The following is a 57,003-nucleotide window of genomic DNA, read 5'->3' on the forward strand; positions in this document are numbered from 1 at the left end:
TCGGCACCATGCTCACCGGGCTCGGGCACCGGGTCGCCGTGCTTGCGGTCGACCCGTCGTCCAGCCGGACGGGCGGTTCCATCCTGGGCGACAAGACCCGGATGGAGCGGCTCGCGGTGGATCCGAACGCCTTCGTGCGCCCCTCCCCCACCGCCGGCACGCTGGGTGGGGTGGCGAAGGCGACCCGCGAGTCCGTCGTGGTGATGGAGGCGGCGGGCTACGACGTGGTGCTGGTGGAGACCGTCGGTGTCGGCCAGTCGGAGACGGCGGTCGCCAACATGGTCGACACGTTCCTGCTGCTGACCCTGGCGCGCACCGGTGACCAGTTGCAGGGCATCAAGAAGGGCGTCCTGGAGCTCGCGGACGCCATCGCCGTCAACAAGGCGGACGGCCCGCACGAGCGCGACGCGCGGGCCGCCGCCCGTGAACTGGCGGGCGCGCTGCGGCTGATGCACCCGGCGGACGCGGCGTGGACCCCGCCGGTCCTGACGTGCAGCGCCCGCGAGTCGACCGGTCTCGACACGCTGTGGGAGCGGCTGGAACAGCACCGGGCACTGCTGGAGTCGACCGGCCGGCTCGCCGCCAAGCGCAGCGAGCAGCAGGTGGACTGGGCCTGGACGATGGTGCGCGACGAACTCCTGGAGAGCCTGCGCTCCCACGCCGGGGTGCGGGCGGTGGCACCCGGCCTGGAGCGCCGCGTGCGGGAGGGGACGCTCCCGGCGACGCTGGCCGCCGAGGAGATCCTCAACGCGTTCCGGGGCTCCGGCCCGGTGGTCTGAGCCGCCGCCGCCCGCCGCGCCCGGTCACATCCGGGTGTGGAGGGCGGCGGTGTGCTTCCGGACCTGTTCCGGGGTGAGGTAGCTGTCGGTGTACTCGAAGTCCCGCAGCGTCGCCGGCTTGCGCATCTGGAAGCCGGTGCGGACGAAGTCGTCTCCGGCGGCGGCGTTGATCAGCCAGTTCGCCATGACGCGGGCCTTGGCCACGTTGGTGCGCAGCGCCGACCAGTGGTAGCCGCGCGCCACGGCCTGGGCGGCGATGCCGTGCATCTCGATGCCGAGCGGCTTGGACACGGCGTCCTTCCCGCCCAGGTCCACGACGAGCCCGAGGTCCTTGTGGACGTACGGCTGGAGCGGCTGGTTGCGCAGCTTCGCGAGGAGGTTGTCGGCGAGCTTGCGGCCCTGGCGCTGCGCGTGCTGGGCGGTGGGCGGGCAGACCGCGCCGTCGCCCTTGGCCAGGTCGGGCACGGCGGCCACGTCGCCGAGCGCGAAGATGCCGTCATGGCCCGGCAGCACCATCTCGGGCGTCACGGCGAGGCGGCCCTTGACGGTCTCCGCGTCGAAGGTGCCGACCAGCGGGCTGGCGGCGACCCCGGCGGTCCAGATCAGCGTCCGGCAGGGCAGCACCCGGCCGTCGGTGAACGTCACGGTGTCGGGCCCGGCCTCGGCGACGGACACGCCGAGCGACACCTCGATGCCCCGGTCGCGCAGCACCTTGAGGGCGCTGGCGCCCAGTTTGTCGCCCAGCTCGGGCATGAGCTTCGGGGCGATGTCGATCAGGTGCCACTTGACGAGCTTCGGGTCGAGGCGGGGGTAGTGCCGCAGCGCGTTGGTGGTGAGCCGCTGGAGGCAGGCCGCGGTCTCGGTGCCGGCGTATCCGCCGCCGACGACGACGAACTGGAGCCGGGAGGCCCGCTCCTCCTCGTCGTGGCTGGCGTCCGCGAGGTCGAGCTGCGCGATGACGTGGTCGCGTACGTAGGCCGCCTCGGCCAGCGTCTTCATGCCGCGGGCGTGGTCGAGGAGCCCGGGGATGTCGAAGGTCCGGGTGACGCTCCCGGGGCTGAGGACGAGGTGGTCGTACCGTTCGTTGACGATCTCGTCGGTGATCTTGCGGATCACGCACACCTTCGCCTCGGGGTCCACGCCGATGGCCCCGCCGGGAATGATCCGGGTGCGGTGGCGGCTGCTGCGGCGCAGCGAGAGCGCGACGGACTGCGGGGTCAGCACCCCGGACGCCACCTGGGGCAGCAGGGGCAGGTAGAGCTGGTACGAGAACGGGGCGACGAGCGAGACGTCCGCTTCTCCGGGCCGCAGCCCCCGCTCCAGACGGCGTACGCACTCGACCCCGGCGAAACCGGCTCCGACTACGAGAATCCTGGGTCGTGCCACAGTGATCGTCCCTTCTGGGGGTCTGCACGGTCGTCCGTTCGCCTGCCCCGTCACACGCGCCCGTCACCTCTCATCTTCACGACCGGGCGCCGAGTGCGCCTGCTGGGACGGCAGAACGGACGACCGCGCCGGCTCACCTGGCCAGATAGGTGACCACGCCGCAGGCGCCGCCCGCCGCTCCCGCGCAGACCACGGCGGCGGCGACACAGCGGGCGCGCAGCCTGCGGTAGCGCTCGGTGTACTCGCCGCGCAGTTGCAGGGCGCGAGCCGAGATCCGGGCCAGCACCACCCGGGATTCGGCGGTCCGCTCGGCGGTGTAGACCCGCTCCACGTCCTCGCGCTGGGCGGTGGTGAGCCAGGGCAGCTGTTCGGTGAAGCGGCGGGCGAGCCTCCGTGCCTGCTCGACCTCGGCGTTCCACAGCAGGTAGCCCTCCATCTGGGCCAGTCCCCGGGCGCTCTCGCTGTCCGGGTCGGCCGCCGCCCGCCTCTCCTCGCCGCTCACGCCTGCTTGTCCCCCGGCGCCACCGTCACGGAGGTGTGGGGCCGGGTCGCGGCCTCCTCCAGCTCCCGTACGGCGGGGTGGTGCAGGTCGAACGCCGGGGATTCGGAGCGGATACGGGGCAGGGTGACGAAGTTGTGCCGGGGCGGCGGGCAGGAGGTCGCCCACTCCAGCGAACGGCCGAAGCCCCACGGGTCGTCGGCCTCGACCTGCTTTCCGTACTTGGCGGTCTTCCAGACGTTGTAGATGAAGGGCAGCATCGACAGGCCGAGCAGGAAGGAGGAGATGGTCGAGATGGTGTTCAGCGTGGTGAAGCCGTCCGCGGCGAGGTAGTCCGCGTACCGGCGGGGCATGCCCTCGGCACCGAGCCAGTGCTGCACCAGGAACGTGCCGTGGAAGCCCACGAACAGCGTCCAGAAGGTGATCTTGCCGAGCCGCTCGTCCAGCAGCTTCCCGGTGAACTTCGGCCACCAGAAGTGGAACCCGGCGAACATCGCGAAGACGACGGTGCCGAAGACGACGTAGTGGAAGTGCGCGACCACGAAGTACGAGTCGGAGACGTGGAAGTCGAGCGGCGGGGATGCCAGGATCACCCCGGTCAGACCGCCGAAGAGAAACGTCACGAGGAAGCCCACCGACCAGAGCATCGGTGTCTCGAAGGACAGCGAGCCCTTCCACATGGTGCCGATCCAGTTGAAGAACTTCACCCCGGTGGGCACCGCGATCAGGAACGTCATGAACGAGAAGAACGGCAGCAGCACCCCGCCGGTGACGTACATGTGGTGGGCCCACACCGTGATCGAGAGCCCGGCGATGGCGGTCGTCGCGGCCACCAGGCCGATGTAGCCGAAGATCGGCTTGCGGCTGAAGACCGGGATGATCTCGGAGACGATGCCGAAGAACGGCAGAGCGATGATGTACACCTCGGGATGGCCGAAGAACCAGAAGAGGTGCTGCCACAGCAAGGCGCCGCCGTTGGCCGCGTCGAAGACATGGGCACCGAACTTGCGGTCCGCCTCCAGCGCCAGGAGTGCCCCGGCGAGCACCGGGAACGCCAACAGCACCAGCACGGCGGTCAGCAGGACGTTCCAGACGAAGATCGGCATGCGGAACATCGTCATGCCGGGCGCCCGCATGCAGATGATCGTGGTGACGAAGTTGACCGAGCCGAGGATCGTGCCGAACCCGGAGAAGGCCAGACCCATGATCCACAGGTCACCGCCGATCCCGGGCGAGCGGACGATGTCGGTCAGCGGCGAGTAGGCGAACCAGCCGAAGTCGGCGGCGCCGTTCGGGGTGAGGAAGCCGGCCACCGCGATGAGGGAGCCGAAGAGGTACAGCCAGTACGCGAACATGTTCAGGCGGGGGAACGCCACGTCGGGCGCGCCGATCTGCAGCGGCATGATCCAGTTCGTGAAACCGGCGAACAGGGGCGTCGCGAACATCAGCAGCATGATCGTGCCGTGCATCGTGAACGCCTGGTTGAACTGCTCGTTCGACATGATCTGCATGCCCGGCCGGGCCAGCTCGGCGCGCATGAACAGGGCGAGCAGCCCGCCGCCGAGGAAGAACGCGAACGAGGTGACCAGGTAGAGCGTGCCGATCGTCTTGTGGTCGGTGGTGGTCGCCCACTTGATGACGACGTTGCCGGGCTCCCTGCTGCGCACCGGCAGCTCGTTGGAGTACGACTCCTCGTCCTCGGCCGTACCTGGTGTGCCCGTCGTCGTCACGGGGCCGCTCCTTCGCTTGTGCATCCGTGTTACCGGATGCAGCAAACCAGCGAAGGGGGCCCGTCGCGCGGCCCGGCACCCGCCGGGGCACGACATTCACCCGTCAGGGGGGTGAGAGCCCTGCTCTCTCAACACGCCGACGCCCCGGCGCGGCGGAAGCCGGCCGGGGCGTCGGGTGGCCTTCGGGTCAGGCGAGGCTCGCGATCGCCTGGTTGAACGTCGCGGACGGACGCATGACGGCCGCGGCCTTGGCCGGGTCGGGCTGGTAGTAGCCGCCGATGTCGGCCGGCTTGCCCTGGACCGCGATCAGCTCGTCCACGATCGTCTGCTCCTGCTCGGCCAGCGTCTTGGCGAGCGGGGCGAACGCGGCGGCCAGTTCGGCGTCGGCGGTCTGCTGCGCCAGCTCCTGGGCCCAGTACAGGGACAGGTAGAAGTGGCTGCCGCGGTTGTCGATGCCGCCGAGGCGGCGGGAGGGCGACTTGTCCTCGTTGAGGAACGTGGCCGTGGCCCGGTCCAGCGTGTCGGCGAGGACCTGGGCGCGGGCGTTGCCCGTGGTCTGCGCGAGGTGCTCGAAGCTGACGGCGAGGGCCAGGAACTCGCCCAGGCTGTCCCAGCGGAGGTAGTCCTCCTTGACGAGCTGCTGCACGTGCTTCGGCGCGGAGCCGCCGGCGCCCGTCTCGAAGAGGCCGCCGCCGTTCATCAGCGGGACGACGGAGAGCATCTTCGCGCTGGTGCCGAGCTCCAGGATCGGGAAGAGGTCCGTCAGGTAGTCGCGGAGCACGTTGCCGGTGACGGAGATGGTGTCCTCGCCGCGGCGGATGCGCTCCAGGGAGAAGGCGGTGGCCTCCTGCGGGGTCATGATCTCGATCCGAAGGCCCTCGGTGTCGTGCTCGGCGAGGTACGTCCTGACCTTCTCGATGAGCTGCGCGTCGTGCGCGCGGTCCTCGTCGAGCCAGAAGACGGCCGGGTTGCCGGTCGCGCGGGCGCGGGTGACGGCGAGCTTGACCCAGTCCTGGATCGGCAGGTCCTTGGTCTGGCACATGCGGAAGATGTCGCCGGCGCCGACGGCCTGCTCCAGCACGGCGTTGCCGGCGGCGTCCACGACGCGGACGGTGCCGGTGGCGGGGATCTCGAAGGTCTTGTCGTGGCTGCCGTACTCCTCGGCCTTCTGCGCCATGAGGCCGACGTTGGGCACGGAGCCCATCGTGGCCGGGTCGAAGGCGCCGTTGGCGCGGCAGTCGTCGATGACGACCTGGTAGACACCGGCGTAGCTGCTGTCCGGGAGGACGGCGATGGTGTCGGCCTCGTTGCCGTCCGGGCCCCACATGTGGCCGGAGGTGCGGATCATGGCCGGCATGGAGGCGTCGACGATGACGTCGCTGGGGACGTGGAGGTTGGTGATGCCCTTGTCGGAGTCGACCATGGCGAGGGCAGGGCCCTCGGCGAGCTCGGCCTCGAAGGACTCCTTGATCTTCGCGCCCTCGGGCAGGGCCTCCAGGCCCTTGAGGATGCCGCCCAGACCGTCGTTCGGGGTCAGGCCGGCCGCGGCGAGCACGTCACCGTGCTCGGCGAAGGTCTTCGGGAAGAAGGCGCGTACGACGTGGCCGAAGATGATCGGGTCGGAGACCTTCATCATCGTGGCCTTGAGGTGCACGGAGAAGAGGACGCCCTCGGCCTTGGCGCGGGCGATCTGGGCGGTGATGAACTCGCGCAGGGCGGCGACGCGCATGACGGACGCGTCCACGACCTCGCCCGCGAGGACCGGGACGGACTCGCGCAGGACGGTGGTGGTGCCGTCGTCGCCGGCGAGCTCGATGCGCAGGGTGCCGGGCTCGGCGATGACCGCGGACTTCTCGGTGGACCGGAAGTCGTCGACGCCCATGGTGGCGACGTTGGTCTTCGAGTCGGCGGTCCAGGCGCCCATGCGGTGCGGGTGCGTCTTGGCGTAGTTCTTGACCGACGCGGGGGCGCGGCGGTCGGAGTTGCCCTCGCGCAGGACCGGGTTGACGGCGCTGCCCTTGACCTTGTCGTAACGGGCGCGGACGTCCTTGTCCTCGTCGGTCTTCGGGTCGTCCGGGTAGTCCGGGAGGGCGTAGCCCTGGGCCTGGAGCTCGGCGATCGCGGCCTTCAGCTGCGGGATGGAGGCCGAGATGTTCGGCAGCTTGATGATGTTGGCGCCCGGAGTGGTGGCCAGCTCGCCGAGCTCGGCGAGAGCGTCGTCGATGCGCTGGTCCTCACGGAGGCGCTCGGGGAAACCGGCGATGATCCGGCCCGCCAGGGAGATGTCCCGGCTCTCGACGGTGACACCGGCCTTGGAGGCGTACGCCTCGATCACGGGCAGGAACGAATACGTCGCCAGGGCCGGGGCCTCGTCGGTGTGTGTATAGATGATGGTCGAGTCAGTCACCCTGTGCTCCGCTCCACGTCTGCAACATTGCTTGACATCAAGATATCTCGTGGGCGGCGCGGGCTCGACAGGGCCCTGCCCCAGACCGGCCGGATCCCGCGCTACGGACGGCCCTCGGCCGGGATCTCCTCGCCGGGCGGTACGGGTCCGGGCGGGGTGCCGTCGCCGAAGGGGCGGCCGCCGAGCTGTTCGCGGTGGTGCGGGGTCAGCCAGCCGGAGAGGTCGGGGCCCGCGGGCACGATGCCGGTGGGGTTGATGCCGGTGTGCACCCGGTAGTAGTGCTGCTTGATGTGGTGGAAGTCGACCGTGTCCCCGAACCCGGGGGTCTGGTAGAGGTCCCTGGCGTACGCCCACAGCACCGGGTCCTCGGAGATTTTCCGGCGGTTGCACTTGAAGTGGCCGTGGTAGACGGCGTCGAAGCGGACCAGGGTGGTGAAGAACCGGATGTCGGCCTCGGTGATCGTGTCGCCGACGAGGTAGCGCCGGTCGGCGAGCCGTTCCGACGTCTGCTCAAGGCGGCGGAACAGCGCCTCGTACGCCTCCTCGTACGCCTCCTGGCCGTCCGCGAACCCGGCGCGGTAGACCCCGTTGTTGACGTCCCGGTAGATGCCCTCCATCACCTCGTCGATCTCCGCGCGCAGCGGCTCGGGGTAGAGGTCGGGCGCGCCGGGCCGGTGCAGGGCGGTCCACTCGGTGGCGAGGTCCAGGGTGATCTGCTGGTAGTCGTTGGTGACCAGCTTGCCGCTGGGCACGTCCACGATCGCCGGGACGCTGACGCCGCCCGGGTAGCCGCGCTCGCGGGCGTCGTACGCCTCGCTGAGGTAGCGGATGCCGAGCACCGGGTCCCGGCCGTCCGGGTCAAGCGTGAAGCGCCAGCTGCGGTCGTCCTGGAGCGGGTCGGTGACGGCGAGCGAGAGCGCGTCCTCCAGGCCGAGCAGCCGGCGGGAGACCAGGGCGCGGCTGGCCCAGGGGCAGGCCCGGCTGGCGACGAGCCGGTAGCGGCCCGCCTCGACGGGCCAGCCGTCGCGGCCGTCGGAGGTGATGCGGTCCGCGAAGTGGCTGCGGGAGCGCTTGAAGGGCTTGTGGCCGTACGAGCTGTTGCCGTCGGTGCCGGCGGAGTCGTTCATCGCGTTCTCCTCAGGAGGCGGCTGCGGGTGGGGAGTGCTGTGTACGGCGTCTGCCCCGTCGGCCGCCGCCCACGTCGGCGACCGCGACGAGCAGGGCGCCGACGACGAAGGCGACGGAGACGATGAGCCCGTGGTCGTACGCGTCGGACCAGCCGTCGCCGCCGACCTGGGCGAAGAACACCGCTCCGACGGCGGCGATCCCGATGGCGGAGCCGACGCGCTGCCCGGTCTGGAGGGTGCCGCCGGCGCTGCCCGCGGTGGCCACCGGCACCTCGGACAGGGTCAGGGTCTGGTTGGGGGCGATGACCAGGCCGCTGCCGAGCCCCGCGAAGAGCAGCGGGGCCGCCATCGCCCAGCCCGCGCCCCGGCCGGGCACCAGGTGGACGGCGAGCGCGGTGGCCCCGAGCCCGATGGCCACGGCGGCCAGGCCGACGACGACGAGGGGGCGGCCGAAGCGGCCGACGAGCCGGCCGCCGGGGCTCGCGGCGACGGCGGAGCCCAGGGCGAAGGGGGTGATGGCCAGACCGGCCTGGAGGGCGGTGTAGTGCAGACCGCTCTGGAGATAGAGGGTGGTGATGAAGAAGATCGAGGTGAATCCGGCGAAGTAGAGCAGGATGAGCAGACAGCCCAGCCAGTACGAGCGGACCTTGAAGAGCCGGAGGTCCACGACCGGCTGGGTGCCGCGCCGGCCGCACCGGGACTCCCAGCCGACGAACGCGGCGAGCAGCGCCACGGCCAGGATCAGCAGCAGCCACTTCTCGTCGCCGGGCCACTGGCGGGACTGGACGAAGGGCAGCAGCAGGGCCAGGACCCCGCTGCCGAGCAGCAGCACGCCGAGCGGGTCGAGGTCGCGCAGCCGGACCGGACCGGCGGACGGGGTGTCGGGCAGCAGGCGGCGGGCCAGCAGGAGGCAGACGAGACCCAGCGGCAGGTTGACGTAGAACACCCAGCGCCAGCCCTCCTCCGCTCCGGCCGCCTGGATCAGCAGGCCGCCGAGCAGCGGGCCGACGGCGGTGGAGATGCCGACCACCGTGCCGAACATGCCGAAGGCGCGACCGCGCTCCCGGCCCTGGAACATCTGCTGGATCAGGGCGGAGATCTGCGGCGAGACCATGCCGCCGGCCAGCCCCTGGACCAGCCGGGCGATCACCAGCCACATGCTGGACTGGGCGGCGCCGCAGGCCGCGGAGGACAGCGTGAAGAGCGTGAGCCCCGCCATGAACACGGCGCGCCGGCCCCGGGCGTCGCCGAGCCGCCCGGCCGGGATGAGGAACAGGCCGAAGGCCAGGGCGTAACCGGACAGGACCCATTGCAGGTCGGACTCCGGGGTGTGCAGCCCCTCCTTGATGGAGGGGAGCGCGACGTTGACGATCGAGACGTCCAGGAGGGTCATGAAGCCGGCGACCAGGCAGACGGCGAGCGCCTGCCACCGTCGCGGATCGGGCGTGTCGTGCCCGTCGGAACCCCGGTCCCCCGCGCTGTCTGCCATGGTTCGCACCCTAGGACGCGCGCCCGGATTCCTCATCCCGGCTGGTCCACCCGGCCGTGCCGCGTACGCGTGGTCGCGGGCCGGTTAGGGTACGGCGCATGCAGTCGTACACGATCGGGCAGGCGGCCCGGCTCCTGGGGGTCAGCCCCGACACCGCCCGGCGCTGGGCCGACGCGGGGCGCGTCGCGACCCACCGCGACGAGGGCGGCCGCCGCCTCATCGACGGCCGGGACCTGGCGGCGTTCTCCGTCGAGGTCGCGCAGAACGGGGCGGGCGACGAGGAGGTCTCGTACACCTCCGCGCGCAACGCGTTCGCGGGCATCGTGACCGCCGTGAAGCTGGGCGATGTGGCCGCGCAGGTCGAGATCCAGGCGGGGCCGCACCGGCTGGTGTCCCTGCTGACCAGGGAGGCCGTGGAGGAACTGGGCCTGGAGGTCGGTGTGCAGGCCACCGCCCGGGTGAAGTCGACCAGCGTGCACATCGACCGGGCCTAGGGCCTGTCCGGCGGATCTTCGCGGGACAGGCCCTAGGCGGTTCCCTTCTTGGCCGCGGCGAGGATCTTCGCCGTGGTGTGGAAGAAGCGGGTCGTCGCGTCGCGGCCCAGGACGCCTTCCTGGAAGCCCTTGAGGGCCGGTGCCTTGCCGTTGATCAGGTGCCAGACGACGAAGGCGTCGTGGTCGGTGTGGCCGATGATCTCCATGTCCTTCTTCGGGGAGAGCATCGGCAGGTCCAGATCCGACGGGATGCGCTCGGTCGTGAACACGACGCAGAGGCGGATGTCGTCGGTGACCGTGACGTCCTTGAACGGGTCGAGCGCGATGAGCGCCTCCAGCTCCGGAACCGTGCGCAGGCACACCGCGACGTCGTAGCCGAGGGCCCCGGCGAGATGGTCGCCGATCCGGGCGGCGAGTGCGGCCCGGTCGGTCTCCTCGGACTCGAAGAAGACGTTGCCGCTCTGAATGTAGCTGCGCACGGACGCCAGACCCAGCTCCGTGAAGAGTCCGCGCAGCCGCTCCATCTTCACGGAGCGGCCCGGCACGTTCAGCCCTCGGAGCAGCGCGATGTACAGCAAATCCGGTCACCTGTTCCTGCGGGAGGGGGCGCGGGGCGCGGCGGACGCCGACAGCGTAGTCCCGCCGTCTTCGCAGCGGCACGATCACGGCCTACGGTGGGAACGGTTCACGCCGTCCGGGTCCGACAGCTCTCCTGGGAGATTCCGTTGCGCATGCTGATCAACGTCCCCGAAACCGTGGTGGCCGACGCGTTGCGCGGAATCGCCGCCGCCCATCCCGAGCTGACCGTCGACGTGGAGAACCGGGTCGTCGTACGCCGGGACGCGCCCGTGGCCGGGAAGGTGGCCCTGGTCTCCGGCGGCGGGTCGGGGCACGAGCCGCTGCACGCCGGGTTCGTCGGGCCCGGGATGCTGTCGGCGGCGTGTCCGGGCGAGGTGTTCACCTCACCGGTGCCGGACCAGATGGTGCGGGCGGCGGCCGCCGTGGACAGCGGCGAGGGCGTGCTCTTCGTCGTCAAGAACTACACCGGGGACGTCCTCAACTTCGAGATGGCTGCCGAGCTCGCCGAGGAGGAGGGACTCCGCGTCGAGCAGGTGCTCGTGGACGACGACGTCGCGGTGACCGACAGCCTGTACACCGCCGGCCGCCGGGGCACGGGGGCCACCCTGTTCGTGGAGAAGATCGCGGGCGCGGCGGCCGACGAGGGCGCCGCGCTGGACCGGGTGGCCGCGATCGCCCGGAAGGTGAACGAGTCCTCGCGCAGCTTCGGCGTGGCCCTCAGCTCCGTCACGACCCCGGCGAAGGGCTCCCCCACCTTCGATCTGCCCGCCGGTGAGCTGGAACTGGGCATCGGCATCCACGGCGAACCGGGTCGGGAGCGGCGGGCGATGATGACCTCCGGGGAGATCGCTGACTTCGCCGTGAACGCGGTCCTGGACGACCTGCGGCCCAGTGGCCCGGTGCTCGCCCTGGTCAACGGCATGGGCGCGACCCCGCTGCTGGAGCTGTACGGGTTCGGCGGCGAGGTGGACCGGGTGCTGCGGGAACGGGGCGTGGTGGTCGCTCGTACGCTCGTGGGCAACTATGTGACCTCGCTGGACATGGCGGGCTGTTCGGTGACGCTGTGCCAGGTGGACGAGGAGCTGCTGCGGCTGTGGGACGCGCCGGTGGAAACGCCGGCGCTGCGCTGGGGACGCTGATCCGCACGTGACGGACCGAGGAGTGCATGTGCTCGACGCCGATTTCTTCCATCGCTGGATGACCGCGGCCGCCGTCCTGGTCGACCGCGAGGCGGCTCACTTGACGGAGCTGGACTCCGCGATCGGGGACGCCGATCACGGCAGCAATCTCCAGCGCGGGTTCGCCGCGGTCTCGGCGGCGCTGGCGAAGGAGCCGCCGCAGACCCCGGGGGCCGTGCTGGCGCTGGCCGGACGGCAGCTGATCTCGACGGTCGGCGGCGCCTCGGGCCCGCTGTACGGGACGCTGCTGCGGCGTACGGGCAAGGCACTGGGCGACGCGGCGGCCGTGTCCCCCGCCGATCTGGCGCGGGCGCTCGGCGAGGGCGTCGCGGCGGTGTCCCAGCTGGGCGGGGCGCAGGCCGGTGACAAGACGATGCTCGACGCGCTGCTGCCGGCCGTGGCGGCGCTGGGGAGCTCGTTCGCGGCGGGCCGGGACGCGGCGGCCTCGGGCGCCGAGGCGACCGTGCCGCTACGGGCGCGCAAGGGCCGGGCGAGCTATCTGGGCGAGCGGAGCATCGGGCACCAGGACCCGGGGGCGACATCGGCGGCGCTGCTGATCGCCGCGCTGGCGGACACGGCGGAGACGGACGGGGGCGCGGCGTGAGCGCGCAGGTGGGCATCGTGCTGGTCTCGCACAGCGGGGCGGTGGCCGAGTCGGTTGCGGAGCTGGCCCGGGGGCTGGCGGCGGGCGGGGCGACGGCTCCGGTGGCCGCGGCGGGCGGCACCGGGGCGGGCGGGCTCGGGACGAGCGCGGAGCTGATCGCGGAGGCCGCCCGGGCGGTGGACGGCGGGGCGGGGGTCGCCGTCCTGGTCGATCTGGGGAGCGCGGTCCTCACGGTCAAGGCGATGCTTGCGGAGGACGGCGAACTCCCGCCCGGGACACGGCTGGTGGACGCCCCGTTCGTGGAGGGCGCGGTGGCCGCGGTGGTCACGGCGTCGGCGGGCGGCGACCTCGACGCGGTGGAGGCGGCGGCCTCGGAGGCGTACGACTACCGCAAGGCGTGACCACCGGGTACCGCGCACACTTGGCGGTATGACGGCCGAGAAGACCACCCGCCGCAGCGCGGGCCTCCTGCTGTTCCGCACCGGTGCCGGGCGCGGCCTCGAAGTGTTCATCGGCCACATGGGCGGACCGTTCTGGACGGGGCGCGAGGAGGCCGCCTGGTCGGTGCCCAAGGGCGAGTACGGCCCCGATGAGGAGCCGAGTGCGGCGGCGCGCCGGGAGTTCGAGGAGGAGTTCGGGCATCCGGCGCCGGACGGGGCGTGGGTGGAGCTGGGCGAGGCGCGCCAGGCCAGTGGGAAGACGGTGACCGTGTGGGCGCTGGAGGGTGATGCCGATCCGGCGACGGCGGTGCCCGGCACGTTCGCGATGGAGTGGCCCCGGAAGTCGGGGACGCTGCGGGAGTTCCCGGAGATGGACCGGTTCGCCTGGTGCACGCCGGAGGAGGCGGCGGTGCGGCTGGTGAAGGGGCAACGGGTCTTCGTGGACCGGCTGCGGGAGCATCTGGCGGAGGGCGGGGCCTGAGGCCGGCCCCGCCCCGTCCGCCACGGCTCAGCTCTGCGGGAGGATGACCGCCCGGCCGTTGATCTTGCCGGCGTGCAGGCGCTCGTAGGCGAGCGGTGCCTCGTCCAGCGGGTACGTCTCGACGTGGACGTCCACCGCACCGGCGTGGGCGAGGTCGAGCACCTCGGCCAGTTCGGAGCGCGATCCCCAGTACGGGGCGGTGACCGTCGTGTTGAACGGAAGGGCGCCGAAGCCCACGGGCAGCGCTCCCCCGCCGATGCCGACGATGGTCACGTCGGAGTCGATGGCGGCCGCCGCGCCGGCGGTGGCGACGGTCGGCGGGGCGCCGACGAAGTCCAGGACGACCTGGGCGCCGATGCCGCCCGTCAGCTCACGGATGCGGGCGGCCGCGTGCTCGTCGGACAGGACGGTCTCGTGCGCCCCGACGGTGCGGGCGAGGGCGAGCTTGTCCTCGGTGACGTCGAGGGCGATGACCCGGGCGGAGGTCAGGGCGCGCAGCAGCTGGATCGCGACGTGGCCGAGGCCGCCGGTGCCGATGACGACGACGGTGGCCCCGGGCACCAGCTTCGGCAGGGAGCGCTTGATGGCGTGGTACGGGGTGAGGCCGGCGTCGGTGAGCGGCACGGTCCTCACGGGGTCGAGGTCGCCGATGGGCACCAGGTGGCGCGGGTCGTCCACGATCATGTACTCGGCCATGGCGCCGGGCGAGCCGAGGCCGGGCGGGTTGATGCCGAGCTCGGCGGCGCGCAGGCAGTAGTTCTCCTTGCCCTCGGCGCACTTCACGCAGGTGCCGCAGCCCCAGGGGCCGTAGACGGCGACGGACTGGCCGGTCTCCAGGCCGGTGACGCCGTCGCCGAGCGCGGCGATCGTGCCGACGCCCTCGTGGCCGAGGGTGAGCGGCAGCGGGTACGGGAACTGGTCCGCGGTCCAGCTCATCACGGCGATGTCGGAGTGGCAGACGCCCGCCGCCGTGACCTTCAGCAGCACCTGCCCGGGGCCCGGCTCCGGGTCGGGCACGGTGACGACCTCGGGTGCGGCGCCGATCTCGCGGTACTGAACTGCCTTCATGGGGTCCTCCTCGACCTCTGTGGCTTGTGTGTTGACCCCCGAAACCCCCGTTGTCCCCGTCCGCTCCCCCGCTCAGGAGGCGGAGTAGCCGCCGTCCACCAGGTGGTAGCTGCCGTGGATGAAGGAGGCGCGGTCGGAGAGCAGGAACGCGGCGAGCTCCGCGACCTCCTCGGACGTGCCCAGGCGGCCCGCCGGGTGCAGCGAGATCAGGTGGTCGCGGGCCGGCCCCTCCGTGTTCCGCAGCAGCGGAGTGTCGATGAAGCCGGGGCCCACCGCGTTGATCCGGACGTTCTGGGCTGCGTACTCAAGGGCGGCGGTCTTGGTGAGGCCGACGACGCCGTGCTTGGCGGCGACGTAGGCCGGCGAGCCGGCGAAGCCGTTGGTGCCCAGGATCGAGGACATGTTGACGATCGCGCCGCCGCCCGCGGCGACGATGGCGGGCAGTTCGTAGCGCATCGAGTAGAAGACGCCGCTGAGGTTGGTCGCGACGACCCGGTCCCAGTCCTCGACGGCGTACGCACCGGTCGGGCTGCTGGGGCCGCCGATGCCCGCGTTGTTCACGGCGAGGTGCAGGGCGCCGAAGGCGTCGACGGCGAACCGCACGCCCGCCTCGACGGACGCGGGGTCGGTGACGTCCATGGCCACGGCGGCGGCCCGGCCGCCGGCGCTCTCCAGCGCGGCCGCGGCCTCGCGGGCGCTCGCCTCGTTGTAGTCGGCGACGACGACCGAGGCGCCCGCGCCGGCGAGCCGGTGGGCGAGGGCCAGGCCGATGCCGGAGGCCCCTCCGGTGACGAGGGCGGTGCGGCCGGCGAACTCCTGGTCGGCGGGGGTGGTGGTGCTCATGATGTGCCGTTTCCTTCCGTGGTGCTGGTGGTGCTGTGCGGCGCGGGGCCGGTGAAGAGTTCGCCGGCCAGGGCGTCGAAGGCCCTTTCCACGAGCCGGGGCAGCTCGTCGGGGCGGTTTCCGCGGACCCAGGCGGCCTGGGCGGCGAGGAGGGCGCCTGCTCCGGCGGCGACCGTGACGGCGGGCCGCAGGTCGCTGAGGGGGTCGGTGCCGAGCCGGTCCGCGACGATGGCGACCGAGTCCGCCTGGGCGTCCACCCGGATGTGGTGGAAGGCCGCGTAGAGGGTCGGTTCGCGCTCGGCGAGGACCAGCAGCTCGTAGATGCGCGGGCGGCGGTGCCAGGCCGGGACCCCGGGGTCCGCGAGCCAGTCCTGGACGGCCCGGCGGTACGCGGTGAGCGGGGGCTCCTCGGCCGGGCGGGCGCGCAGGGCGTCGTTGATGCGGTCGCCGTCGCCCCGGACCGAGTCCAGGACGGCGTCCTCCTTGCTCGCGAAGTACCGGCTGAAGGTGCGGCGGTCCAGGTCGGCGCGTTCCGCGATCTCCTCGACCGTGACCTCCCTGAGCCCCCGGTCGAGCACGAGCTCGAACGCGGCCCCGGCCAGCGCGTCCCGGGTCCGGCGGGCCTTGCGGCCCCGCCTGTCCGGAATCTTCTGTTCCGCTTGCATGTCTTTCACCGTACACCCGAAAATGTCCCGGCGCGACAGAAGTCTCGCCGGGACATGCAATGCCTGGTGTGTGTGCCGGTTACCGCCCGCTGAGCGCCTCGGTGGACCGCATCGCCTCGTACACCGTCGGCTCGGCCGGGACGGAGGCCGACTCGGCGACCCGGCTCAGGGCCAGTACGGCGATGTCGTCGCGCCGTACGCCGCCGGAGAACTCCTCCAGGTCGTTTCCGAGCGCGTCGAGCAGCTCCCGGGGGCCCTGGCGTGCCCAGCGGCTCAGCCGGGCGTCGAGCGGATAGAAGCGTCCCTCGGCGTCGCGGGCCTCGGTCACCCCGTCGGTGAACATCAGGAGCGTCGCGCCGGACGGGAAGTCGAGCCGCTCCGCGGTGCGGCTCTCGCTGCTGAGTTCCGCCATGCCCAACGGTACGGAGGTCCGGCGCAGCGGCACGGTGACGGCGACCCCGTCGTGCACGAGGCGGGGCGGCAGGTGGCCGCAGTTGACGGCCTGCGCCCGGCCGTCGCCGTCGAATCCGAGGACGAGCGCGGTCACGAAGCGTTCCGTTTCACCGGTCTGGGCGGCGAAGGCGTTCTGCCGGGCGACGGCGTCCTCCAGCCGGTCCACGACACCGATGAGGGAGGGTTCGCGGATGGCCGCCTCGCGGAACGCGCCGAGGACGGCGAAGCCCACACCGATGGCGGGGAGCCCCTTGCCCTGGACATCGCCGATGATCACGCGGGTGCCGTAGGGCGACTGCACGACCTCGTAGATGTCCCCGCCGACCAGGTGGTCCTCCTCGATCGGCGTGTACGAGCCGTGGGCGGTGATCTGGTCGGTGGGAATGGGCAGCGGGCGCAGGATCTGGCGCTGGAGGGCGACGGCGGCGGAGCGGAGTCGGGCGACCTCGATGGCGTGCCGGATGCGCAGGACGCAGGCCCCGATACCGAGGAGACACGCCAGGACGGTGAAGACCACACTGCTCGCGATGTCCCAGTTGCTCCCCCCGGCCACCAGGCGCGAGGCGACGGCCACCGCCATGACGAAGGCGGCGACACCGGTGGTCTGGGCGATCGTGCCGAAGACCGAGACGAAGGCCGGTACCACCACCAGGAGGGGCACCAGCCGCAGATCCTGGCCCGTCAGTACGTCCAGGCAGACGATCGCGGCGGTCAGTAGGGCCAGCGCGCCGAACAGCACCCCGTTCCCGACCCGGGGGGCGCGCACGGCGGCCTCTCCGAGGTCGGTGCCGGGAAGCGTCACGCGGGGCGCGGGCCGGCTCAGGAGTCCGAACGTCAAGGCCCTCTCCTTCCGGGATCGACCGGCCGGATGCCGGCGCCTGCCTCCATTCGACCCGGTCAGGGGGGTGGCGCACACGAGGCTTACGGCCCCGGGGGCCCTGCCGAAGGTCCCGGAAAGCGCGGAGACACCGCCCCGCGCCCTCTCAGCGCGCCGCCACGGGCACCCCGGCCGGCACGAGGGCGGCCAGGAATTCGATCCGCCGCCGGAGCTCGAAGCCCAGCGACTCGTAGAGCCGGACGGCTCCGGTGTTGGCGGCGGCCGCGTGCAGGAACGGGGTCTCGCCGCGCTGCCGGATCTCGTGGGCGACGGCGCGCACGAGTCCGCCGCCGAGCCCCTGGCCGCGTACCGACTCGTCGGTGCAGACGGCGCTGATCTCGCTCCAGCCCGGCGGGCGCATGCGCTCACCGGCCATGGCGACGAGCACCCCGTCCCGGCGCACCCCGAGGTAGGTGCCGAGCTCCACGGTCCGGGGCTCGAAGGGTCCCGGCCGGGTGCGGGCGACCAGGTCGAGCATCTCGGGTACATCGGCGGGGCCCAGCCGGACCGCTTCGGGAAGGGGCTCCGCGGCCACGCCCGCGTCGACCAGCTGGACACCGCCGGCATGGAAGGTGATCTCCCAGTCGGCGGGCGGGGGCTCCCGGAACGCGGTGATCGTGACGGCTCCGCCCGGCCCGGTCAGCGCCGCCACGTCGGCCCAGTCGGCGGGCCCGGGGTCCGGCGGGAGGGCGACCCAGGGGGCGACCGCGGACGGGTAGCGCAGCACACGGCCCCGGCGCTCGGCGAAGTGGGCGTGCGGTCCGCGCAGCGCGCTGCCGACCGGGTCGTCCAGCGGGTGGCCCGGGTCCGGGTGCGTGGTCACGCGGTCACCTCGATCACGGTCTTGCCCAGGGCGTGGCCGTCCTCCACCGCGCGCAGCGCGTCGGCCGCCCGGTCGAGGGGCACCGTCCGGGTCACGTGGGTGCGCAGGACCCCTTCGACGGTGAGCCGCGCCACCTCGTCGAGGACGGCGGCGGTACGGGCCCGCCGGACGGGTTCCCCGCCGAGCTCGGTCACCAGGGGCTTGCCGCCGGCGCTGATGAGCGCGGCCGGGTCGGTCAGGGAGGCCGCCTCGCGCAGGGTGTCGCCGCCGACCAGGTCGAAGACGGCGTCCACGCCCTCGGGGGCGGCCGCCCGCACCCGGTCGGCGAGGCCTGGGCCGGACGGAATGTGCTCGGCGCCCAGGGACTCCACGAAGTCCTTCTTGGCCGCGCTCGCGACGCCGAGGACCCGGAGGCCCGCGTGGCGGGCGAGCTGGACGGCAGCGCTGCCCACGCCGCCGCCGGCCCCGGTGACCAGGAGCGTGGCGCCGGGGGCGAGGTCCAGCTGGTGCAGCCCGTCGTAGGCGGTGGCGGCGGCGACGGGCAGGACCGCCGCGTCGGTGAAGGACAGGGCGGCCGGCTTGTGGGCGGTGACCGCGACGGGCATCAGCGTGTACTCGGCGTACCCGCCGGTCAGCGGATTGCCGAACACCGCGTCGCCGGGCGCGAAGCCCTCCGCTCCGGGGCCGGTCTCCACGACGGTGCCGGCGGCCTCGCTACCGAAGACGGCCGGGAACGGCAGCGGCTCGCTGCCGGGCCGCGTGTAGCCGGTGCGCAGCTTCCAGTCGACCGGGTTGACGCCCGCCGCGCGGACGGCGACGAGCAGTTCGCCGGGGCCGGGTTTCGGCCGTTCCAGATCGGCGAAGCCCTCCACCTCCGGCCCGCCGTTGCGGGTGAACACGTACGCCTTCGACATGAACTCCTTCTCCCCTGTTCCGTGCGGCTGCGCCCGCCTGACGGGCGCCCCAGCTGCGGCAAGGACGGGTGGCGCCCGGGTATTCCCGTACCGTCGATTTCGACTCAATCACGGCCCGGCACGCGCCGGCCGGCCCCTGCGGCGGGCCGTCCTGTGGCACGCTGAGGGCGGCCGTCCCACCGGGCTCCCCCGTACCGGTGGGGCGGTCTCGCGTCGTTACGGGCCCGCGCCCCGTTCCGGTCAGTCGCCGTCCCGCTCGGGGGCCCGGCCCGCGAAGTAGGTGGCGATCATGTCCTCCTCGCCGTGTCCGGCGGCCTCCGCGCGCTCGAAGCGGGCGGCCGACGCGGCGGCGAGGTCCAGCCGGACACCGGCCTGGGCGGCCGCGTCGAGGATGAGGCGGGTGTCCTTGAGGGCGGTGGACAGGGCGAAGCTCGGCGTGAGGTCGCCGTCCAGCACGGCGGCGGACTTGGCCTGGAGGTAACCGGAGTCGAGCGGCCCGCCCTTCACGAGGCCCAGGAACGTACGCGGGTCGACACCCAGCCCTTCGGCGAGGTTCAGGCACTCCGCCACGCCGCCGACCATGTTGACGACCCAGGCGTTGACCACGAGCTTCAGCCGGGACGCCGCTCCCGGCTCCTCTCCGGCCCAGACCGTGCGCTGCCCGATCGCGTCCAGCACCGGTTCGACCACCGGGCGGGCGGCCTCCGGGCCGGAGAGCAGGACGGTCAGCGCGCCCTGTTCGGCGGGCTGCCGGGTGCCGACGACCGGGGCGTCGAGGTGGATCAGCCCGAGGTCGGCGGCGCGCTGGGCCAGCTCGACGGCCCCGTCCGGGCCGACCGTGGAGGTCTGGAGCAGCACCTGGCCCCGGTCCAGCCCGTCGGACGCGGCGGTGAGCGCGGCGGCGACGGCGGTGGTGTCGGTGAGCGCGGTGAGCACGACATGGGCGCCGCGCACGGCCTCGGCCGCCGTCTCGGTGACGGTCGCGCCGTCGGCGGCGAGCGGGGCGGCCTTGGCCTGGGTGCGGTTCCAGGCCCGGACCTCCAGACCGGCGCGGAGCAGGCTGCGGGCCATGGCCGCGCCCATGATCCCGGCGCCGAGAACGGCGACGACCGGGCGCTGGGGTGCGGCGGGGACTGCTGAAGTCATGGGGTTCCCTTCGTCGGCCGCGCTCCGGAGGGCGCGGCGGCTTCGGCTTCTCAGGGTTGCCGCAGCGCGCCTTCCAGCACGGCGGCGTGTACGGCTCTGGCGAGTCGCGCGCCCCAGCGGGAGCGCGGACCGGCGAACGGTTCGGCGGCGCCGGTCTCCGGCCCCGGTTCGGGCGCGGCGAGGCAGACGGCGTCCGTGGGGGTGCCGGAGCAGTCGAGTCCGGCGTCCAGGAGCGCCTGCACCTTGGCCTCCGTGGCGGTGGCCACGGCGTTGACCAGGGCGGCGTCGGACAGCGGCACCGGGAACGTCACCACGATGTTGACGGTGCCGGGGCGCGGCGGTCCGCCGGTGCCCTCGGCCGGTGCGGCGGCCCAGCCGCGTACGCCCAGACCGCAGGTGGCGGTGGCGTGCACGTCCTCGTCGTCGGCGGTGGTGTACGCGGTGACGTCGGCGGCGGTCATGAGGCCGGCGCCGGGGCCGGTGAGATGTGCGGCGGCGGCGATCTCGGCGAGGTGGCGGTCCGGGTCCATGCGGGGGTACCCGCCGGGCACCTGCGCGTTGAGGATCCACGCGCGTGGACCGATGCCGCCGCCCAGGACCGCGCTGCTGCACACCCGCCAGCCGGGGCCGAGGCGCCACACGAGGTGGTGCAGCTCCGCGCCGTCCTCGCGCCGGGCGAGCAGCTCGCCGCGTTGTGCGGGGAGCCGGATGCGTACGGAACGGATGGGGCACCCCCGGGTGGCGCGGCGGGACGCCGGTCGGCGTGGACCCCTTGATCATATGGGGCGGGACCGGGGCGTCCGGGGCCGGTCCGTTCACCCGGATGGCGTAACGGGCGCGGAAGCCGCGCAACCGCGTCAGGCGGGGGCTGCGCCGGTCGGAGGCGGACACGGCGCGCCGCCCCCGGTGGCCGGGCGGTTGCAGCGTCCATCCGGGTGAGGCGCGATGGAATCCGGACGCGCCTTCTCTGCTGGACCCACCCACAGGACGCGCCCGGGCGAGGAGGATTCGGATATGGGAGCCGCTGACGGTTTCACGGATTCCGGAGAGCTCGACGGCCTGACGGTGTACGACACCGAGGGCGAGAAGATCGGCAACGTGGGCCGCGTGTATGTCGACGACAACACCGGCCGCCCGGACTGGATCACGGTGAAGACCGGCCTGTTCGGCATGAAGGAGAGTTTCGTGCCTCTCGCCGGAGCCCGTCGAGTGGGCTCCGACCTGCACATCTCCCACGGCAAGGACCAGGTCAAGGACGCCCCCCGGGTGGACGCGGACGCGCATCTGTCCGTGTCCGAGGAGGAGGAGCTGTACCGGCACTACGGCCTGACCAGGAACACCCGGGGCAACCTGGGCGACAAGTCCGGGACCACCACCACGGGCACCGGCACCATGGGCGCGGCCGGGACCGGCGCGGCGGCCGGGGCCGGAGCGGGGGCCGGGGCCATGGGCGCGGCCGGCACCTCCGGCACGGACCGCACGCAGTCGGCCGGCACCGGCAGGCACCGGGACACCGAGGCGGCGGGCACGGGCGCGGGACGTCCGCTGGCCGGAGCCGGCGCGGGCACCCGGTCCGGGGCCGACCTGGGCGGCAAGGAGGAGATGATCCGCTCCGAGGAGCAGCTGCACATCGGCACCGAGGAGTACGAGAGCGGCAGGGCCCGCCTGCACAAGTACGTCGTCACCGAGAACGTCACGCGCAGCGTCCCGGTCTCGCACGAGGAGGTACGGGTGGTCCGTGAGCCGCTGCAGCCGGGCGACAAGACGACGCGCGCGGGCGACCTGACGGAGCAGGACGTGGAGGTGACCCTGCACGCGGAGCGCGCCACGATGCGCAAGGAGACCGTCCCGGTCGAGCGCGTCCGGATGGAAACCCAGAGGGTGACGGAGCAGAAGGAGGTCTCCGCCGAGCTGCGCAAGGAGCAGATCGACTACGCGGACGGCACCACCAAGGGCGGAAAGGACATGGGCGGCAAGGACATGGGTGGCAAGGACACCGGCGGCGACATGGGCCGAGGACGCCACCGCTGACCCCCCGCCGGCATGACTGCCGCACCGCACCACAAGCGAAGGGCGGACCCGCCCGACGGGTCCGCCCTCTCGTGTGCCCCGGGCCGTCAGGGCAGGAAGCGCACCGAGGGCCGCCCCTGCGGGCCGTCCGGGGTGACGACGGACCGCACCCGGTAGACGTCCTCGATCAGCTCCTCGGTGACGACCTGCGCGGGGGTCCCGCCCGCAACCGCCCGCCCGCCGCTCAGCACCACGATCCGGTCGCAGAACATGGCGGCCAGATTGAGGTCGTGCAGGGCGACGACGGCGGTCAGCGGGAGCGAGGCGACCAGGGCGAGCAGTTCCAGCTGGTGCTGGATGTCCAGATGGTTGGTCGGTTCGTCCAGGAGGAGTTCGCGCGGTCGCTGGGCGAGCGCGCGGGCGATCTGGACGCGCTGGCGCTCCCCGCCGGACAGCGTGTGCCAGGACTGGTCGCGCCGGCCGGTGAGCCCGGTACGCTCCAGCGCCTCGTCCACCGCCGCCGCGTCCGCCTCCGTCGGTGCCGACCAGGCGCGCCGGTGCGGGATGCGGCCCAGGCGTACGACGTCCAGGACGCTCAGCTCGTCCTGGGTGGCGGCGTGCTGGTCGACCACCGCGACCCGCTGGGCCACCGCGCGGCGGCCGACGCCGGGCAGCGGTTCGCCGTCCAGCGTGACGACGCCCGTGTGCGGGGCGAGGACCCCGGCGAGGATGCGCAGCAGCGTGGACTTGCCGGAGCCGTTGGGGCCGATGAGGCCCACGGTGGTGCCGGGCTCCGGGGCGAGGGTCACGCCGTCCAGGAGGAGGCGGCCGCCGGCTTCCCGGGCGACCCGTTCGGCCCGCAGGCCCTCGGCCGTCGTCCCGGTCATGCGGGCCGCCTGGTGCGGTAGAGGACGGCGACGAAGGCGGGCACGCCGATGAGGGCGGTGACGACGCCCACCGGGACCTCCTGGGGGTCGAGGACGGTCCGGGCGAGCGTGTCGACCCAGACGAGGAAGACGGCCCCGGCGAGCGCGGTGACCGGCAGCAGCCTGCGGTGGCCCGAGCCGGTGAGGGCGCGGGCGGCGTGCGGCAGGACCAGCCCGACGAAGCCGATGGCCCCGGCCGAGCTGACGAGCGCGGCGGTGAGCAGCGCGGTCGTGCAGAGCAGCACGGTCCGCACGCGGGCGACGTTCACCCCGAGGGCGGCGGCCGCGTCCTGCCCGAAGGCGAAGGCGTCGAGCGTACGGGCGTGGCCCAGGCAGATCAGCAGGCTGACGGCGAGGACGGCGGAGCAGACCCACACATCGGTCCAGCCGACCCCGCCGAGCGAGCCGAGCAGCCAGAACAGCACGCCCCGGGTCTGCTCGGCGTCGGCGGCCGTCATGACGACGAACGAGGTCAGCGCCGAGAACAACTGCATGGCGGCGACGCCGGAGAGCACGACCCGGTCGGTGGAGCCGCCCAGGGTGTGGCTGAGCAGCATCACCAGCGCGAAGGAGCAGAGCGCTCCGATGAACGCCCCGGCCGGCAGCGTCACCGCTCCCCCGCCGACGCCGAGCACGACGACCAGGACCGCGCCGGTGGACGCGCCGGAGGAGACGCCGAGGACGAAGGGGTCGGCCAGCGGGTTGCGCAACAGGGACTGCATGACGGTCCCGCAGACCGCGAGTCCCGCCCCGCAGACGGCGGCGAGCAGCGTACGCGGCATGCGCAGGTTCCAGATGATGCCGTCGCGGATCGGGCTGAGCCGGACCTCGCCGATGCCGAGGTGGGCGGCGACGGCGGACCAGACGTCCATGACGGAGATCCGGGCCGGTCCGATGGTGACGGCGACCGCGACGGACAGGGCGAGCAGCACGAGGCCGCCGGTCCACAGGAGGCCGCCGCGCAGTCCGCGCAGCCGGAGGCGTGCGGCATCCGGGGTCTTTGCGGGAGGCGCCTCGTCGGGTGGGGCGGTGAGCCGGTCGGTGGCCGTCACCCCGCGAGCCCGAAGTCGCGCAGCCCGGCGGCCACCAGCTCCACGCCCTCGACCGTGCGGATGGTCGGGTTCATGGCCTGGCCGCTGAGCAGGACGTAGCGCTTGTGGCGTACGGCGTCCATCTTCTTCGTGACCGGGTTGGACTCCAGGAAGGCGATCTTCCCGGCGGCGCTCTCGGCGGTCTGGGACTTGCGGGTGAGGTCGCCGATGACGAGGACGTCCGGGTTGCGGTCGGCGACGGTCTCCCAGTTGATCTGGGGCCATTCGTCGTGCGTGTCGTCGAAGGCGTTCTTCAGGCCCAGCTCCCGGGTCATGATGCCGGGCGCCCCGCAGCAGCCCGCCAGATAGGGGGACTCGGAGTTGGCGAACCAGTACATGACGGAGGTGCCGGACGCGTCGATGCCGTCGGCGGCCTTCCGGATACGGTCCTGGAGCCGCGCGACCAGCTTCTCGCCGCGCTCCGGCACGCCGAACACCCGGGCCAGCTCGCGCACTTCGGTGTAGACGCTGTCCATGGTGAGGGCGCCGGTGCGGACGCCGTCGCCGTCCTTGGTGTTGTCCTTGGCGGTGCAGTCGGCGGGCGCGACATAGGTGGGGACGCCCAGCTTCTCGAACTGCTCGCGCGGGGCGACGCCGCCCTTGGCGAGGGTCGACTCGAAGTCGGCGGCGACGAAGTCGGGCTCCTGGTCGAGGACCTTCTCGGAGGAGGGCCGGTTGTCGGCGATCCTCTTCACGCCCGCGTTGGCCTTCTCCAGGCCCTTCATCACCGGGTCCGTCCAGGTGGCGGTGGCGGCGATCCGGTCCTGGAGACCGAGCGAGAGCAGGATCTCCGTCGTGCCCTGGTCGACGGAGACCGCGCGCCGGGGTGCGGCGTTCACGGTGACGGTGCGCCCGCAGTTCTTGAGCGTGACCGGATAGCCGTCCGCCTTGCCCGCTGCGTCGGCCTTCTCGGACGGGGACCCCCCGCAGGCCGTCAGCAGCAGGAGTGCCGTGGTGAGCAGGGCGGCGGAACGGACGGGGCCTATGAACGGCACGGGGTATACCTCGGCGTCTCTGGGCCCATGCGCGGGGCCCGCTGTACGGTCCGCCGCCCGGTCCCGGACGGCGGTCGCCAGCAGGTCTTCGGACTCGGGTTCGTCCGGGCGGGACGCCTTCCCGGGAGACGCCGGGTCTCCCAGTGGCCGTGGCCCCGCCCGTCCCCCTCACCGCTGCGCGTCAGTTCCGGATTCGCACCGGATTCCCTGACCCCTACGTGGAGTTCGACTGGCTCCGGGGAAGCTATCACGGGCGTCCGCGCAGCTCAGAGCCGCCCCCAGGGGCTCATGGACGTTGCAGGGCCACCACCGCGTTGTGCCCGCCGAAGCCGAAGGAGTGGCTGACGGCCCGGCGGACGGGCCGTACCAGCGGCACCTTGGTGACGCAGTCGATGTCGAACCCGGGCGCGGGTGCGTCCAGGTTGGCGACCGGCGGGATCACCCCGCGCTGGAGGGTGAGGATCGTCAGCCCCGCCTCGATCGCCCCGGCCGCGCCCATGCAGTGCCCGAGCACGCCCTTGGGGGCGGTGACGGGCGGGCGGTGCGGGTACACCCGGCTGATCAGCGCGGCCTCGGCGGCGTCGTTGCGCAGGGTCGCGGTGCCGTGCGCGTTGACGTGCTCCACCTCGTCGGCCCGCCAGCCCGCGTCGCGCAGGGCGGCCTCGACGGCGGCCCGGGCGATCCGCCCGTCGGGGTGCGGGCTGGTGGGGTGGTGGGCGTCCGTGGTGGCGCCGGTGCCGGCGAGCAGGGCCCGGGGTTCGGCGCCCCTGGCCTCCGCGTCGGCGGCGCGTTCCAGCACCATGACGGCGGCGCCCTCACCCATGACGAGTCCGGCGCGGTCGGCGGCGAAGGGCCGGCTGAGCCGGGACAGGTCGCCGTCCGCGAGGGCGGCGGCCCCGGACCGGGCGAAGCCGGTCATGGCGATCGGGAAGAGCGTCGACTCGGTCGCCCCCGCGATGGCCACGTCGCACTGCCCGGAGGCCAGCAGGTCGCGGGCGACGGACAGCGCGGTGACGCCGGACGAGCAGGCCGTGCAGGGGGCCATGCTGGGGCCGGTGGCCCGCATCTCGATCGCGATCTCGGCGGCGGGCATGTTGGGGATGGTCAGCAGGACCCCGGCGGGCGAGGTCGCCTCCGGGCCCTTCCGCTCCAGGACCAGCGCCTGGTCGGTGAGGTGCGCGGAGCCCCCGCTGCTGGTGCCGACGACGACCGCGACGCGGCTGCCGTCCCAGCCGGCCGGGTCGAGCCCGGCGTCGGCGACGGCCTCCCGGGCGGCCAGGACGGCGAACTTGACGTACCGGCCCATCCGGAAGGCGGTACGACGGCCGATCTCGGCGTCCAGGTCGATGCCGTCGACCACGCAGGCGAAGCCGATCGCGCACCCGGCGAGCGCGGGAACGGTGCGCGCCGGGCTCACGGCGGCGCACACCCCCTGCCAGGTGGACTCGGTGTCGTTGCCGACCGGGGTGATCATGCCGAGCCCGGTGACGGCGATGGCCGGTGTCCTCATCGGACGCCGGCCGACGCGTGGAGGTGGGCCGTGAGCTCGGCGAGAGTGGTCCCCCGGGTCAGGGCGCCGGTGTCCAGCTCGACCCCGGTGGTCTCCCGGAGGACGACGGCGAACTCGGCGGCCGCGAGGGAGTCCATGTCCAGGCTGTCCATCGTGGAGTCCGGAAGGATCTCGGCCACGGGCACCTTGAAGGTACGGCTGAGTACATCGGTGATGCGGGGGTGGATCGTGCTCATGGTCTCCCTTTCCTCATGCCCATCCGGCGGGGTGCCCGGCGCCGGCGCGCACGGCCCCGACGCCGGAACAACTGAGCAGCGTCGCTCCGGTTACGCCTTGCGGCGAACCGATTCGCCAACGCCCGTCCGGGACGCCCCGGACCATCGCGCGAACACGGCGACGGTCGTCCAGTAGGCGAGGAGGACGGCCCCCGCCCCGAGCCCCCGCACGGCCCGTGCCGCACGGCGTGTCCGAGTGCCCCTCATCGGCCCGCCTCCATGTGCCAGTGGGCCTCCGGATCGTCGTACGCCTCGGCGTAACCGGCGCCGGTGATCGGCCAGTCGGCGAGCAACTCGTCGGGGAAGGCGAAGGAGTCGGCGAGCCCCGGGAGGTGGGGGGCCACCGCCTCGATGAGCCGTTCCGTGTGGTCCGTCAGCGCCTCCGCCTGACTGGTGCTCAGATGGCCGGCCGCGAGCAGGTCACCGCTGTCGCGCGCGACCCGGCCCAGGGCGAACAGCCGGGCCAGCTCGCCGAGCCGGTCCCGGTCCGCCCCGGCGGGCAGCGCCTCGACGGCCTCCGCGTACGCCTCGGCCGCCTGCCGGCAGGCGTGCGCCTCGACCCCGCGCAGCGCCGGGCCCGCCGCCGCGTTCCAGCGGCCCAGCGGGTCGCCGTGCGCCATCCCGGCCGCCCGGGCCCCGGCGCGCGCGAACCACAGCTCCTCGGCGCACCCCAGGAGCCGGACCAGGAACCGGAGGTCGGTGAGGTCGCCGTGGGCCGGGGCGGCGGGCTCGTACGCGGGGCGGTCGGCGAGCAGGGCGGCGGCGGCCCTGGCGTGGACGGCGAGGTTGTCGCCCTCGGCGGTGATGGCGCCCTCGACGCCGGTGACGAGCGCGGCCATCCCGTTGTTCTCCAGGAGGCCCTGGGCGCCGCAGCGTTCCCGGGACTCCACGATCACCGCCCTGGCCTGCCAGGTGATCCAGCCCTTGGCGATGTCCACAAGGCGCTCGGCCGCCTCCCGCCCGGCCTCGGGCCCCGCCTGGGCCGCCTCCCAGCGGTCCAGGACGCGGCGGTGCAGCAGGCTCATGGCGAAGACCGTGGCCATGGCTTCGGCGAGCGGCCCGTGGTGGGTGCGGTACGCGAGCACCGGCAGCCGCGCCCCGCGTCCGGCGGAGACCTGGCGGTGGCCGCCGTACCGCACCGCGACGGCCAGCGTGGCTCGCGCGGAGCCGACGGCGCTGGCGCTCATGGAGATCCTGCCGGTGACGACCCGGGCGATGGAGGCGAGGAAGCGGCGCCTGCGGCCCTCGATGGCGCTGCGGAACTCCCCGTCGTCGTCGATCCGCCCCTGCGGGCCCGTCAGCAGCGCCTCGCGTCCCACGAAGACGTGGTCGAACGAGGTGAGGCTGTGGTCGACGGGGCTGCCCATGCGGGCGGGCAGCCTGCGCACCCGTACGCCCGGCAGCGGCCCGGTGGCGTCGGTGAGCGGCACAAGCAGCAGGAACACCCCCCGGTCGGCCCCGCCGGCCAGCAGCCGCGCGGCGACGAGCCCCGTCTTGGGGCCGCCGGGCTGCCCGGTGTTGGGCATGAACTTCTGCGCCCCGCAGTGCGGGGTGTGCAGCACGAATCCGTCGCGTACGGGGTCGTAGGAGGCGGTCGTCTCGACGGCCGCCGCGTCGTTGCCGTGCGCCACCTCCGTACACAGGAAGGTTCCGGTACGCCGCAGCGCCAGGAAGTCCGACAGGTCGCGGGGGCTGTCGGCGATGTGGTCCAGGAGGCTGCCGAGGAAGAGGTTGTAGTGGATGCCCGCGATGGTGGCGAGCGCCGGGTCGACCGGGGCGAGCCACTCGTGCAGGGCCGCCAGCGCCCGGAAGTCGGAGGCCGGGCGGGCGGCGCTGTCCAGGGAGTCGTTGAGGGTGCGCAGTCGTGCGTACGCGCGGGCGAGCCGTTCGTCCGGGGTGCCGCCGGCGGCAGGGCCGGGCGGCAGCCGGAACGGTTCGGTGGCGACGAGCCGCCGCCAGAAGCCGTGCTCGCGGCGGGCATCGGCGCCGAGGAGTACGGAGGTGAGCGGGCGCGCGAGGGGATCGGCGCCGGTGAGCGTGGTGGTCATACAAGGCTGAACGACCGGCGTACGGTCAGGACACCGCGCTCGTGCAGATGTTCACCGGCCGGAGGGGCGAACCCGTTCGAAGCAGAGGGCGACGTTGTGCCCGCCGAAGCCGAAGGAGTGGCTGACGGCCCGCTCGACGCGCAGGCGGCGCGGCTCCTTGGTGACGCAGTCGATGTCCCAGTCGGCGGGCGGCGCGTCCAGGTTGGCGACCGGCGGGACGACCCCGTGTTCGAGGGTGAGCACGGTGGCGGCGGCCTCGATCGCGCCGGCGGCGGCCAGCGTGTGCCCGAGGACGCCCTTCGGGGCGGTGACCGGGGGCCGGTGCGGGAAGAGCCCGGCGATCAGCTCGGCCTCCATCGCGTCGTTCAGCGGGGTCGAGGTGCCGTGCGCGTTGACGTGGCCGACGTCATGGGCGGCCCAGCCCGCCGCGTCCAGGGCGGCCTCGACGGCGCGCCGTGCGCCGTGGCCGCCGGGGTCGGGCGCGGTCGGGTGGTGGGCGTCCGTGGCGGCCCCGGTCCCGGCGAGCACGGCCCGCACCCGGGCGCCCCGGGCCGCCGCGTGCGCGCCGCGTTCCAGGACGAGCACGCCGGCGCCCTCGCCGAGGACGAAGCCGTCGCGGTCGGGCGCGAAGGGGCGGGATGCGGCGGCCGGGTCGCCGGTGCGGGTGGACAGCGCGCCCAGCTGGGCGAAGGCCGCGGCGACCAGGGGCGTCAGGACGGATTCCGCGCCGCCCGCGACGACGAGGTCGCAGCGGCCGGTGGCCAGGAGGTCGTGCGCGGTGGCGAGGGCGGTGGCGCCCGAGGCGCAGGCGGTGGCCGGGGCCAGGCTGGGGCCGTGGGCGCCCAGGTCGATGGCGATCTCGCCGGCCGCCGCGTTGGGCATCATCATCGGCGCGAGGAGCGGCGAGACGGCCTGCGCGCCGCCGCCGTCGAACCGGCGGACGTTGTCCACGAGGGCGGAGACCCCGCCGACGCCGACGCCGAGCACGACGCCCACCCGGCCGGCGGCCCAGCGGTCCGGGCGCAGCCCGGCGTCGGCGACGGCCCGGCGCGCGGCGACCAGGGCCATCTTCGCGAACCGCGCCATCCGCCAGCCGGCGCGGCCCCCGATGGCCTCGTCCAGATCGGTCCGGTCGGCCCGGCAGGCGAAGTCGGCGGGCAGTCCGGCCAGTTCCTCGCAGGGCCGGGCCGTGGAGCGGCCCGCGCACAGCCCGGCCCAGAAGGAGCGCTCGTCGTCGCCCGCGGGGGTGATCAGCCCCAGCCCCGTCACCACGGTCGCCGTCCCCGTGTCCCGCACCATGCCCCGGCCCTCCCCTGCGTCGTCGGTCCTTCGCAAGGGGAACGCGTCGGAGGCCGTCGAGGGTGCGGTCCCGACCGGATGTCAGCCCAGCCCCAGCGCCTCGCGCAGCTCCGTCTCGTCCGGCGGGTTCGCGCCGGCCCGGGCGACCGTCACCGCCGCCGAGGCCGCCGCGTGGCGCAGTACGTCGCTCACCGTGCCCCGCTCCGGGGAGCGCAGCCGCTTCCGGCCGGACGCGCCGAGCAGGCCGTGGGCGGCGAGCGCGTGCAGGGTGCCGGACATGAAGGCGTCCCCCGCGCCCACCGTGTCCACGACCTCGGCGGGGAGCGCGCCGATGTCCACCTGGCCGCCGGGCAGGACCGCCGTGGCGCCGTCCCCGCCCCGGGTGACGAGGACGAGGGCGGGGCCGGAGCCGAGCCAGCGACGGGCGGCCTCGGCCGGGTCCTGGCCGGGATACAGCCAGTCCAGGTCCTCGTCGCTGGCCTTGACGACGTCGCTGAGGCCCACGCACCGCTCGACCCGGCGCACGGCGGTGGCGTGGTCGCCCATCAGCGCGGGCCGCACATTGGGGTCGTAGCTGACGGTGGCGGCCGTCCGCAGCGACTCGACGGCGGCGAGCACCGTGGCCGCCCCGGGTTCGGTCACCGCCGCGATCGACCCGGTGTGGACGTGCCGGGGCCGCCGGTCGAGGGCGACCTGCCCGAGCGTCCAGGCGATGTCGAACGCGTACGCGGCGCGGCCCTCGCCGTCCAGGGTGACGACGGCCGACGGCGTGGGGCCGGGGGCTCCGTCCGTCAGCACCTCGACGCCCGCCCCGGTGAGGTGTGCGCGGATCAGCCGACCGTTGTCGTCCCGCCCCAGCTGGGTCAGCAGCTCCGCGTCGTGCCCGAGCCTGGCCAGGCCGTACGCCAGGTTGGCCGGGCTGCCCCCTGGGTGCACCCGGTCGGGGGCGTCCGGGACGCGGACGATGTCGGCGACGCATTCACCGATGACCAGGAAGTCGGGGCGGTCGGGCATGAGGGCGGGGTCTCCCGGGGTGCGACGGAGGGCTGACGGAACATCCGGCCCACCGTACGACCCCGGCCGATCCGGGGCCTCAGGCCGTGTCCGGAGCGTCCAGCGCGTCGGCGACCAGCTCCAGGAACCGGGCGTGCGCGTGGGCGCTGCACACCGGTTCCGGATTCCACGGGACCACCCGGGCCGTCGCGGCGACGGCCGCCCACTCGGCGTTGTCGCGCAGCTCGGCGAGCGGGATCGCGTTGACCCGGATGTCGGCGAGGACGACATCGGGGCGCAGGGCGGCGGCCTCGGTCCAGCCGGCCGTGGACCAGTTGGCCCCGGGGCCCTCGGCGGGTTCGATCAGGCCGACGCCGAGGTCGGCGAGGACCCGGAGCTCGGGCCACATGCGGGGGCGGGCCAGGTAGGCCTGGTCCTGGTCCGCCGGGGACAGGGCGAGGACCCTCGCCCGGTCCGGGCCCGCGGTGAGGGCGCGCAGGCGGTCCCGGGCGGCGTCCAGTTCCCGGGTCGCCGACGCCGGTTCCTCGGCGCCGAGCGAGCGGGCCAGCTCGGCGAACCGGTCGCCGATCTCGGCGAGGGTGCGCGCCTGGCCGACGTCGATGACGACGACCGGGACGTGGCCCTCCAGGTGCTTGGCGGTCTCCGGGTCCAGGCCGTAGACCTGGCCGCCGCCGTAGCTGACGGCGACGACGAGGTCCGGTGCGCAGCGCAGTAAGGCGTCCACGTCCAGGGTGGTCCCGGCACCGGCGTACGCGATCTGGTCCAGGGGGAGCGACCCGGTCTTCGCGGGGTCGGGTGCGGCCGGGTCGTCGTGGCCGGAGCCGAAGAGCCCGGCGGGGCGTATCCCGTGGTCCCACAGGGTCGCACCGGCCTGGATGTACGCGAGCACCCGTTGCGGGCGCTCGCCGGTTGCCGACAACTGCCCCCGGTCGTCGGTGAATTGCCACAGGGTCCGCTCGTTCACGTCACACGCCTCCCAGCCGGAATCCGCCGCCCGGCGGCGGCGGTCGACCAGTACCTTCCCAGCAATCGCGGGCCGCACCCTCCGGAGCGGCGACGGGCCTACGAATCCACCTTCGTGCCGCGTACGAGGTAGCTGACGGGGCCGGGGTCGGGGACGTGTATCTCGGTGAAGCCGAGGCGGTCGTAGAAGGCCCTGGCCGGCGTGTTGGAGGTGAGCATGGACAGATGGACGCCCTCGACCCCCTTGGCGTTCAGGGCCGCGAGGAAGGTGTGCATCAGCCCCTTCCCGTACCCCTTGCGCTGCCAGTCGGGCAGCAGGTCGATGTGCAGGTGGGCGGGGTGGCCGGCGAGTTCGGGCAGGACCATGCGCTCCGGGTTGTGCAGGAGAGCGGTCATCTCGTCGGCGGGGGTCAGCGGCGGGCCCTCGGGCAGCGGGTAGCGGTCCGCGACCCCGGGCAGCCAGCTCTCGCGGTACTCCTTCACGAAGCGGGGCGTGTCGGCGGTGCCGAGGATGTAGCCGACCGCGCGGCCCGTGCCGTCGTCGAGGACGAAGGCGAGGTCAGGTTCCAGCTCGGCGTAGGGCGTGGCGAAGATGGACGGCACCAGGTCGTGGTCCGGGTAGATGTCCCGGGCGTCGCCGCCGCCCGCGGCGGTGCGGATGCAGATGTCGGAGAGGGCGGCGCTGTCTTCGGGGCGGTAGGGCCGGAGGCCGGGAAGCGAGGTCACCGGCCCATCCTGCCTACTCTGAGAGCGCTCTCACAAGGGGGTGTCAGGGGTTGACGGCGGTGAGGAGTACGACCGCGTCCTCCAGGGCGAGCAGCCCGTGCCGCTCCTGCGGGATCGGGTGGAGCCGTCCGGGTGTCAGCTCGACGTCGCCGGAGGCGGCGGTGAGCCGGACGGAGCCGCGCAGGACCTGGAGCGAGGCGGCGGGCGGGGCGTTGTGCTCGTCGAGCGCGGAGCCCGAGGTGAGCGCGATGACGGTCTGCCGCAGCGGGTCCTGGTGGAGCAGGAGGTGGGCGCTGCGGCCGTGCGGCGCCTCGCGGGCGGCGGCCAGGTGCTCGGCGGCGAGGGCATTCAGATCGTGAGGAGCGTCCATAAGCCCACTGTGCCGCAGCCCCGGCCCGCCCGCGAACCTGCCGCACGGGCCTGGACGCGCTCCCACGCGTCCCGGCCCGTGCGGCGGGTGCGGCCGGCCGTGGCGTCGTCAGGCGCGCAGCCACACCGCCGTGTCCTGCGGGAGGCGGCCGGCCTCGTCCAGGGGTCCGCTGGTGAGCAGCACCGCGCTGTGCGGGGGCAGCTCGGCGGCCTCTGCGGCCAGGTTGACGACGCAGAGCAGTCCGTCGGTCCTGGCGAAGGCGAGCACGCCGGGGGCGGTGCCGAGCCAGGTCAGCCGCTGGATGCCGGGCTCGCCTCCGGTCCCGAAGCCCGGTTCGGCGCGCCGCAGCCGCAGGGCCTCGCGGTACAGGCTGAGCATGGAGTCCGGGTCGCCGTTCTGGATGTCGGCGGCGTAGCCGGACCAGCCCTCGGGCTGCGGGAGCCAGGGCTCCGTGGTGGCGCCGAATCCGGCGTACGGTTCGCCCGCCGCCCAGGGCATGGGCACCCGGCAGCCGTCGCGGCCCGGGTCGGCGCCGTTCTTGCGGAAGTGCATCGGGTCCTGGATGCGGTCGAGCGGGATGTCGGCCTCGGGCAGGCCCAGTTCCTCGCCCTGGTAGAGGTAGGCCGCGCCGGGCAGGGCCAGCGAGAGGAGGGCGGCGGCGCGGGCCCGGCGGGTGCCGAGGGCGAGGTCGGTGGGGGTGCCGAAGGCCTTGACGGCGAAGTCGAACCCGGTCTCCTCGCGGCCGTAGCGGGTGACGGTACGGGTGACGTCGTGGTTGCAGAGGACCCAGGTGGCGGGGGCGCCGACCGAGGCGTGCTCGGAGAGCGTGTCGTCGATGGCGGTCCGCAGCTTCTCCCGGTCCCAGGGGCAGGCCAGGAAGTTGAAGTTGAAGGCGGTGTGCAGCTCGTCCGGGCGCAGGTAGCGGGCGAAGCGCTCGGTGTCGGGGAGCCAGACCTCGCCGACGAAGACGCCGTCGTACTCGTCGGCGATGGCGCGCCACGAGCGGTAGATGTCGTGGAGTTCGTCGCGGTCGACGAAGGGGTGCGGGTCGCTGCCGATGACGAAGTCGGGGAGCGCGGGGTCCTTGGCGAGCAGGGCGGCGGAGTCGATGCGTACGCCGGCGACGCCGCGTTCGAACCAGAAGCGGAGCACGTCCTCGTGCTCGCGGCGGACGGCGGGGTGGGCCCAGTTGAGGTCGGGCTGCTGGGTGGCGAAGAGGTGGAGGTACCACTCGCCGTCGTCCAGCCTGGTCCAGGGGGTGCCGCCGAATTCGGAGACCCAGTCGTTGGGCGGGATCTCGCCGTTCGCGCCGCGGCCCTTGCGGAAGTGGAAGAGGTCGCGCTCGGGGCTGCCGGAGCCGGCTTCGAGGGCGGCGCGGAACCAGGCGTGCTGGTCCGATACGTGGTTGGGCACGATGTCCACGATGGTGCGGATGCCCAGCTCGCGGGCCTCGGCGATGAGTTTCTCGGCCTCGGCGAGGGTGCCGAACGCGGGGTCGATCGTACGGTAGTCGGCCACGTCGTAACCGCCGTCGGCCAGCGGCGAGAGGTACCAGGGGGTGAACCAGAGGGCGTCCACGCCCAGTTCGACGAGGTAGGGCAGCCTGGCCCGTACCCCTGCCAGGTCGCCGGTGCCGTCGCCGTCGCCGTCGGCGAAGCTGCGTACGTAGATCTGGTAGATGGCGGCGTCGCGCCACCAGGGTGCGGTGGCCTCGGACGGACGGTTGGCTGCCACTGACGTTCCTTTCGGGCAGGTGGGACTCCGCCGCCGGCCCGGCAGGCGGGGCAGGATGGGTGAGCCGGCGGCGGAGTGCTGAGGGGTGGGCGGCTGGTGGGGCGGGCGTCAGCCCTTGAGGCCGCCCGCGGTGAGACCGCTCATGATGTTGCGCTGGAAGAGCAGGAAGATCAGCAGCGTCGGGATCGACGCGATGGTGAGCGCGGCGATCAGGACGTTCTCGGGGACGCCGCTGGCCAGTGAGTAGATGCCCACGTTGAGAGTCTGCTTGCTCGGGTCGGGCAGCGTGAGCATCGGCCAGAGGAAGTCCTTCCACACGCCGACGACGGCGAAGATGGAGACGACCCCGAGGATCGGCCGGGAGATGGGCAGGATGATCGAGCGCAGGGTGCGCAGGGGGGAGGCGCCGTCCATGGCCGCGGCGTCGAGGAGCTCGCCCGGGATGGAGTCGAAGAACCGCTTCAGCAGGAAGATGTTGAAGGCGTTGGTGACCGACGGCAGCCAGATCGCCCAGGGCGAGTTGACCAGGTTGCGCTGGACCAGGGGCACGTCCAGGACCGTGAGGTACTGCGGGACGACGAGCACGGTGGCCGGGATCATCAGGGTGGCCAGCATCATGCCGAGGATGACCTTGCCGAAGATCGGCCGCAGCTTGGACAGCGAGTAGGCGGCGGCGACGTCGAAGATCAGCTGGAAGGCGAGTGCCCCGAAGGCGTAGTACAGGGTGTTGAACAGCAGCTTGGACAGGTCCATGACCGTCCATGCCTGGCTGTAGTTCTCGGTGTGAATGGAGCTGGGGAAGGCCGTGGGCGGGCTCTGCACCACTTCCTGGGTGGTCTTCAGACCGCCGGTGACCATCCAGTACAGCGGGCCGAGGAAGACCGCCGTGAACAGGATCATCACCAGGCCGAAGACGATCCAGTAGACGGCCCTGCCGCGCGGCCGGCCGAGCTGGGCCGGCGAGATCAGGGTGCGCTGGCGGGCCCGTTCGGCGCCGCCGTCGGACTTGCGCCGTGCGGACTTGCGTGGTGTGCTCCCGCGCCGGGAGACAAGCGTGTTCGATGCCATGGTCTTGGCTCCCGTCCTAGTCTTCGCTGTTGCGGCTCAGTCGTACGTACACCGCGGAGAATCCCGCGAGGACGACGAGCAGGACGAGGCCGAGTGCCGCCGCGCTGCCGTAGTTGTTGAAGTTGAAGGCGTACTGGTAGATGAGGTAGACGACGGTGGTGGTGGAGCCCTCGGGCCCGGCGCCGTTGGTGAGCAGGAAGGGCTCGGTGAAGACCTGCATCGTCGCGATGATCTGCATGAGCAGCAGCAGCGAGAGGATGAGGCGGGTCTGCGGGATGGTGACGTGCCAGATCTTGCGCAGCAGCCCGGCGCCGTCGAGCTCGGCGGCCTCGTACAGCTCGCCGGGGATGCCCTGGAGCGCGGCGAGGTAGATGAGGGTGGCGCCGCCCATGTTCATCCAGGTCGCCGCGATGACGACGGAGAGCATCGAGGTGCTGGTGTCCTGGAGCCACTGCTGTTCGGGCAGATGGAAGATGGCCAGGATGCGGTTGAAGAGCCCGTAGCCGGGGTCGTAGAAGTACTTGAAGAGCAGTACGGAGGCGACCGGCGGCAGCATCACGGGGAGGTAGACGAGCAGCCGCAGGTATCCCTGGCCGTGCCGGAACTCGTTGAGCACGACGGCGACGGCGAACGGGACGACGAAGCCGAGGAGCAGGGCGAGGACGGTGAACAGCAGCGTGTTGCGCCATGCCTGCCAGAAGGCCGGGTCGTTGAAGACGTACGTGAGGTTGGACCAGCCGGCCCAGGTGGTGGTGCCGTCCTCGTTCTTCTGGAAGGCCAGGATGAATTCCCGGACCATCGGATACCAGGAGAAGAGCGAGAAGCAGAGCACCGCTCCGATCAGGAAGCCGTGCGCTGAGATGTTGCGGCGCAGGGCGCGCACGAACTCCTCGCGGGCGGAGTCCGGGCGGGCGGAGCTTCGGTGTCCTGGGCGAGGCCGGGTCGCCTTGCGGGGGGACAGGGTTGGGGCCGACATGGTGTCTCCTCGGTGCCGGTGTACGACGAGCGCGTAGCGGACGGGGTCCGGATGCGGGGCCGGGTTCGCGTGACCCGGCCCCGCGCGTCCGTTACTGGTTCGCCAGAACCTGGTTGACCTGCTGCTCGGCGGTGGAGAGCAGCTTGTCGACGTCGGCGTTCTTGTTGGTCAGAACACCGGACATGGCGTTGTCGAGGATCTTGTAGATCTCCTGGGCCTTCGGCGGCTCGGCCTTGCCGGGGACGGGGTTGTCCATGAAGGCCTTGAAGTTCTCGACGGGCATCGTCGCGTTCTGGGCGCGTGCGGCGTCGTCCGTGGTCTTGCTCTCACCGAGGAAGAAGTTCGGCTGCGGCAGGCCCACGGGGAGCTTGTCGGCCTTGGTGCGGGCCCAGTCGAACTGGCCCTTGCCGGGGGTGAGGTTCTTGAAGTTCAGCCAGGCGATGGCGGCCTTGATCTGGTCGGGCGAGCTGCCCTTCTTGATCAGGTAGTTGTTGCCGCCGAAGAGCGTGCCCTTGCCGCCGGGGATGGGGCCGAGGCCGAAGGTCTCGTACTGGGCGCCGAGCTGCTGCACCATGTACGCGATGTCGTCGGGGGCGGCGAGGAACATGCCCAGCTTGTCGCTGGCGATCTGCTTCTGGAGGTCGCCCCACTTGAGCAGCTGGGTCTTGCCCATGCTGTCGTCCTCCCAGCGCATGTCGTGCAGCTGCTGGAGGACCTGCTTGCCGGTCTCGTTGTTGAAGGCGGCCTTCTTGCCGGAGGCGTCGACGATGTCCCCGCCGAGGCCGAACTGCGTCGCCGCGAAGTGCCAGCCGCCGTTGTTGCCGGCGCTGTACTCGCCGTAGCCGGAGATGCCCTTGCCGAGGCCCGCTATCTTCTTGGCGGCGGCGCGCACCTCGTCCCAGGTGGCGGGCGGGGTGTTCGGGTCGAGACCGGCCTGCTTGAACAGCTTCCGGTTGATCATCAGGCCCATGGTGTAGTTGCTGGTCGGCAGGCCGTAGAGCTTGCCGTCCTTGCGGGCCACGTCGACCACCTGCGGCTGGATGTCCTTCAGCGCGGGCACGGTCTTGTCGTTGACGTACGCGGAGATGTCCTCGGCGCCGTCGTTGTCCAGGACCTGCTGGAGGTCGCTGAAGTAGGCGTAGAAGACGTCGGGCTGCGACTTGCCCTTCAGCATGGCGGTGAAGCGCGGCGGCTCGTTGCACTGGCCCGGGGTGGACTTGCCGTTGATCGTGACGTTCGGGTACTTCTCGTTGAACGTCTTGATGTCCTCCTTCCACTCCCGCAGCTCCGCGGCCTTGGCGGCCGGCGGCATGCAGTCGATGGAGATCGTCACCTTGGTCTTCGGGTCCAGTGGAGCCGAGGGGTCGGACGAACCCTTGGACGAACTGCTCGAGTCGTCGTCCTTGCTGCTGCTCGTGCCGCAGGACGCGAGCGAGGTCAGGGCAAGTGCGGTGACAAGGGCAGCCGCGGAGGCACGGCTGATACGGCGTGTGCGGCGCAACCCAGCACTTCTCATCGATGGTCCCCTTCGGGCATGAGCGTGGATGGCCCTCGGCCGACTGACTGCCGGGGCGAGGCACACTCAACCAGCGTCGACATGTGAACGCAATATCTCGCGCAGTTTTCGTAAAAGTTTGACAGCGATTGGTACGCCGCATGCGGAACCCGGCGTGAGCGCAGCACGGGGCGCCGCCCGGCGAACCGGACGACGCCCCTGTCTGCGGTGGTTGCTACGGGTTGATGTTGATCTTCATGGTGGACGTCGTGTTCTTCACGTCCTGGGCGTTGTCGCTGAACCTGAGCCCGTTGAAGGTGACCTCACCGACGGCGGGTCCCTGGCCGGCCTCGGGCATCTCGTTGGCCCACAGCCCGAAGCCGGACTTGGCGTCGAACGCGTCGCCGCTCTTGTGGGCGCCGGAGATCGAGATGTCGGTCAGGATGGTGTCCTTGATCGGGAACTGCGGCTGGCCTCCCACGTAATTGGTCTGGAACATGATGCCGCTGTACGTCGGGTCGACGATGTCGACGTGGTTGATCCGGATGCCCTGGAAGACCTTGGAGGCGGAGAACAGCCAGATGCCGGGGAAGGTCTGCGTGCCCCAGAAATGACCGCCGGAGCGGACCACTGAGACGTTCTCGACCGTCGTCGGGCCGGTCCCGAAGCCGTTCATCGGGTAGCCGAAGTCGAGCGAGCTGACCGTGATCCCGGAGTACACCAGGGTGTCCGCGATGCGGATGTTGCGGAAGGTGTTGTCGTAGCCGCCGTAGACGGCCACACCGGCCGCGCGCCAGGTCAGGAGCGAGGTGAGGTTCTCGTAGACGTTGTTCTTCATGTCCGCGCCGCCGGAGTCGATCGCCGAGAACAGCGCGAAGCTGTCGTCACCGGTGGCCCGCGACTCGTTGTTGACGACGTGGTTGTCCGTCGAGCCGTTGGTCATGTTGATGCCGTCGGCGAACGTGTCGCGGATACGGGAGTTCTTGATGGTGATGTTGTCGGTGTTGGCGCCCCAGTAGAGGCACACCGTGTGCTCGTTCCAGATGTTGTCGATGACCATGTCCGACACGTTGGAGAAGTCGAACACCTTGCCCGGTCCGTCGATGCGCGAGGTGTAGTTCCCGAAGTACGCGAAGTTGGCGAACGTCGAGCCCTTGGCACTGGCCTCGGCCCGGAAGCCGATGTCGGTGTTCTCCTGCGTCGAGGGCGCGTGGAACCTGGTGTACCAGGGCCCCGCACCGATCACCTTGACGGCCTTGCCGTACACCTGGAACTTGCTCGCGGTCTGGTAGTCGCCCGCGGGCAGGTAGACGCCCACCAGCTTGCCCGTGGTGTCCATGCGCACCTTGTCCAGGGCGTTCTGGACGTCCTGATGGGTGAAGCCGGCCGGAACGGCGTAGGCGGCCGGGTCCGGGTTGGCGATCTGGGCGGCCTGCTCCAGGCTGACGAAGTCGATCGCGTAGGTGCTGCTGTTCGCCGCGTCCTTCTGGAGCCGGATCTTGCTGCCCGCCGGGACGGTCTTGCCCAGCATCACGTTGGCCTCGTCGTAGATGTGCCGGGGTGAACCGGAGCCCGGGGAGTTGCCGGGGCCGGTTTCGGCGCCGTACAGCCAGGCGTACTTCGAGGTGAGGTCGATCGTCTTGAGGAAGGCGCCGTCCACGTAGACGCTGAGCGTGGAGTCGATGCCGCCGCCGCCCGCGGAGTCCGGGATGGAGTAGCGGGTCACCAGGGTGTTGGTGCTGGCCCGGGTGGTGAATTCGACGTAGTTGCCGGTGCTGTTCAGCGTGACCGCCTTGCGGCCCGACGCCTCGCCCGCGATGTCGCCGACGGTCCTGTTCGGCCCGACGACCTTCGCACCGCCGCCGGTGACGCCGTCCTCCGCCTCGTAGGTGTCGTACGGCATGTTGGCGCCGCGCCCGACGAAGAAGGAGCTGCTGACGGTGTTGTTCTCGCGCTTGACCGGCAGTTCCTGGGCGTCGTCCGCGACCACCGTCTTCACGGTGTACGAGCCGTTGGCCGCCGTCCAGGAGCCCAGGTTCACCGGGGAGCTGGTGGCACCCGCGGCGATCGAGCCGTTGTAGCTGCCGGTGAGGGTCTTCACCGTGGCGCCCTTGGAGTCGAGCAGGGTGACGGTGACGGCGTGAGCGCCCGAGGCGGATGCCACCGTGCCCTGGTTCCGGATGGCGACGGAGAAGGTGACGTTGTCGCCCTGGGCCGGGGCGGAGGGCGAGGTGGTGACCGCGGTGGGCACCAGGTCGGAGCTGGCGACCGGCTTGACGACCAGGCCGGAGGCGCTGGTGTAGGTGTTGTCGGTCTCGTTCTGCTCGATGATCTGGTTGTCCGGGTCGACGACCGCGCTCAGCGTGTACGTGCCCGCGTCGCGCGCCCCGATGTTCGCGCTGACCTGCGCGGAGGCCCCGGCGGCGAGCGCGCCCACGTTCGCGGTGGCGACCTTGGTGTCACCGAGCCGGAATTCGAGCTTGCCGGCCGGTGCGGCGACGGCGCCGGTGTTGCGCACCGTCGCGGTGAGCGTGACCGGGTCCGACTCGACGGGCGCGGCCGGGCTCGCGGTGATGCCGCTGACCTGGAGGTTCGGGTTGGGGGCCGGGGCGCCCAGCACCTGGAACTCCGCGACCTGCCCGGCGGGCGCGCCGGTGTTGGAGGTGAACTTCAGCTGGACGTCGGCGACCCGGGCGTCGACCGGGATCGTCACCGTGTTGGCGCTGCCCGGGCTGAACGCGTAGTCCTTGGCGGCGACCAGGCTGGTGAAGGACGAGGCGCTCTGCTCGCGTCCGAGGACCTGGATGTTCTGGGTCCTGGCCCCCCAGCTGCTGTCCGGGTTGAGCTTCACGACGACGCTCTGGGTGTCGGCGTTGGCGCCCAGCTTCACCGTGAGGGTGTTGGGGTAGCTGCCGCCGGCGCCCTCCCAGTAGGTGGAGAGCTGGTTGTCGTTGGCGTTCTCCGCGACGAAGGTGTGCACCACGGAGGAGGCGGTGACGGGCTTGCCGACGGCGAGGTTGGAGGCCGCGCCGGTGGAGCCGTTGCGGGTGACGGTGTTGCTGTCGCCCGAGACGTTGCCCGCCGCGTCCTTGGCCCGTACGACGTACGACACGGTGGTGCCGGCGGACTGGGTGTCGGTGTAGGTGGTGACATCGCCGGCCACGGTCTTGCGCAGCACGTTGTTGGCGTAGATGTCGTACCCGGTGACGCCCTTGTTGTCGCTGGACGCCGTCCAGGTCAGCTTGATCTGACCGGAGGAGGGCTCGGTGAAGCTCAGGTTCGCCGGTGCGGTGGGCGCCTGGGTGTCACCGGAGTCCCCCTTGCGGGTGACGGTGTTGCTGTTGCCCGAGACGTTGCCCGCGGCGTCCTTGGCCCGTACGTAATACGAGACGGTGGAGCCGGCCGGGCGGGTGTCGGTGTACGTGGTGACGTCACCGGACACGCTGGTCAGCAGGGTGTTGTCGGCGTAGATGTCGTAACCGGTGACGGCGGTGTCGTCCGTCGAGGGCTTCCAGGTCAGCTTGATCTGCCCGGTGGCCGGTTCGGTGTACGCCAGCTGCGTCGGGGCGCTCGGTGCCTGGGTGTCGCCGGTCTCGGGGCCGTAGACCTCCAGCTCGGAGACCTGGGCGCCGGGCTGGACGCTGTTGGCGGTGACCAGGACGCGGACGTAGCGGGTGGTGGTGGCGTCGAAGGTGATCGTCGCCGTCTCGGAGCCGGGGCTGAAGGTGTACGCCTTCGCCTGCGTCAGGTCCGTGAAGTCGGAGCCGTTGGCGCTGCCCTGGATCTTCAGCGTCTGGCTGCGGGTCTCCCAGCCGTCGGGCAGCCGCAGCACCACGCGGTCGACGCGCACCGAGGAGCCCAGGTCGGCCTGGAGCCACTGCGGGAACTCGTTGTTGCGGCTCTCCCAGTAGCTGGCCCGGTTGCCGTCGTTCGCGTTGGCCGCGATGTACGTCTGGGTGTTGCTGCTGGCGGTGAGCGGGCGCCCGGAGGCGAGGTTCACCGAGGACTCCGCCGCCGCCCGGACCTCCAGTTCGGCGAGCTGGCCGTTGTCGGAGGCGGTGTTCGCGGTGATGTCGGCCCGGACGAAGCGGGCTTGGGCGGCCGGGAAGCTGATGGTGACCTTGTTGGAGCTGCCCGGTGCGAAGGAGTAGGAGGCCGAGGTCTTCAGCGTGGAGAAGCTGGTGCCGTCGACGCTGCCCTGGAGGGCGAGCGTCTGGCGGCGGGCCGACCAGTCGGCGGGGAGCTTCAGCGTGACCTGGTCGATGCGGGTGACCTTGCCCAGGTCGCTCTGCACCCACTGGGGCAGGGACTTGCCCGACCCCTCCCAGTAGGTGGACTGCTGTCCGTCGGCTATGTTCCCGGCGGACTTCCCGCTGCTCGCGGCGGCGCGTTGGCCGGCGGCGATGTTCGGGCCGCCGGCGGCCGAGGCGTTCAGCGCCGGCCAGGCGACCATCATCAGGCTGGTGGAGACGGTCGCGGAAAGGATCCGCCATCTCCAGCGTCGCGTTCTCATCTGTCCCCGATCTGCTGCCTCGGCGCAGGGCGGCCGAGGCGCGGCTCAGTCTGCGACCCCGCCAGTACATGACTTTCTGCACTGACGGGATGACCTTTTGCGTTTTGCGGTCAGAGAGTTGCAGAGAATTGACGTGGAGTCCACCACTCCGGCAGAACTTCGCAGCCTTGCGGGCGCTGCCCTTACGGGCCAACTGGGCTGACAAGCAGGGCATTTGATGACGGACCGACTCGGACGGCCGGAGCCGTCCGCGCCCGCAAGGAATTTGCGTAAATGCGCAAGCCGATGAAAGGTGCCAGCTCGGACGGGGTGTCCGCACCGGCGCCGGGACTACTCGGCCCAGGCGCGTTCCAGCAGCGTGCGGAAGGGGGCGGGTTCCCGTCCGATCAGCTCGGCGAGGGCCGGGTCGACAGCGGCGAACTCCCCGTCCCGCGCCGCCGCGAAGATGCTCAGCAGCAGGTCGGCGACCGGCACGGGGGCGCCGTGCGACAGGACCTGCTCGCGGAAGGCGTCGCCGGGGACGACGGTACGGGTGAAGGGCCGCCCGGTGACCTGGGCCGCCATCCCGGCGACGGCGTCGAAGTCGAGCGCCGCAGGACCGGTGAGCGGCGGGGTGGGCCCCTCGAAGCGGCCCTCCTCGGTCAGGATCACCGCGGTGGCCTCGGCGAGATCGTCGTGGCCGGTCCAGGCGACGGGTCCGTCGGCGGGGAGGGCGATGTCGCCGGTGTGGCGGGCGGCCTCCAGGAATTGCAGGGCGCTGGCGGCGTAGAAGCCGTTGCGCAGCGAGGTCCAGGGCAGGCCGGTGGCGCGCAGCAGGTCCTCGGTCCGGGCGTGGTCGCGGCACGCCTGGAAGCGGGAGTCGTGGGCGGCGCCCGTCTGGCTCGTGTACAGGATGCGGCCGGCCCCGGCCCGCACGGCGGCGTCGATCGCGGCGCGGTGGCCGGTGACGCACTCCTCGCCCGTGCGGTCGAGGGAGACGAGGAGCACCTGCTCGGCGCCCTCGAAGGCGTGGACGAGCGAGGCGGGGTCGTCGAAGCTGCCCCGCCGGACGCGGACACCGCGGGCGGCGAGGTCCCCGGCCTTGCGGGGATCGCGGACGCTGACGCCCAGGCGGTCGGCGGGGACGCGCTCCAGCAGGCGCTCGACGGTGCGGCGGCCGAGCTTTCCGGTGGCTCCGGTAACGATGATCACAGGGCTCTCCCAGGGGTGTTCCCAGTAGCGCTTCCAGCGGCATTTCCGCTGGAATCATTTTCACGGTAACACTGGAACTCACACTGATAGCAAACTCCCGATATCATCGATACATGCCTATCCGCGAGACCACCGCCGACCCCCGCCGGCGCATCATCGAGGCGGCCGTCGAGCTGCTGGAGAGCGGCGGCCCCGCCGCCGTGAGCACCCGCGCGGTCGCCGCCGCGGCCGGGATGCAGCCGCCGGCCATCTACCGCCACTTCGGCGACAAGGACGGGCTGCTCGAAGCGGTCGCCGAGCACGGCTACGCACAGTTCCTGGAGAGCAAGCGCGCTCGGCTCGACCCCGCGCCGGAGGATCCGGTGGAGGAGCTGCGGCGCGGCTGGGACATGGTGGTGGAGTTCGGGATCTCGCGCCCCGAGCTCTTCGCCGTGATGAACAGGGCCACCGGCTCGGCGTCGGACGCGGCGCACCGCGCGGGCCTGGAGATCCTGCGCGGCCGGGTACGCCGGCTGGCGGCGGCGGGGTGGCTGCGGGTCGACGAGGAGCTGGCCGCCCAGATCATCCGGGCCACCGGCCAGGGCGGGGTCACCACCTGGCACGCCACCCCCGTGGAGCACCGCGATCCGGCGCTGCTGACCATCCTGCGGGAGTCGATGATCGCCGCGGTCACCCGGGCGGAGCCGGTGGTCCCCGCCTCGGAGTCCGGCCCCGCCCCGGCGGCCCGCGCGCTGCGCGCAGCCCTCCCCGACGGCACCGGCGTCCTGAGCGAGGCCGAACAGCGCCTGCTGCACGAGTGGCTGACGCGCCTGGCGGGGGACGGCGGCAGGCCGCAGCACTGATCCCCGTCGGCCGGCCTCAGCGGGGGTGCTTCACTCGCCGGGCGCCCACCGGTACCGGACGTCCGGCTCGTTCTCCTCGTTGCGGCTGCCGTCGTCGAACGCGACCGCGGCGAACCCGTGGCGCTCGTAGAAGGACCGGGCCCCGGTGTTGCGCTGGAAGGTGTACAGGGTGAGTCCTCCCGGGCTGGCCTCCTTGGCCGCCGCCAGCAGGAGCGAGCCGATGCCCCGGCGGCGCAGACCGGGGTCGAGGTAGAGCTGTTCCAGCTCGGAGCCGTCCAGCGAGAGGAAGCCCGCGATCCGCACATCCTCCCCCTCGTGGATCTCGGCCACCCGGACATCGGTACCGGGCAGCACCACATGGGTCAGCCAGGCGAGGGTCGCCTCGTCGCTGTGCACCCGCGCCAGATACGGCATGGCGGCGGCACGGGAGGCGAGGAAGAGGCGGGTCAGGGGCTCGGCGTCGTCCGCGCGGGCCTCCCGGAGCACGGCGGGGCGGCTGTCCAACGGCATGCGCGATCTCCTGTCCGAGTGGCCGCCGCCAGGGCGCGGGAGGCACGGTGATCGAACATACGTCGGGCACGTTCCGGATCTCCATAGGATAGGAGCGCCCCTGCCCCACCGGTGCCCGCCCGAGGTGCCCGTCCCCGCCGAGGAAACGACGTAACGGTGTACCAGCCCCACGTGTTCACGCTGACCGAGGACGGCTACCGGGGGCCCGCGCCCTCCTGGGGCTCCGGCGCCCCGTCCCTGTGGCTGGTCGACACGGACAGCGCGGCCGAGGCCGCCCGGCTGCTGGCGCCCAGGATCCTCGACGCCTCGGAGCTCGCCCGGGTGGAGCGGCTGGCCTTCCCCGCGGACCGGGCGTGCTACACCGCCGCCCACCTGGCCCTGCGCCTGCTGCTCGGCGCCCACCAGGGCGTCGCCCCGGAGGCCGTACGGCTGACGCGGGAGCGCTGCCCGTCCTGCGACGGCCCGCACGGCCGGCCCGCGACCGGCGGCGGCACGCACTTCTCGCTCTCCCACACCCGGGGCGTCGCACTGCTGGCGTTCGCGGGTGTCCCGGTCGGGGTGGACGTGGAGCGCGTCCCCGAGGCGCGGGTGGTCCAGGAGGTCTCCGCGCAGCTTCACCCCGCCGAGGCCGCCGAGCTGGCCGCGCTGCCGCAGGAGGAACGGCCCGCCGCCTTCGCCCGGGTGTGGACCCGCAAGGAGGCGTACCTCAAGGGTGAGGGCATCGGCCTGGCGGGAGGCCTGCACCGCGAGCACGTCGGCACCGGCCCGCGCCCGCTCGGCCCGCCGGGCTGGGCCGTCACCGATGTCGCCGTCCCCGGCGGGTACGCGGCGGCGGTGGCCGTACAGGCGGCGGGGCGACCGCCCGCCGGGAACCATGACCGGCGAAAATGACCGCACGGGCACATCGCACCGACCGACCGATACGGAGGAGTGGCAGATGCCGCACGCACGAGCCGGACAGCAAGCGCGCCCCGAGGATCTGACCGATGTGGCACGGCTGGTGACGGCGTACTACGCGCTGCACCCCGATCCGGCCGAGCCCGGCCAGCGGGTGGCGTTCGGCACCTCCGGGCACCGCGGTTCATCGACGGCCACCGCGTTCAACGAGGACCACATCGCTGCGACGAGCCAGGCCATCAGCGAGTACCGGGCCCAGCAGGGCACCGACGGGCCGCTGTTCCTGGGCGCTGACACCCACGCCCTGTCGGAGCCGGCCCGAGTCACCGCACTTGAGGTGTTCGCCGCCAACGACGTGCGCGTCCTCATCGACACCGAGGACGGGTACACCCCGACGCCCGCGGTCTCGCACGCCATCCTCACGTACAACCGCGGCCGCACCTCCGGCCTCGCGGACGGCGTCGTGGTCACCCCGTCGCACAACCCGCCGGGTGACGGCGGGTTCAAGTACAACCCGCCGAACGGCGGCCCGGCCGGGTCGGACGCGACCGGCTGGATCCAGGACCGGGCCAACGAGATCATCACGGGCGGCCTCAAGGACGTCCGCCGGGTGCCGTACACCCGGGCGCTCGCCGCCGCCACGACCGGCAGGTACGACTTCCTCGGCACCTACGTGGCGGATCTGCCGTCCGTCCTGGACCTGGACGCGGTGCGCGAGGCCGGGGTGCGGATCGGCGCCGACCCGCTGGGCGGCGCTTCGGTCGCGTACTGGGGGCGGATCGCCGAGCAGCACCGGCTCGACCTGACCGTGGTCAACCCGCTGACCGATCCCACCTGGCGGTTCATGACGCTGGACTGGGACGGGAAGATCCGGATGGACTGCTCGTCGCCGCACGCGATGGCCTCGCTGATCGGCCGGCGCGATCGGTACCAGATCGCCACCGGCAACGACGCCGACGCCGACCGGCACGGCATCGTCACCCCGGACGCCGGGCTGATGAACCCGAACCACTACCTGGCCGTGGCCATCAACTACCTGTACGCGCACCGGGAGAACTGGCCGTCCGGGGTGGGCGTCGGCAAGACCCTGGTGTCGTCCGGCATGATCGACCGGGTCGCAGCGGACCTCGGCCGGGAGCTGGTCGAAGTGCCGGTCGGCTTCAAGTGGTTCGTGGACGGGCTGTCCGACGGTTCGCTGGGCTTCGGCGGCGAGGAGTCGGCCGGGGCGTCGTTCCTGCGCCGGGACGGCTCGGTGTGGACGACGGACAAGGACGGCATCCTGCTCGCGCTGCTGGCCTCCGAGATCCAGGCGGTCACCGGCGAGTCCCCGTCCCAGCACTACGCCGCGCTGACCGCCCGCTTCGGCGAGCCCGCCTACGCGCGGATCGACGCCCCCGCCGACCGCGAGCAGAAGGCGGTGCTGGCGCGCCTCTCCCCCGAGCAGGTCGGCGCGGACACCCTCGCCGGTGAGCCGGTGACCGCCGTGCTGACCACGGCACCGGGCAACGGGGCCGCGATCGGCGGGATCAAGGTGACCACGGAGAACGCCTGGTTCGCCGCCCGCCCCTCGGGCACCGAGGACGTCTACAAGGTGTACGCGGAGTCCTTCCGGGGCGCCGACCACTTGGCGCAGGTGCAGGAGGAGGCCAAGGCCGTGGTCTCGGCGGCGCTGACCGCCTGACCGGCGGGGCGCCCGCCCTCCCGGTAGCGGTACCGGGAGGGCGGGCCTCAGCTCACGGCGTCCACACCGTGGGCCTCGGGGCGGTCGCCATGCCGTTCCCGAGGAAGAAGCCGGGGTGCGGGGGCTGGTTGTACGCGGTGTTCTGCCAGGCCAGCGCGGTGCGGTAGGTGGTGTCGTGGAGCAGGGTGGTGATCCTGGTGGTGGTCTCGTACGGCGTGGAGTAGATCCGCAGCGCGGTGTTGTTCGTCGTCGCCCAGACCACCTCCTCGCGCCAGTCGCCGAGGAGGTCCCCGGAGATGACCGGAGTGGCCTTCGTGCCATTGTTCGAATGGACCGAGGCGCCGGTCAGCAGGCGGGTGTCGCCGGAGGTGCCGTACTTGTCGATGTGGGTGCCGTCCAGCAGTTCCCGGGTGGTGTCACCGTCCCACCAGGCCAGGAAGTTGGTGCTGGAGGGCTTGCGGCTCGCGACCACCGTGCCGTGCGGGTCGCGTATCCCGGAGGCCGCGGACGACCAGGACTCGGCGCCGGGGCTGCCCGCCCAGATGTCGTCGCTGACACCGCGTCCGTTGTCGCCCCCGGCGGGCGTCGACCAGATGATCTGCCCGGTCTTCGCGTCGGCCATCCAGGACGAGGGCTTCGAGCCGTCCTCGTCCACCTTGAACTCCTCCAGGCCCGGGCGCGCCGGGTCCAGGTCGCCGACGTGCAGGGCGTCGCCGTGGCCGTTCTTCGTGGTCCACAGGGCCCGGCCGTCGTCGTCCACCGCCATGGCGCCGTAGACGATCTCGTCCCTGCCGTCGCCGTCGACGTCGGCCACCGACAGCTGGTGGTTGCCCTGGCCGTCGTAGCCCCGGCCGGAGTTGGTGGAGCTGTTGGTGTCGAAGGTCCAGCGCCGGGTGAAGGCCCCGCCGCGCCAGTCCCAGGCGGCGATCACCGTACGCGTGTAGTAGCCGCGCGCCATGATCAGTGAGGGCCTGCCGCCGTCCAGATAGGCGGTGCCGGCGAGGAAGCGGTCGACACGGTTGCCGTAGTTGTCGCCCCAGGAGGAGACGGTGCCGCGTGCGGGGACGTAGTCGACGGTGCCCATGGCGGCGCCCGTCAGGCCGTTGAACATGGTGAGGTATTCGGGGCCCGACAGGACGTAGCCGGAGGAGTTGCGGTGGTCGGCCGATGCGCTGCCGATCACGGTGCCCCGGCCGTCGACGCTACCGTCTGCGGTCTTCATCGCCACCTCGGCCCGGCCGTCGCCGTCGTAGTCGTACACCTGGAACTGCGTGTAGTGCGCGCCGGAGCGGATGTTGCGGCCCAGGTCGATCCGCCAGAGCCGGGTGCCGTCGAGCTTGATGCCGTCGATGACGGTGTCGCCGGTGTAGCCGGACTGGGAGTTGTCCTTGGCGTTGGTGGGCTGCCACTTCAGTACGAAGTCGAGTGCGCCGTCGCCGTCGAGGTCGCCGACGGAGGCGTCGTTGGCCTCGTAGGTGTAGGCGACGCCGTCGGGGGTCGTGCCGCCCGGGGGCGGGCTGATGGGCACGTCCTTGTAGCCGGCGCGGAACTGGACCGCGTGCACGGAGTCGGCCTGCTCGACACCGTCGACCACCGCGCGCACGGTGTAGTCGGCGGAGTCGGGGGCGCCGGTGTGGAAGTAGTCGGTGGAGCCGGTGAGGGGCGAGGCGTTGACCTTCGTACCGCCGCGGTAGACGTTGAAGGCGACGGAGTCGGGGTCGGTGGCGAGCCAGCGCCAGCTGACGAGGTTGCCGGAGTCGGTGTGCACGCTGACCACGCCCCGGTCCAGCGCCTCGACCTGGCGTGCGGTCGCGGCGTGCGAGGTGTGGCCCGTGACGACCAGTCCGGCGGCGGCGAGGATTCCGGCGGTGACGGCGCCGAGCAGGGCCCGGGTCCGGGTGGTACGGCGTCTGCGGGAGGTGCGGGGATGCGCGAGAGCCACGGTAGGTGCCTTCCCGAGTGGGGGTGGGTACTCCTCAGTGGCCGCCGGGCGCGGAAAGGTTGCCGCCCCCTCCTGTCCCGTACGCCCTCACCCGTTCGGCGCCGCGCGGTGGCGGGCGCGGTCCGGGGGCGCGCAGGCTGGCCGGAAAGCTGCCGATCGCCAGGGGCGGCGGAGCCCGTTGGGGGTGCGACGTGTCGGACACCGGTACCACGGCCCCTGGAGCGGACCCGGGCGACGACATGGCGGGGGCGCTGCTGAACACCCTTTTCAACCAGTCCGCCGTCGGTCTGCACGTCCTGGACCTGGATCTGCGGGTCGTCCGTGTCAACGCCCTCACCGAGCTGGTGGACCCGGAGGAGATCGTCGGCCTGCATTTCACCGAGGCCTACCGGCTCGACGACCCGGCCGAGGCGGAGCGCCTGTTGCGCCAGGTCCTGAAGACCGGCGCACCGGTGGCCAACTTCGCGGTGCGCGGGCGGGTTGCACGGGCCCCCGGCCCCGACCGCAACCTGAACGTCACCCTGCACCGGCTGGACGCCGAGGACGGCCGCCCGCTCGGGCTGCTGGCGGCCGTGGTCGACGTCAACGAGCGGGACAAGGCGCACGTCCGGGCCGATGTGCTGGCGGCGGTGCGCCGGGGGGCGGGTCACTCCCTCGATGTGGCGGCGACCTGCGAGGGACTGGCGTCGGCGCTGGTGCCGGCGTTCGCCGACCTGGCCGTGGTCGAGGTGGTGGACGAGGTGCTGCGCGGGGCCGACCCGCCGCTGAGCCCGCTGGGCCGGGACGTCCCGCTGCGGCGCGCGGCGGTACGGGGCACGGAGACGGCGTCGGACAACCTGGTCGGCGAGCTGCGCCGGCTGCCCGAGGCGACCCCGTTCGCCCTCGCCGTCGCGGATCTGCGGCCCCGGCTGGTCCAGCTGGGCCCGGACACGCCCTGGCTGGACGCCGACCCGGAGACGCGGCGGATGATCGAGGCGACCGGGGCGCACTCGATGATCGTGGCGCCGCTGAAGCTGCACGGTTCCGTCCTCGGCCTGGTCAGCCTGTACCGGCACCAGGGCGATCCGTACAACGAGCGCGACCTCACGCTCGCGCTGACCGCCGCCGCACACGCGGCGCTGAGCATCGAGAACGCGCTGCGCTTCGCCCGCGAGCACGTGATCGCCTCGACCGTCCAGCGCCGGCTGCTCCCCCAGCACGAGAACGACCGGGTCGCGATCGAGACCGCGCACGTCCTGCTGCCGGGGCGCAACAGCGGCTGCTGGTTCGACACGATCGGGCTCTCCGGCGCCCGGACGGCGCTCATCATCGGCAATGTCGCCGGACACGGGTTGCAGACGGCCATCACGATGGGGCAGCTGCGCACCGTCATCCACGCGCTGGCGGGGCTCGACCTGGAGCCCGACGAGGTGCTGGCCCGGCTCAACGACACGGCGGACCGGCTGGTCGAGGAGCGGCGGTCGCTGCCGCCCGGGGACTCGCTGCACCGCCAGCCGCTGACCGCGACCTGCCTGTACGCGGTCTACGACCCGTTCACGCAGATGTGCACGGTGGCGCGGGCCGGGCACCCCGCGCCGGTTGCCGTCGGGCCGGACGGGCGCCCGCTCGTGCTGGACGTGCCGGAGGGGCCGGCGCTCTTCTCGGCGGACAGCGCGCCCTTCGCTACGGGTGCGGTGCGGCTGGACGAGGGCAGTGTGCTGGCGTTCCTCACCGGTTCGCTGCTGCCCGAGGAGCGGTCGGTGGAGCGGGTGCGGGAGGCGCTGGCCTTCCCGGAGCGCCGACTGCGGGACCTGTGCGACGCGATCGTGTACAACCTGCCGGCCGAGGCCGATCCGGACGGGGCCGCGCTGCTGCTCGCCCGGACGGGCGTGGTGCCGCCGGACCGGGTGGCGACCTGGGAGCTGGCCCACGACCGGACCACTCCGGCGGTCGCCCGCACCCTGGTCCGGGACCGGCTGGAGGGCTGGGACCTCGACGAGGACACCATCGAGGCGACCGAGCTGATCGTCAGCGAGCTGATCACCAACGCGGTCCGCTACGGGACGCCGCCCCTGCAACTGCGGCTGCTCCTTGACCGCGCGCTGACCTGCGAGGTGCACGACACCAGCCCGGTGGCCCCGCATCTGCGGCACGCCCGGACGGTCGACGAGGGCGGGCGCGGCCTGTTCATCGTGTCGCAGCTCGCCAACCACTGGGGCACGCGCTACAGCAAGAGCGGCAAGGCGCTGTGGACGGAGCAGGAGTTCCGGGACGACGGCTCCTGACCCCTGACGGGCATACGGGTGCGCCGCACCCCGGGCCTGGTGGGCCGGGGTGCGGCGCGAGGAGAGGCCACGGACGGCGGCCCGGGTCCAGCGGGCCGCCGTCGGTGGGTCAGCGGCGGGGACCGTGGTGGCGGTGCCCCCAGGACTTGGAGTCGACCTTGTGGCCGTGCGCGTCGCGCAGGGTGGCCGTGTCGCTGTTGTCCCAGACGTAGCTGCGCCGGTCCTGGTAGACGTCGTGGCGGGTGTCGCGGCCGACGCCGGTGTGCACGCGCACCGAGGAGCGGCCGGGCAGGCGCAGGTCGAACTTGTAGGTGCGGTGGCTCTCGTCGCTGAGCGTCCAGCCGCGCAGGTTCACCGTCTGCCGCCCGGTGTTGGTGACGGTGACCCACTCACCGTTCAGGCTCCGGTTGGAGCCGTTGTCGCGACCGGGGCTGTCGTACTGGACCTTGCCCAGGACGACGGTCGGACGCGGGGCGTGGTGGCCCCGGCCGTGGTCGCGGCCGTGGTCACGGCCGTCGGCGACCGCGGGGAGGGCGGCGGCTGCGACCAGTGCGCCGGAAGCGAGGACGGCTGCGGTGATCCGCCGTGCGGAACGGGACATGAAGACCCCTCAGGTGCAGGCCCGGACCGGTGGGGTCCGGGCGGTTCAACGTTCCCGGCGTCCTGCCGGGAGCCACACCTTGGACCCGCCGGCGGCCCGGCGGGAACCACATCGGGGCGTGTTACGAAGTGCGGACATTTCCGTCACACACGGCTGTAGTCGGCATGTAGGGAAAGCTGCGGGTACCTGTCAATTCCTGTCCGCTGCAACCAGCCGTACGGAGCCGGATTGACGGGGTCGACCGTGCGGGCGACGCCGCCGGGCGCGCCGCGGGCGGCCCTGTGCCCGGGGCCTGCGGGTTCGTAACAAACAGACCGCGAGCCCTGTTGAACGCCCGTTCCGTTACCGCCGGAACGGGCGCACGGATGTTCCCTCGAACGCCGGGCGGGGTGCGCTCGTCGTGTTCAGGCCGTGGCGTCCGACCAGGCGTAGGGCGGTGGCACCGGGCCGTCCGGCCGGCCGGCACCGGCCTCGCCGATGGCGCGGTCGGCCACGCTCATCAGCTGTCCGGCGACGTCGTGCATCGCGCGGCTCGCCGCGACCTCGTCGCCGATGGTGGGGACGTCGGGATCCTGGGGGCTCAGCCGGGCGATCCCCTGGCCGGCGAGTCTCGCGGTGCCGGTGTCCAGCACCGCTTCCGCCTTGGTCGTCCCGCCCTCCTCGGAGAGCTCGACGCGCACCGTCCATTCCAGCGTGCGGTTCATCGCATACCTCCCGGCCCGCACCGGCCGGCGGGCGCGGGCCGGGACACGGGTCCACCTCCAGCATCCACCCGACCGGCCGCCGCCGCCCGCCCGGACTGCGCCCGGTCCCCCGCCGAAATAGGATGCAGGGAACCGGCCCGCCATCCCCCCGTCCCGCGGAGCGGCCCATGAACCGGCGTCGTCCTTCCCGGTCGGCCAGCTCCGACGAACTGCTCACCACCCTCCACGACCTCACCTCACGGGCCCGCCGCGAGGTGGAGCTGCACCAGGCCAGGGTGGAGCTGGCCGAGGCGCTCCAGCGCGAGATGCTGCCCCCCTACCTGCCCTCGCCGCCGGGCCTGCGGACCGCCGCCCGGTACGCCCCGGCGCGCACCGGCCTGGACATCGGCGGCGACTGGTACGACGGGTTCGAGCTCCCCGACGGGGCGCTGGCCTTCGCCGTCGGGGACGTCCAGGGGCACGATGTGGAGGCCGCCGCCTTCATGGGCCGGGTCCGGATCGCGATGCGCGCCTTCGCGCTCACGGCGGAGGACCCGGGCGAGGTCATGAGCCGTACCAACGACCTGCTGCTTGCCGCCGACACCGGACTGCTCGCCACCTGCACCTTCGTACGTCTCGACCCGGCCACCCGGGAGCTGCGCAGCGCCCGGGCCGGTCATGTGGCCGCCGTCTGGGCCACCGCCGACGGCCGGGCCGGCACCACGGACGACGAGGGCGGGCTGCCGCTCGGGGTGCAGTCGGGCGAGGAGTACCCGGTCACCACGCGCCCGCTCGGCGGCGAGGGGGCGTTCGTGCTGCTGACCGACGGGGTGGTCGAGGGTCCCTCGTACGCCCTGGACGAAGGGCTGGACGCGGTGGTGCGGCTCGTACGTTCCCGGGTGACCGAGGACGCGGACGCGCTGGCCGACGCGGTCATGGGGTCCGCGGAGCGGACGGGGCACCAGGACGACGCGGCGGTGCTCGTCCTGCGCCACGGGCGCTTCGGTTCCGGCGGAGGGTGAGGCGGACCGCGGCCGCCCGTGCGTGTCACACCGCCGTCCGCCTCGGGGCCGGTGTCTGATGAGAGGCGTGATCCACAGCGAGAGGAACCGCCGGTACCTGGTGGCGGTCCTGCGTGTCGTGGGCGTCGCCGCCGCCTATTACGGGGCGGCCCGGCTGGGCCTGCTGCGGGAGCTGACCGTCCATGGCGCGGTGGTGACGCCGCTGTGGCCGCCGACCGGGATCGCGCTGGGCTGCCTGCTGTATCTCGGATTACGCGTGTGGCCCGGGATCGCGGTGGGCTCGCTGGTCGTCGTGGGCATGCTGGGCGGTACGGTGACGCCGTCCTCGCTCGTCGTCGCGGCGGGCAACACGCTCGCCCCCCTGTGCGCGTACGCGCTGCTGCGGCGGACCGGTTTCCGCCTGGAGCTGGACCGGCTGCGCGACGGCATCGTGCTGGTGTTCCTGGGGGCGATGGCCGCCATGGTGATCAGCGCGACCGCCGGGACGACGATGCTCGTGGTGGACGGCAAGGTGCCCGCCTGGAACTTCTGGTCCGTCTGGGCGGCGTGGTGGGCGGGTGACGTCATGGGGGTCCTGGTGGTCGTGCCCGTCGTGCTGGTGCTCGGCCGGGTTCGGCCGCCCCGGCTCACGGACCGCTGGGCGGAGGCCGTGGCGCTGTCGGCGGTCGCGGTCGCCGGGGCGCTGTTCGCCACCCGGAGCTCGCTGTCGATGCTCTATCTGGTGTTCCCGATCGTCATCTGGGCCGCCCTGCGCTTCCGGCTCGCGGGCAGCGCGCCGTGCGCCCTGCTGGTGTCCGTCCTGGCGGTCGTGGCGGGGACGGACGGGGCGGGGCCGTTCGCGGGGCACACCATCGTGGAGGTGATGATCAACCTCACGGTGCTCAACGGGGCCGTCGCCCTCACCGCTCTCCTGCTGGCCGCCATGGTCACCGAGCAGCAGAACGTCCGGCACCGCATCGAGCGCGCCTGCGAGGAGCTGGCCGAGGTGGTCGACCAGCTCGCCCCGGGCCGCTCGGCCGCCGCCTGGCCGTCCCGGGCCGAGGACGAACGCGGCAGCCGCTGACCACGCGGATCAGCGGCGGAAGTACCGGTCCAGGAACGCGTTGCGGAAGGTGCCCTCCGGGTCGTGGCGGGCCATCAGCTCCTCGAAGTCCGCGTAGCGCGGGTACAGCGTGCGCAGCACCTCGGGGGCCGTGGAGAAGACCTTGCCCCAGTGCGGGCGGGCGCCGAACGGGGCCAGGGCCTCCTCGATCGCCGCGGCCACCGGTGCGACGGCCGCCGCGTCCGGGACCCAGGTGAAGTGGAAGGCCACCGAGTCCCGGCCGTGGGCGGGGCTCAGCCACAGGTCGTCGGCGGCGACGGTGCGGAGCTCGGAGATCTGGAGCACCGGGGCGATCCGGTCCCGGAGCCGGGCCACGGCCTCGTACGCGGCGACGGCGTCCGCGCGGGCCACGAAGTACTCCGACTGGAGCTCGTCGCCGTTGCTCGGGGTGAACTCCATCCGGAAGTGCGGCAGCCGCTCGTGCCAGGGGCCGGGCACACCCTGCTGCGCGGTGCAGTTCCCGGCGGGCACCCCGGGGATCGGGTGCCGGGGGCCGTCGGCGAGCCGTGCGCCCAGCCACTCGGCGGGCATCGCGGCCTGGGTGCCCTCGTCGCCCAACCGCTGCTTCAGCCACACCTGGCCGACGGGTCCGGGGCGCCAGTCGGTGAAGACGCTGACGCTGTAGGCGGCGGACATCACCTCGTCGAAACGCGCGGTCAGTGTCGCCTCGGGCAGGTCCTCGTACACCCACTGGCGCACCTCGAAGGCGGGCACGAGGTCCAGTTCCAGCGAGGTCACCACGCCGAGGGCGCCGAGGGAGACGACCGCGCCCGCGAAGTCCTCGTCGGTGCGCCGCAGGGTGCGCAGCTCTCCGCCGGCCGTCACCAGGGAGAGGGCGCGCACCTCGCCCGCCAGGGAGCGGTTGCCCACGCCGGAGCCGTGGGTGCCGGTCGCGACGGCGCCGGCGGCCGAGATGTGCGGGAGCGAGCCCAGGTTGGCGAGGGCGAGACCGCGCTCGTGCAGTTCGGCGGCGAACTCACCGAAGCGGAGTCCCGCGGTCAGCGTGACGGTCCGGCCCGGGACGTCGATGTCCACGACGCGCGGGAGCCCGGCGAGCGACACATGGTCGCCGGTGGTGTCCGCGACGGTGTTGAAGGAGTGCCGGGTGCCCAGGGGGCGGACCGTGCCGGAGGCGGCGACCGTGTCGCGCAGTTCGCGGACGGATCGCGGCACGCACAGCCGCTTCGCGCCGAAGGTGATGTTGCCGGCCCAGTTCTTCTCCGCGGGGGTCACCGTACGTCCTCTTCCACTCGTGGCCGGGCACGTGCTCCCG

Annotated in this window: 50 protein-coding genes and 1 riboswitch (1 of these 51 only partly in view); of the genes, 13 read left to right on the forward strand and 37 right to left on the reverse strand. The window is 72.7% G+C overall.

Annotated features, from left to right (window positions below; translation table 11 throughout):
• Positions 1-779, forward strand: the 3' portion of a protein-coding gene (meaB, locus tag ACIQZN_RS10690) for a methylmalonyl Co-A mutase-associated GTPase MeaB (protein WP_403990427.1). Its footprint begins 220 nt before the window's first position; only the last 779 of its 999 coding nucleotides appear in the window; the start codon falls outside the window, past its left edge; it ends in the stop codon at positions 777-779.
• 24 nt (positions 780-803) lie between these two features.
• Here the strand turns inward: meaB and ACIQZN_RS10695 are convergent, their stop codons facing one another.
• From ACIQZN_RS10695 to ACIQZN_RS10720, 6 genes are all read right to left on the reverse strand, one after another.
• Positions 804-2,165, reverse strand: a complete 1,362-nt coding sequence (locus ACIQZN_RS10695) for an NAD(P)/FAD-dependent oxidoreductase (protein WP_403990430.1) — start codon at positions 2,163-2,165, stop codon at positions 804-806.
• A gap of 133 nt (positions 2,166-2,298) precedes the next feature.
• On the reverse strand, positions 2,299-2,667 hold the full coding sequence (locus tag ACIQZN_RS10700; RefSeq protein ID WP_403990433.1) for a hypothetical protein: 369 nt from the start codon (positions 2,665-2,667) through the stop codon (positions 2,299-2,301).
• Positions 2,664-4,418: a cytochrome c oxidase subunit I gene (ctaD, locus tag ACIQZN_RS10705; protein ID WP_403990436.1), complete on the reverse strand. Its 1,755-nt coding sequence runs from the start codon at positions 4,416-4,418 to the stop codon at positions 2,664-2,666. The genes ACIQZN_RS10700 and ctaD overlap by 4 nt, the downstream gene beginning before the upstream one ends.
• Before the next feature lie 163 nt (positions 4,419-4,581).
• Positions 4,582-6,801 (reverse strand): NADP-dependent isocitrate dehydrogenase, encoded by a 2,220-nt coding sequence (locus tag ACIQZN_RS10710; RefSeq protein WP_403990439.1) that lies wholly within the window; start codon positions 6,799-6,801, stop codon positions 4,582-4,584.
• Positions 6,802-6,902: 101 nt separating this feature from the next.
• A complete protein-coding gene (locus tag ACIQZN_RS10715) occupies positions 6,903-7,928 on the reverse strand; it encodes a glutathione S-transferase family protein (protein WP_403990442.1) in 1,026 nt (341 codons plus the stop codon).
• A gap of 10 nt (positions 7,929-7,938) precedes the next feature.
• Positions 7,939-9,417 (reverse strand): MFS transporter, encoded by a 1,479-nt coding sequence (locus tag ACIQZN_RS10720; protein ID WP_403990445.1) that lies wholly within the window; start codon positions 9,415-9,417, stop codon positions 7,939-7,941.
• A gap of 98 nt (positions 9,418-9,515) precedes the next feature.
• Here ACIQZN_RS10720 and ACIQZN_RS10725 point away from each other — a divergent pair, with 98 nt between their 5' ends.
• On the forward strand, positions 9,516-9,911 hold the full coding sequence (locus ACIQZN_RS10725) for a molybdopterin-binding protein (RefSeq protein WP_018102867.1): 396 nt from the start codon (positions 9,516-9,518) through the stop codon (positions 9,909-9,911).
• 32 nt (positions 9,912-9,943) lie between these two features.
• On the opposite strand, the gene ACIQZN_RS10730 is transcribed toward ACIQZN_RS10725, so the two are convergent.
• Positions 9,944-10,489: a DUF1697 domain-containing protein gene (locus ACIQZN_RS10730; protein WP_403990447.1), complete on the reverse strand. Its 546-nt coding sequence runs from the start codon at positions 10,487-10,489 to the stop codon at positions 9,944-9,946.
• Between the two features lie 147 nt (positions 10,490-10,636).
• Here ACIQZN_RS10730 and dhaK point away from each other — a divergent pair, with 147 nt between their 5' ends.
• From dhaK to ACIQZN_RS10750, 4 genes are read left to right on the forward strand one after another with little or no spacing between them, the layout of a single operon-like run.
• The gene (dhaK, locus tag ACIQZN_RS10735; protein WP_403990450.1) at positions 10,637-11,629 is read left to right on the forward strand and encodes a dihydroxyacetone kinase subunit DhaK; all 993 of its coding nucleotides are present in this window, start codon (positions 10,637-10,639) and stop codon (positions 11,627-11,629) included.
• A 28-nt stretch (positions 11,630-11,657) separates the two neighbouring features.
• Positions 11,658-12,272: a dihydroxyacetone kinase subunit DhaL gene (gene dhaL / locus ACIQZN_RS10740; protein ID WP_403990453.1), complete on the forward strand. Its 615-nt coding sequence runs from the start codon at positions 11,658-11,660 to the stop codon at positions 12,270-12,272.
• Positions 12,269-12,673, forward strand: coding sequence for a PTS-dependent dihydroxyacetone kinase phosphotransferase subunit DhaM (locus tag ACIQZN_RS10745; RefSeq protein ID WP_403990456.1), 405 nt, complete (start codon positions 12,269-12,271; stop codon positions 12,671-12,673). The genes dhaL and ACIQZN_RS10745 overlap by 4 nt, the downstream gene beginning before the upstream one ends.
• A gap of 28 nt (positions 12,674-12,701) precedes the next feature.
• Complete coding sequence (locus tag ACIQZN_RS10750) at positions 12,702-13,193, forward strand: NUDIX domain-containing protein (RefSeq protein WP_403990458.1); 492 nt, start codon at positions 12,702-12,704, stop codon at positions 13,191-13,193.
• A 27-nt stretch (positions 13,194-13,220) separates the two neighbouring features.
• On the opposite strand, the gene ACIQZN_RS10755 is transcribed toward ACIQZN_RS10750, so the two are convergent.
• The 8 genes from ACIQZN_RS10755 to ACIQZN_RS10790 all read right to left on the reverse strand — a co-directional run bounded on the left by ACIQZN_RS10755 (position 13,221) and on the right by ACIQZN_RS10790 (position 20,623).
• Complete coding sequence (locus tag ACIQZN_RS10755; RefSeq protein ID WP_403990461.1) at positions 13,221-14,261, reverse strand: NAD(P)-dependent alcohol dehydrogenase; 1,041 nt, start codon at positions 14,259-14,261, stop codon at positions 13,221-13,223.
• Positions 14,262-14,333: 72 nt separating this feature from the next.
• Positions 14,334-15,104, reverse strand: a complete 771-nt coding sequence (locus ACIQZN_RS10760) for an SDR family NAD(P)-dependent oxidoreductase (protein ID WP_403990464.1) — start codon at positions 15,102-15,104, stop codon at positions 14,334-14,336.
• A complete protein-coding gene (locus ACIQZN_RS10765) occupies positions 15,101-15,769 on the reverse strand; it encodes a TetR family transcriptional regulator (protein ID WP_403990467.1) in 669 nt (222 codons plus the stop codon). Before ACIQZN_RS10765 ends, ACIQZN_RS10760 begins: the two co-directional genes overlap by 4 nt.
• Positions 15,770-15,848: 79 nt before the next feature.
• Complete coding sequence (locus ACIQZN_RS10770; RefSeq protein ID WP_403990471.1) at positions 15,849-17,060, reverse strand: PP2C family protein-serine/threonine phosphatase; 1,212 nt, start codon at positions 17,058-17,060, stop codon at positions 15,849-15,851.
• 145 nt (positions 17,061-17,205) lie between these two features.
• A complete protein-coding gene (locus tag ACIQZN_RS10775) occupies positions 17,206-17,922 on the reverse strand; it encodes a GNAT family N-acetyltransferase (protein WP_403990474.1) in 717 nt (238 codons plus the stop codon).
• Positions 17,919-18,836, reverse strand: coding sequence for an NADP-dependent oxidoreductase (locus ACIQZN_RS10780; protein ID WP_403990477.1), 918 nt, complete (start codon positions 18,834-18,836; stop codon positions 17,919-17,921). The genes ACIQZN_RS10775 and ACIQZN_RS10780 overlap by 4 nt, the downstream gene beginning before the upstream one ends.
• Before the next feature lie 240 nt (positions 18,837-19,076).
• Positions 19,077-19,982, reverse strand: a complete 906-nt coding sequence (locus tag ACIQZN_RS10785) for an NAD(P)-dependent oxidoreductase (RefSeq protein WP_403990480.1) — start codon at positions 19,980-19,982, stop codon at positions 19,077-19,079.
• Between the two features lie 50 nt (positions 19,983-20,032).
• Positions 20,033-20,623 (reverse strand): adenosylcobinamide amidohydrolase, encoded by a 591-nt coding sequence (locus ACIQZN_RS10790; protein WP_403990483.1) that lies wholly within the window; start codon positions 20,621-20,623, stop codon positions 20,033-20,035.
• A gap of 373 nt (positions 20,624-20,996) precedes the next feature.
• Between ACIQZN_RS10790 and ACIQZN_RS10795 the strand changes: the two genes are divergently transcribed.
• On the forward strand, positions 20,997-22,013 hold the full coding sequence (locus ACIQZN_RS10795; RefSeq protein ID WP_403990486.1) for a PRC and DUF2382 domain-containing protein: 1,017 nt from the start codon (positions 20,997-20,999) through the stop codon (positions 22,011-22,013).
• Between the two features lie 86 nt (positions 22,014-22,099).
• Here ACIQZN_RS10795 and ACIQZN_RS10800 read toward each other — a convergent pair whose 3' ends face one another.
• The 17 genes from ACIQZN_RS10800 to ACIQZN_RS10880 form a co-directional block, all read right to left on the reverse strand.
• Complete coding sequence (locus ACIQZN_RS10800) at positions 22,100-22,879, reverse strand: ABC transporter ATP-binding protein (RefSeq protein ID WP_403990488.1); 780 nt, start codon at positions 22,877-22,879, stop codon at positions 22,100-22,102.
• On the reverse strand, positions 22,876-23,892 hold the full coding sequence (locus ACIQZN_RS10805; RefSeq protein ID WP_403990869.1) for a FecCD family ABC transporter permease: 1,017 nt from the start codon (positions 23,890-23,892) through the stop codon (positions 22,876-22,878). The genes ACIQZN_RS10800 and ACIQZN_RS10805 overlap by 4 nt, the downstream gene beginning before the upstream one ends.
• 74 nt (positions 23,893-23,966) lie before the next feature.
• Positions 23,967-25,004 carry an ABC transporter substrate-binding protein gene (locus tag ACIQZN_RS10810; protein WP_403990491.1) on the reverse strand — a complete coding sequence of 346 codons (1,038 nt, stop codon included), beginning with the start codon at positions 25,002-25,004 and terminating at the stop codon, positions 23,967-23,969.
• A gap of 61 nt (positions 25,005-25,065) precedes the next feature.
• A riboswitch (cobalamin riboswitch) is annotated at positions 25,066-25,253 on the reverse strand.
• A gap of 37 nt (positions 25,254-25,290) precedes the next feature.
• Positions 25,291-26,514 carry a beta-ketoacyl-[acyl-carrier-protein] synthase family protein gene (locus ACIQZN_RS10815; RefSeq protein WP_403990494.1) on the reverse strand — a complete coding sequence of 408 codons (1,224 nt, stop codon included), beginning with the start codon at positions 26,512-26,514 and terminating at the stop codon, positions 25,291-25,293.
• The gene (locus ACIQZN_RS10820) at positions 26,511-26,750 is read right to left on the reverse strand and encodes an acyl carrier protein (protein WP_403990496.1); all 240 of its coding nucleotides are present in this window, start codon (positions 26,748-26,750) and stop codon (positions 26,511-26,513) included. Before ACIQZN_RS10820 ends, ACIQZN_RS10815 begins: the two co-directional genes overlap by 4 nt.
• Before the next feature lie 242 nt (positions 26,751-26,992).
• On the reverse strand, positions 26,993-28,837 hold the full coding sequence (locus ACIQZN_RS10825; RefSeq protein ID WP_403990499.1) for an acyl-CoA dehydrogenase: 1,845 nt from the start codon (positions 28,835-28,837) through the stop codon (positions 26,993-26,995).
• Between the two features lie 51 nt (positions 28,838-28,888).
• Positions 28,889-30,136 carry a beta-ketoacyl-[acyl-carrier-protein] synthase family protein gene (locus ACIQZN_RS10830; protein ID WP_403990502.1) on the reverse strand — a complete coding sequence of 416 codons (1,248 nt, stop codon included), beginning with the start codon at positions 30,134-30,136 and terminating at the stop codon, positions 28,889-28,891.
• 81 nt (positions 30,137-30,217) lie between these two features.
• Positions 30,218-31,150, reverse strand: coding sequence for a carbohydrate kinase (locus ACIQZN_RS10835; protein WP_403990505.1), 933 nt, complete (start codon positions 31,148-31,150; stop codon positions 30,218-30,220).
• A 79-nt stretch (positions 31,151-31,229) separates the two neighbouring features.
• Positions 31,230-32,114, reverse strand: a complete 885-nt coding sequence (locus ACIQZN_RS10840; RefSeq protein WP_403990508.1) for an ABC transporter substrate-binding protein — start codon at positions 32,112-32,114, stop codon at positions 31,230-31,232.
• Positions 32,115-32,212: 98 nt separating this feature from the next.
• Positions 32,213-32,839, reverse strand: coding sequence for a GNAT family N-acetyltransferase (locus tag ACIQZN_RS10845; RefSeq protein WP_403990511.1), 627 nt, complete (start codon positions 32,837-32,839; stop codon positions 32,213-32,215).
• Between the two features lie 43 nt (positions 32,840-32,882).
• A complete protein-coding gene (locus ACIQZN_RS10850) occupies positions 32,883-33,209 on the reverse strand; it encodes a cupin (RefSeq protein ID WP_164641183.1) in 327 nt (108 codons plus the stop codon).
• Between the two features lie 108 nt (positions 33,210-33,317).
• Positions 33,318-34,943 (reverse strand): glycoside hydrolase family 13 protein, encoded by a 1,626-nt coding sequence (locus tag ACIQZN_RS10855; protein WP_403990514.1) that lies wholly within the window; start codon positions 34,941-34,943, stop codon positions 33,318-33,320.
• A gap of 108 nt (positions 34,944-35,051) precedes the next feature.
• Complete coding sequence (locus ACIQZN_RS10860) at positions 35,052-36,011, reverse strand: carbohydrate ABC transporter permease (protein ID WP_403990517.1); 960 nt, start codon at positions 36,009-36,011, stop codon at positions 35,052-35,054.
• Between the two features lie 16 nt (positions 36,012-36,027).
• Positions 36,028-36,987 carry a carbohydrate ABC transporter permease gene (locus ACIQZN_RS10865; protein WP_403990520.1) on the reverse strand — a complete coding sequence of 320 codons (960 nt, stop codon included), beginning with the start codon at positions 36,985-36,987 and terminating at the stop codon, positions 36,028-36,030.
• A 91-nt stretch (positions 36,988-37,078) separates the two neighbouring features.
• Positions 37,079-38,503, reverse strand: coding sequence for an extracellular solute-binding protein (locus tag ACIQZN_RS10870; RefSeq protein ID WP_330310933.1), 1,425 nt, complete (start codon positions 38,501-38,503; stop codon positions 37,079-37,081).
• A 214-nt stretch (positions 38,504-38,717) separates the two neighbouring features.
• Complete coding sequence (locus ACIQZN_RS10875; RefSeq protein ID WP_403990523.1) at positions 38,718-42,995, reverse strand: discoidin domain-containing protein; 4,278 nt, start codon at positions 42,993-42,995, stop codon at positions 38,718-38,720.
• 330 nt (positions 42,996-43,325) lie between these two features.
• Complete coding sequence (locus ACIQZN_RS10880; protein WP_403990526.1) at positions 43,326-44,186, reverse strand: SDR family oxidoreductase; 861 nt, start codon at positions 44,184-44,186, stop codon at positions 43,326-43,328.
• Positions 44,187-44,299: 113 nt separating this feature from the next.
• Here ACIQZN_RS10880 and ACIQZN_RS10885 point away from each other — a divergent pair, with 113 nt between their 5' ends.
• A complete protein-coding gene (locus ACIQZN_RS10885; protein ID WP_403990529.1) occupies positions 44,300-45,028 on the forward strand; it encodes a TetR/AcrR family transcriptional regulator in 729 nt (242 codons plus the stop codon).
• 30 nt (positions 45,029-45,058) lie between these two features.
• Here ACIQZN_RS10885 and ACIQZN_RS10890 read toward each other — a convergent pair whose 3' ends face one another.
• The gene (locus tag ACIQZN_RS10890) at positions 45,059-45,538 is read right to left on the reverse strand and encodes a GNAT family N-acetyltransferase (RefSeq protein WP_403990532.1); all 480 of its coding nucleotides are present in this window, start codon (positions 45,536-45,538) and stop codon (positions 45,059-45,061) included.
• 156 nt (positions 45,539-45,694) lie between these two features.
• Here ACIQZN_RS10890 and ACIQZN_RS10895 point away from each other — a divergent pair, with 156 nt between their 5' ends.
• Both ACIQZN_RS10895 and pgm read left to right on the forward strand, forming a co-directional pair.
• Entirely contained in the window at positions 45,695-46,429 is a 735-nt protein-coding gene (locus ACIQZN_RS10895; RefSeq protein WP_403990535.1) for a 4'-phosphopantetheinyl transferase family protein, read from the forward strand.
• A gap of 46 nt (positions 46,430-46,475) precedes the next feature.
• Entirely contained in the window at positions 46,476-48,116 is a 1,641-nt protein-coding gene (pgm, locus tag ACIQZN_RS10900) for a phosphoglucomutase (alpha-D-glucose-1,6-bisphosphate-dependent) (RefSeq protein ID WP_403990538.1), read from the forward strand.
• A 52-nt stretch (positions 48,117-48,168) separates the two neighbouring features.
• Here the strand turns inward: pgm and ACIQZN_RS10905 are convergent, their stop codons facing one another.
• Entirely contained in the window at positions 48,169-50,058 is a 1,890-nt protein-coding gene (locus ACIQZN_RS10905) for a rhamnogalacturonan lyase (protein ID WP_403990540.1), read from the reverse strand.
• 191 nt (positions 50,059-50,249) lie between these two features.
• Here ACIQZN_RS10905 and ACIQZN_RS10910 point away from each other — a divergent pair, with 191 nt between their 5' ends.
• Positions 50,250-52,322, forward strand: coding sequence for a SpoIIE family protein phosphatase (locus ACIQZN_RS10910; protein ID WP_403990543.1), 2,073 nt, complete (start codon positions 50,250-50,252; stop codon positions 52,320-52,322).
• A 109-nt stretch (positions 52,323-52,431) separates the two neighbouring features.
• Here ACIQZN_RS10910 and ACIQZN_RS10915 read toward each other — a convergent pair whose 3' ends face one another.
• Positions 52,432-52,923, reverse strand: coding sequence for a lamin tail domain-containing protein (locus ACIQZN_RS10915; RefSeq protein WP_403990546.1), 492 nt, complete (start codon positions 52,921-52,923; stop codon positions 52,432-52,434).
• Between the two features lie 404 nt (positions 52,924-53,327).
• Positions 53,328-53,627, reverse strand: coding sequence for a DUF1876 domain-containing protein (locus tag ACIQZN_RS10920; protein ID WP_403990549.1), 300 nt, complete (start codon positions 53,625-53,627; stop codon positions 53,328-53,330).
• Positions 53,628-53,794: 167 nt separating this feature from the next.
• Between ACIQZN_RS10920 and ACIQZN_RS10925 the strand changes: the two genes are divergently transcribed.
• Together ACIQZN_RS10925 and ACIQZN_RS10930 are read left to right on the forward strand one after the other, a co-directional pair.
• A complete protein-coding gene (locus tag ACIQZN_RS10925) occupies positions 53,795-54,628 on the forward strand; it encodes a PP2C family protein-serine/threonine phosphatase (RefSeq protein WP_403990552.1) in 834 nt (277 codons plus the stop codon).
• 67 nt (positions 54,629-54,695) lie between these two features.
• Positions 54,696-55,691, forward strand: coding sequence for an MASE1 domain-containing protein (locus ACIQZN_RS10930; RefSeq protein WP_403990555.1), 996 nt, complete (start codon positions 54,696-54,698; stop codon positions 55,689-55,691).
• 9 nt (positions 55,692-55,700) lie between these two features.
• On the opposite strand, the gene ACIQZN_RS10935 is transcribed toward ACIQZN_RS10930, so the two are convergent.
• Positions 55,701-56,963, reverse strand: coding sequence for a D-arabinono-1,4-lactone oxidase (locus ACIQZN_RS10935; protein WP_403990558.1), 1,263 nt, complete (start codon positions 56,961-56,963; stop codon positions 55,701-55,703).
• Between the last annotated feature and the right edge of the window lie 40 nt (positions 56,964-57,003).

The sequence above is a fragment of the Streptomyces sp. NPDC097595 genome (assembly GCF_044761525.1).
Taxonomy (GTDB): Bacteria; Actinomycetota; Actinomycetes; order Streptomycetales; family Streptomycetaceae; genus Streptomyces; species Streptomyces drozdowiczii_A.

Excerpts from the sequence above, each read along its gene's own strand:
- ctaD (WP_403990436.1), bottom strand. The coding sequence starts at position 4,418 with ATGCACAAGCGAAGGAGCGGCCCCGTGACGACGACGGGCACACCAGGT.
- ACIQZN_RS10715 (WP_403990442.1), bottom strand. The coding sequence starts at position 7,928 with ATGAACGACTCCGCCGGCACCGACGGCAACAGCTCGTACGGCCACAAG.
- ACIQZN_RS10720 (WP_403990445.1), bottom strand. The coding sequence starts at position 9,417 with ATGGCAGACAGCGCGGGGGACCGGGGTTCCGACGGGCACGACACGCCC.
- ACIQZN_RS10725 (WP_018102867.1), top strand. The coding sequence starts at position 9,516 with ATGCAGTCGTACACGATCGGGCAGGCGGCCCGGCTCCTGGGGGTCAGC.
- ACIQZN_RS10750 (WP_403990458.1), top strand. The coding sequence starts at position 12,702 with ATGACGGCCGAGAAGACCACCCGCCGCAGCGCGGGCCTCCTGCTGTTC.
- ACIQZN_RS10755 (WP_403990461.1), bottom strand. The coding sequence starts at position 14,261 with ATGAAGGCAGTTCAGTACCGCGAGATCGGCGCCGCACCCGAGGTCGTC.
- ACIQZN_RS10760 (WP_403990464.1), bottom strand. The coding sequence starts at position 15,104 with ATGAGCACCACCACCCCCGCCGACCAGGAGTTCGCCGGCCGCACCGCC.
- ACIQZN_RS10765 (WP_403990467.1), bottom strand. The coding sequence starts at position 15,769 with ATGCAAGCGGAACAGAAGATTCCGGACAGGCGGGGCCGCAAGGCCCGC.
- ACIQZN_RS10780 (WP_403990477.1), bottom strand. The coding sequence starts at position 18,836 with ATGTCGAAGGCGTACGTGTTCACCCGCAACGGCGGGCCGGAGGTGGAG.
- ACIQZN_RS10785 (WP_403990480.1), bottom strand. The coding sequence starts at position 19,982 with ATGACTTCAGCAGTCCCCGCCGCACCCCAGCGCCCGGTCGTCGCCGTT.
- ACIQZN_RS10795 (WP_403990486.1), top strand. The coding sequence starts at position 20,997 with ATGGGAGCCGCTGACGGTTTCACGGATTCCGGAGAGCTCGACGGCCTG.
- ACIQZN_RS10800 (WP_403990488.1), bottom strand. The coding sequence starts at position 22,879 with ATGACCGGGACGACGGCCGAGGGCCTGCGGGCCGAACGGGTCGCCCGG.
- ACIQZN_RS10815 (WP_403990494.1), bottom strand. The coding sequence starts at position 26,514 with ATGAGGACACCGGCCATCGCCGTCACCGGGCTCGGCATGATCACCCCG.
- ACIQZN_RS10820 (WP_403990496.1), bottom strand. The coding sequence starts at position 26,750 with ATGAGCACGATCCACCCCCGCATCACCGATGTACTCAGCCGTACCTTC.
- ACIQZN_RS10825 (WP_403990499.1), bottom strand. The coding sequence starts at position 28,837 with ATGACCACCACGCTCACCGGCGCCGATCCCCTCGCGCGCCCGCTCACC.
- ACIQZN_RS10830 (WP_403990502.1), bottom strand. The coding sequence starts at position 30,136 with ATGGTGCGGGACACGGGGACGGCGACCGTGGTGACGGGGCTGGGGCTG.
- ACIQZN_RS10835 (WP_403990505.1), bottom strand. The coding sequence starts at position 31,150 with ATGCCCGACCGCCCCGACTTCCTGGTCATCGGTGAATGCGTCGCCGAC.
- ACIQZN_RS10850 (WP_164641183.1), bottom strand. The coding sequence starts at position 33,209 with ATGGACGCTCCTCACGATCTGAATGCCCTCGCCGCCGAGCACCTGGCC.
- ACIQZN_RS10860 (WP_403990517.1), bottom strand. The coding sequence starts at position 36,011 with ATGGCATCGAACACGCTTGTCTCCCGGCGCGGGAGCACACCACGCAAG.
- ACIQZN_RS10865 (WP_403990520.1), bottom strand. The coding sequence starts at position 36,987 with ATGTCGGCCCCAACCCTGTCCCCCCGCAAGGCGACCCGGCCTCGCCCA.
- ACIQZN_RS10870 (WP_330310933.1), bottom strand. The coding sequence starts at position 38,503 with ATGAGAAGTGCTGGGTTGCGCCGCACACGCCGTATCAGCCGTGCCTCC.
- ACIQZN_RS10875 (WP_403990523.1), bottom strand. The coding sequence starts at position 42,995 with ATGAGAACGCGACGCTGGAGATGGCGGATCCTTTCCGCGACCGTCTCC.
- ACIQZN_RS10885 (WP_403990529.1), top strand. The coding sequence starts at position 44,300 with ATGCCTATCCGCGAGACCACCGCCGACCCCCGCCGGCGCATCATCGAG.
- ACIQZN_RS10890 (WP_403990532.1), bottom strand. The coding sequence starts at position 45,538 with ATGCCGTTGGACAGCCGCCCCGCCGTGCTCCGGGAGGCCCGCGCGGAC.
- pgm (WP_403990538.1), top strand. The coding sequence starts at position 46,476 with ATGCCGCACGCACGAGCCGGACAGCAAGCGCGCCCCGAGGATCTGACC.
- ACIQZN_RS10915 (WP_403990546.1), bottom strand. The coding sequence starts at position 52,923 with ATGTCCCGTTCCGCACGGCGGATCACCGCAGCCGTCCTCGCTTCCGGC.
- ACIQZN_RS10920 (WP_403990549.1), bottom strand. The coding sequence starts at position 53,627 with ATGAACCGCACGCTGGAATGGACGGTGCGCGTCGAGCTCTCCGAGGAG.
- ACIQZN_RS10925 (WP_403990552.1), top strand. The coding sequence starts at position 53,795 with ATGAACCGGCGTCGTCCTTCCCGGTCGGCCAGCTCCGACGAACTGCTC.